Source organism: Shewanella carassii (assembly GCF_002777975.1).
In the GTDB taxonomy this organism is placed as follows: Bacteria; Pseudomonadota; Gammaproteobacteria; order Enterobacterales; family Shewanellaceae; genus Shewanella; species Shewanella carassii.
Window position 1 is genome coordinate 1 of the sequence record NZ_NGVS01000014.1, and the last position, 56,991, is coordinate 56,991.

General features: G+C 53.1%; 54 protein-coding genes, 2 tRNA genes, 1 rRNA gene and 1 pseudogene (1 of these 58 only partly in view). 21 read left to right on the top strand and 37 right to left on the bottom strand.

Going from position 1 to position 56,991, the window contains the following annotated elements:
• Positions 1–148 precede the first annotated feature (148 nt).
• The 4 genes from rrf to CBE72_RS08605 all read left to right on the top strand — a co-directional run bounded on the left by rrf (position 149) and on the right by CBE72_RS08605 (position 1,337).
• Positions 149–264: ribosomal RNA gene (rrf, locus tag CBE72_RS08590) — 5S ribosomal RNA — on the top strand.
• Positions 265–301: 37 nt separating this feature from the next.
• Positions 302–378 (top strand) — tRNA-Asp (locus CBE72_RS08595).
• A 242-nt stretch (positions 379–620) separates the two neighbouring features.
• On the top strand, positions 621–875 hold the full coding sequence (locus tag CBE72_RS08600; RefSeq protein WP_100143183.1) for a YkgJ family cysteine cluster protein: 255 nt from the start codon (positions 621–623) through the stop codon (positions 873–875).
• A gap of 9 nt (positions 876–884) precedes the next feature.
• On the top strand, positions 885–1,337 hold the full coding sequence (locus CBE72_RS08605) for an Rrf2 family transcriptional regulator (protein WP_100143184.1): 453 nt from the start codon (positions 885–887) through the stop codon (positions 1,335–1,337).
• On the opposite strand, the gene CBE72_RS08610 is transcribed toward CBE72_RS08605, so the two are convergent.
• From CBE72_RS08610 to gpmM, 4 genes are read right to left on the bottom strand one after another with little or no spacing between them, the layout of a single operon-like run.
• On the bottom strand, positions 1,338–2,087 hold the full coding sequence (locus CBE72_RS08610) for a divergent polysaccharide deacetylase family protein (RefSeq protein WP_100143185.1): 750 nt from the start codon (positions 2,085–2,087) through the stop codon (positions 1,338–1,340).
• A 14-nt stretch (positions 2,088–2,101) separates the two neighbouring features.
• The gene (locus tag CBE72_RS08615) at positions 2,102–3,307 is read right to left on the bottom strand and encodes a S41 family peptidase (protein WP_100143186.1); all 1,206 of its coding nucleotides are present in this window, start codon (positions 3,305–3,307) and stop codon (positions 2,102–2,104) included.
• 32 nt (positions 3,308–3,339) lie between these two features.
• The gene (locus tag CBE72_RS08620) at positions 3,340–4,476 is read right to left on the bottom strand and encodes a murein hydrolase activator EnvC family protein (protein WP_100143187.1); all 1,137 of its coding nucleotides are present in this window, start codon (positions 4,474–4,476) and stop codon (positions 3,340–3,342) included.
• Between the two features lie 10 nt (positions 4,477–4,486).
• Positions 4,487–6,028: a 2,3-bisphosphoglycerate-independent phosphoglycerate mutase gene (gpmM, locus tag CBE72_RS08625; protein ID WP_100143188.1), complete on the bottom strand. Its 1,542-nt coding sequence runs from the start codon at positions 6,026–6,028 to the stop codon at positions 4,487–4,489.
• A gap of 228 nt (positions 6,029–6,256) precedes the next feature.
• Here gpmM and CBE72_RS08630 point away from each other — a divergent pair, with 228 nt between their 5' ends.
• From CBE72_RS08630 to CBE72_RS08645, 4 genes are all read left to right on the top strand, one after another.
• Positions 6,257–6,691, top strand: a complete 435-nt coding sequence (locus tag CBE72_RS08630) for a rhodanese-like domain-containing protein (protein WP_100143189.1) — start codon at positions 6,257–6,259, stop codon at positions 6,689–6,691.
• A 205-nt stretch (positions 6,692–6,896) separates the two neighbouring features.
• A complete protein-coding gene (gene secB / locus CBE72_RS08635; RefSeq protein WP_025010842.1) occupies positions 6,897–7,382 on the top strand; it encodes a protein-export chaperone SecB in 486 nt (161 codons plus the stop codon).
• Positions 7,383–7,389: 7 nt separating this feature from the next.
• Complete coding sequence (gene gpsA, locus CBE72_RS08640; RefSeq protein WP_100143190.1) at positions 7,390–8,406, top strand: NAD(P)H-dependent glycerol-3-phosphate dehydrogenase; 1,017 nt, start codon at positions 7,390–7,392, stop codon at positions 8,404–8,406.
• Positions 8,407–8,483: 77 nt separating this feature from the next.
• Positions 8,484–9,674: a BaiN/RdsA family NAD(P)/FAD-dependent oxidoreductase gene (locus CBE72_RS08645; RefSeq protein WP_100143455.1), complete on the top strand. Its 1,191-nt coding sequence runs from the start codon at positions 8,484–8,486 to the stop codon at positions 9,672–9,674.
• 61 nt (positions 9,675–9,735) lie between these two features.
• Here CBE72_RS08645 and CBE72_RS08650 read toward each other — a convergent pair whose 3' ends face one another.
• From CBE72_RS08650 to CBE72_RS08675, 6 genes are all read right to left on the bottom strand, one after another.
• On the bottom strand, positions 9,736–12,879 hold the full coding sequence (locus CBE72_RS08650; protein WP_100143191.1) for an efflux RND transporter permease subunit: 3,144 nt from the start codon (positions 12,877–12,879) through the stop codon (positions 9,736–9,738).
• An 8-nt stretch (positions 12,880–12,887) separates the two neighbouring features.
• Positions 12,888–14,384, bottom strand: coding sequence for an efflux RND transporter periplasmic adaptor subunit (locus CBE72_RS08655; RefSeq protein WP_229671988.1), 1,497 nt, complete (start codon positions 14,382–14,384; stop codon positions 12,888–12,890).
• Between the two features lie 197 nt (positions 14,385–14,581).
• A complete protein-coding gene (locus CBE72_RS08660) occupies positions 14,582–14,902 on the bottom strand; it encodes a heavy metal-binding domain-containing protein (protein ID WP_100143193.1) in 321 nt (106 codons plus the stop codon).
• A 116-nt stretch (positions 14,903–15,018) separates the two neighbouring features.
• On the bottom strand, positions 15,019–15,357 hold the full coding sequence (locus CBE72_RS08665; RefSeq protein ID WP_229671983.1) for a hypothetical protein: 339 nt from the start codon (positions 15,355–15,357) through the stop codon (positions 15,019–15,021).
• Between the two features lie 249 nt (positions 15,358–15,606).
• Entirely contained in the window at positions 15,607–16,062 is a 456-nt protein-coding gene (locus tag CBE72_RS08670; protein WP_100143195.1) for a DUF2057 family protein, read from the bottom strand.
• A 68-nt stretch (positions 16,063–16,130) separates the two neighbouring features.
• Entirely contained in the window at positions 16,131–16,490 is a 360-nt protein-coding gene (locus tag CBE72_RS08675) for a hypothetical protein (protein ID WP_100143196.1), read from the bottom strand.
• A gap of 391 nt (positions 16,491–16,881) precedes the next feature.
• Between CBE72_RS08675 and CBE72_RS08680 the strand changes: the two genes are divergently transcribed.
• Positions 16,882–17,445: a NapC/NirT family cytochrome c gene (locus tag CBE72_RS08680; RefSeq protein ID WP_100143197.1), complete on the top strand. Its 564-nt coding sequence runs from the start codon at positions 16,882–16,884 to the stop codon at positions 17,443–17,445.
• Between the two features lie 299 nt (positions 17,446–17,744).
• Here the strand turns inward: CBE72_RS08680 and CBE72_RS08685 are convergent, their stop codons facing one another.
• Positions 17,745–19,895: a TonB-dependent receptor gene (locus tag CBE72_RS08685; protein ID WP_100143198.1), complete on the bottom strand. Its 2,151-nt coding sequence runs from the start codon at positions 19,893–19,895 to the stop codon at positions 17,745–17,747.
• Positions 19,896–20,194: 299 nt separating this feature from the next.
• On the opposite strand from CBE72_RS08685, the gene CBE72_RS08690 reads away from it, so the two are divergent.
• Together CBE72_RS08690 and CBE72_RS08695 are read left to right on the top strand one after the other, a co-directional pair.
• Entirely contained in the window at positions 20,195–22,537 is a 2,343-nt protein-coding gene (locus CBE72_RS08690) for a Tex family protein (protein WP_100143199.1), read from the top strand.
• A 325-nt stretch (positions 22,538–22,862) separates the two neighbouring features.
• Positions 22,863–24,863: an LTA synthase family protein gene (locus CBE72_RS08695; RefSeq protein WP_100143200.1), complete on the top strand. Its 2,001-nt coding sequence runs from the start codon at positions 22,863–22,865 to the stop codon at positions 24,861–24,863.
• Here CBE72_RS08695 and CBE72_RS08700 read toward each other — a convergent pair.
• Together CBE72_RS08700 and bioH are read right to left on the bottom strand one after the other, a co-directional pair.
• The gene (locus CBE72_RS08700; protein ID WP_100143201.1) at positions 24,815–25,318 is read right to left on the bottom strand and encodes a hypothetical protein; all 504 of its coding nucleotides are present in this window, start codon (positions 25,316–25,318) and stop codon (positions 24,815–24,817) included. The genes CBE72_RS08695 and CBE72_RS08700 overlap by 49 nt on opposite strands.
• Positions 25,319–25,355: 37 nt before the next feature.
• Entirely contained in the window at positions 25,356–26,135 is a 780-nt protein-coding gene (gene bioH, locus CBE72_RS08705; RefSeq protein ID WP_100143202.1) for a pimeloyl-ACP methyl ester esterase BioH, read from the bottom strand.
• A 25-nt stretch (positions 26,136–26,160) separates the two neighbouring features.
• Between bioH and CBE72_RS08710 the strand changes: the two genes are divergently transcribed.
• Positions 26,161–26,931: a ComF family protein gene (locus CBE72_RS08710; RefSeq protein WP_167387658.1), complete on the top strand. Its 771-nt coding sequence runs from the start codon at positions 26,161–26,163 to the stop codon at positions 26,929–26,931.
• A 162-nt stretch (positions 26,932–27,093) separates the two neighbouring features.
• Positions 27,094–27,672: a Fe-S biogenesis protein NfuA gene (nfuA, locus tag CBE72_RS08715; RefSeq protein ID WP_100143204.1), complete on the top strand. Its 579-nt coding sequence runs from the start codon at positions 27,094–27,096 to the stop codon at positions 27,670–27,672.
• Positions 27,673–27,742: 70 nt separating this feature from the next.
• On the opposite strand, the gene CBE72_RS08720 is transcribed toward nfuA, so the two are convergent.
• Complete coding sequence (locus CBE72_RS08720) at positions 27,743–29,083, bottom strand: MATE family efflux transporter (protein WP_100143205.1); 1,341 nt, start codon at positions 29,081–29,083, stop codon at positions 27,743–27,745.
• Positions 29,084–29,102: 19 nt separating this feature from the next.
• Between CBE72_RS08720 and CBE72_RS08725 the strand changes: the two genes are divergently transcribed.
• Positions 29,103–30,158, top strand: a complete 1,056-nt coding sequence (locus tag CBE72_RS08725; RefSeq protein WP_100143206.1) for a polysaccharide deacetylase family protein — start codon at positions 29,103–29,105, stop codon at positions 30,156–30,158.
• Here the strand turns inward: CBE72_RS08725 and CBE72_RS08730 are convergent.
• The 12 genes from CBE72_RS08730 to CBE72_RS08785 form a co-directional block, all read right to left on the bottom strand.
• Positions 30,148–31,167 carry a protein-glutamate methylesterase/protein-glutamine glutaminase gene (locus CBE72_RS08730; RefSeq protein ID WP_100143207.1) on the bottom strand — a complete coding sequence of 340 codons (1,020 nt, stop codon included), beginning with the start codon at positions 31,165–31,167 and terminating at the stop codon, positions 30,148–30,150. The two genes, CBE72_RS08725 and CBE72_RS08730, sit on opposite strands and share 11 nt — an antisense overlap.
• Before the next feature lie 2 nt (positions 31,168–31,169).
• Positions 31,170–32,012 carry a CheR family methyltransferase gene (locus CBE72_RS08735; RefSeq protein WP_100143208.1) on the bottom strand — a complete coding sequence of 281 codons (843 nt, stop codon included), beginning with the start codon at positions 32,010–32,012 and terminating at the stop codon, positions 31,170–31,172.
• A gap of 40 nt (positions 32,013–32,052) precedes the next feature.
• Positions 32,053–34,638: a methyl-accepting chemotaxis protein gene (locus CBE72_RS20555; protein ID WP_100143209.1), complete on the bottom strand. Its 2,586-nt coding sequence runs from the start codon at positions 34,636–34,638 to the stop codon at positions 32,053–32,055.
• An 18-nt stretch (positions 34,639–34,656) separates the two neighbouring features.
• The gene (locus CBE72_RS08745; protein WP_039035323.1) at positions 34,657–35,208 is read right to left on the bottom strand and encodes a chemotaxis protein CheW; all 552 of its coding nucleotides are present in this window, start codon (positions 35,206–35,208) and stop codon (positions 34,657–34,659) included.
• A gap of 12 nt (positions 35,209–35,220) precedes the next feature.
• The gene (locus CBE72_RS08750) at positions 35,221–37,311 is read right to left on the bottom strand and encodes a chemotaxis protein CheA (protein ID WP_100143210.1); all 2,091 of its coding nucleotides are present in this window, start codon (positions 37,309–37,311) and stop codon (positions 35,221–35,223) included.
• A 21-nt stretch (positions 37,312–37,332) separates the two neighbouring features.
• Positions 37,333–37,695 (bottom strand): response regulator, encoded by a 363-nt coding sequence (locus CBE72_RS08755; RefSeq protein WP_025010825.1) that lies wholly within the window; start codon positions 37,693–37,695, stop codon positions 37,333–37,335.
• Positions 37,673–37,990 carry an STAS domain-containing protein gene (locus CBE72_RS08760; RefSeq protein ID WP_100143211.1) on the bottom strand — a complete coding sequence of 106 codons (318 nt, stop codon included), beginning with the start codon at positions 37,988–37,990 and terminating at the stop codon, positions 37,673–37,675. Before CBE72_RS08760 ends, CBE72_RS08755 begins: the two co-directional genes overlap by 23 nt.
• Positions 37,991–38,095: 105 nt before the next feature.
• A complete protein-coding gene (locus tag CBE72_RS08765) occupies positions 38,096–38,743 on the bottom strand; it encodes an SCO family protein (RefSeq protein WP_100143212.1) in 648 nt (215 codons plus the stop codon).
• A 3-nt stretch (positions 38,744–38,746) separates the two neighbouring features.
• Complete coding sequence (gene cyoE / locus CBE72_RS08770) at positions 38,747–39,652, bottom strand: heme o synthase (protein WP_028780842.1); 906 nt, start codon at positions 39,650–39,652, stop codon at positions 38,747–38,749.
• Between the two features lie 13 nt (positions 39,653–39,665).
• On the bottom strand, positions 39,666–40,649 hold the full coding sequence (locus tag CBE72_RS08775) for a COX15/CtaA family protein (protein WP_100143213.1): 984 nt from the start codon (positions 40,647–40,649) through the stop codon (positions 39,666–39,668).
• Positions 40,649–41,191, bottom strand: a complete 543-nt coding sequence (locus CBE72_RS08780) for a hypothetical protein (protein WP_100143214.1) — start codon at positions 41,189–41,191, stop codon at positions 40,649–40,651. Before CBE72_RS08780 ends, CBE72_RS08775 begins: the two co-directional genes overlap by 1 nt.
• Before the next feature lie 60 nt (positions 41,192–41,251).
• Positions 41,252–41,998, bottom strand: coding sequence for an SURF1 family protein (locus tag CBE72_RS08785; RefSeq protein ID WP_100143456.1), 747 nt, complete (start codon positions 41,996–41,998; stop codon positions 41,252–41,254).
• Here CBE72_RS08785 and CBE72_RS08790 point away from each other — a divergent pair.
• A complete protein-coding gene (locus CBE72_RS08790) occupies positions 41,970–42,188 on the top strand; it encodes a DUF2909 family protein (RefSeq protein WP_025010819.1) in 219 nt (72 codons plus the stop codon). The genes CBE72_RS08785 and CBE72_RS08790 overlap by 29 nt on opposite strands.
• On the opposite strand, the gene CBE72_RS08795 is transcribed toward CBE72_RS08790, so the two are convergent.
• The 6 genes and pseudogenes from CBE72_RS08795 to lexA form a co-directional block, all read right to left on the bottom strand.
• Positions 42,185–43,060, bottom strand: a complete 876-nt coding sequence (locus CBE72_RS08795; RefSeq protein WP_025888193.1) for a cytochrome c oxidase subunit 3 — start codon at positions 43,058–43,060, stop codon at positions 42,185–42,187. The genes CBE72_RS08790 and CBE72_RS08795 overlap by 4 nt on opposite strands.
• On the bottom strand, positions 43,057–43,620 hold the full coding sequence (locus CBE72_RS08800; RefSeq protein WP_028780846.1) for a cytochrome c oxidase assembly protein: 564 nt from the start codon (positions 43,618–43,620) through the stop codon (positions 43,057–43,059). Before CBE72_RS08800 ends, CBE72_RS08795 begins: the two co-directional genes overlap by 4 nt.
• Before the next feature lies 1 nt (position 43,621).
• The gene (gene ctaD, locus CBE72_RS08805) at positions 43,622–45,232 is read right to left on the bottom strand and encodes a cytochrome c oxidase subunit I (protein ID WP_100143215.1); all 1,611 of its coding nucleotides are present in this window, start codon (positions 45,230–45,232) and stop codon (positions 43,622–43,624) included.
• Between the two features lie 18 nt (positions 45,233–45,250).
• Positions 45,251–46,372 (bottom strand): annotated as a pseudogene (coxB, locus tag CBE72_RS08810) (cytochrome c oxidase subunit II); the annotation flags it as partial.
• A gap of 458 nt (positions 46,373–46,830) precedes the next feature.
• Positions 46,831–47,322, bottom strand: a complete 492-nt coding sequence (locus CBE72_RS08815; RefSeq protein WP_100143216.1) for a cell division inhibitor SulA — start codon at positions 47,320–47,322, stop codon at positions 46,831–46,833.
• Positions 47,319–47,939 carry a transcriptional repressor LexA gene (gene lexA / locus CBE72_RS08820; RefSeq protein ID WP_100143217.1) on the bottom strand — a complete coding sequence of 207 codons (621 nt, stop codon included), beginning with the start codon at positions 47,937–47,939 and terminating at the stop codon, positions 47,319–47,321. Before lexA ends, CBE72_RS08815 begins: the two co-directional genes overlap by 4 nt.
• Before the next feature lie 252 nt (positions 47,940–48,191).
• On the opposite strand from lexA, the gene plsB reads away from it, so the two are divergent.
• The 4 genes from plsB (at position 48,192) to CBE72_RS08840 (ending at position 53,217) form a co-directional block, all read left to right on the top strand.
• On the top strand, positions 48,192–50,618 hold the full coding sequence (gene plsB / locus CBE72_RS08825) for a glycerol-3-phosphate 1-O-acyltransferase PlsB (protein WP_100143218.1): 2,427 nt from the start codon (positions 48,192–48,194) through the stop codon (positions 50,616–50,618).
• A complete protein-coding gene (gene mtr, locus CBE72_RS08830; protein ID WP_100143219.1) occupies positions 50,618–51,862 on the top strand; it encodes a tryptophan permease in 1,245 nt (414 codons plus the stop codon). Before plsB ends, mtr begins: the two co-directional genes overlap by 1 nt.
• 97 nt (positions 51,863–51,959) lie before the next feature.
• Positions 51,960–52,033: transfer RNA gene (locus tag CBE72_RS08835), tRNA-Gly, on the top strand.
• Between the two features lie 395 nt (positions 52,034–52,428).
• Complete coding sequence (locus CBE72_RS08840) at positions 52,429–53,217, top strand: VOC family protein (RefSeq protein ID WP_100143220.1); 789 nt, start codon at positions 52,429–52,431, stop codon at positions 53,215–53,217.
• 6 nt (positions 53,218–53,223) lie between these two features.
• Here the strand turns inward: CBE72_RS08840 and CBE72_RS08845 are convergent, their stop codons facing one another.
• Positions 53,224–54,198 (bottom strand): ribonuclease T2 family protein, encoded by a 975-nt coding sequence (locus CBE72_RS08845; RefSeq protein ID WP_157929052.1) that lies wholly within the window; start codon positions 54,196–54,198, stop codon positions 53,224–53,226.
• Between the two features lie 272 nt (positions 54,199–54,470).
• Between CBE72_RS08845 and CBE72_RS08850 the strand changes: the two genes are divergently transcribed.
• Entirely contained in the window at positions 54,471–54,710 is a 240-nt protein-coding gene (locus tag CBE72_RS08850) for a hypothetical protein (protein ID WP_100143222.1), read from the top strand.
• A gap of 39 nt (positions 54,711–54,749) precedes the next feature.
• Here CBE72_RS08850 and CBE72_RS08855 read toward each other — a convergent pair whose 3' ends face one another.
• The 4 genes from CBE72_RS08855 to CBE72_RS08870 form a co-directional block, all read right to left on the bottom strand.
• Positions 54,750–54,980: a TM2 domain-containing protein gene (locus CBE72_RS08855; RefSeq protein ID WP_039035336.1), complete on the bottom strand. Its 231-nt coding sequence runs from the start codon at positions 54,978–54,980 to the stop codon at positions 54,750–54,752.
• Between the two features lie 9 nt (positions 54,981–54,989).
• Complete coding sequence (locus CBE72_RS08860) at positions 54,990–55,295, bottom strand: NINE protein (protein WP_100143223.1); 306 nt, start codon at positions 55,293–55,295, stop codon at positions 54,990–54,992.
• Between the two features lie 129 nt (positions 55,296–55,424).
• On the bottom strand, positions 55,425–55,919 hold the full coding sequence (gene greB / locus CBE72_RS08865; protein ID WP_100143224.1) for a transcription elongation factor GreB: 495 nt from the start codon (positions 55,917–55,919) through the stop codon (positions 55,425–55,427).
• 126 nt (positions 55,920–56,045) lie between these two features.
• Positions 56,046–56,831 carry a TOBE domain-containing protein gene (locus CBE72_RS08870; RefSeq protein ID WP_100143225.1) on the bottom strand — a complete coding sequence of 262 codons (786 nt, stop codon included), beginning with the start codon at positions 56,829–56,831 and terminating at the stop codon, positions 56,046–56,048.
• A gap of 158 nt (positions 56,832–56,989) precedes the next feature.
• On the opposite strand from CBE72_RS08870, the gene modA reads away from it, so the two are divergent.
• On the top strand, positions 56,990–56,991 hold a 2-nt sliver of the coding sequence (gene modA, locus CBE72_RS08875) for a molybdate ABC transporter substrate-binding protein (protein ID WP_100143226.1). 766 nt of this gene lie beyond the right edge of the window; only 2 of the gene's 768 nt are visible here; its start codon straddles the right edge of the window (only 2 of its three bases are visible, at positions 56,990–56,991); its stop codon lies off the right edge, out of view.

Below are 56,991 nucleotides of genomic sequence, written 5' to 3' on the forward strand. Positions count from 1 at the left end.
CGAGGCGTTGAGCTAACCTGTACTAATGACTCGAGAGGCTTAACCATACAACCCAGATGGGTTTTACGGACTTGAAGAAGTTAGATACTTGATTGAAGTTTGAACTCAGGCTCTGAAAAGAGCACAGCTTTCCAGATTACCCAATTTGTCTGGTGACAATAGCATTGTGGTCCCACCTGATCCCATCCCGAACTCAGAAGTGAAACGCAATTGCGCCGATGGTAGTGTGGGGTCTCCCCATGTGAGAGTAGGTCATCGCCAGACGCCCAATTTTAGTAGTGCGCCAAGGCGTGATACTAAAGGAGCGGTAGTTCAGTTGGTTAGAATACCGGCCTGTCACGCCGGGGGTCGCGGGTTCGAGTCCCGTCCGCTCCGCCAACTTAAAGAGAAAGCCTCATCGAAAGATGAGGCTTTTTTCGTTTTAGCTCTTCCTCCATGATTTGTATTGAGTTGCTGCCGTTGTTTGGGTTGTTTCGGGTCTTGATATTGACTAAAGCGAACAGACAAGCAATATGAGACTATATTCGCTTTGACTGGGATTCGCTCGAGTCTGTGACTTGAACACTTACCCGAAACATTTTTGTCGTTATAATGGCCATATTCTATTACAGGTGGTGATTGTGGATTGTCGTATCGGTTGCGGTGCCTGTTGTATAGCTCCCTCCATCAGTAGTGCTATACCTAGAATGCCACAGGGTAAACCCGCTGGGGTTCGCTGTGTGCAGCTGGATGACAACAATCTATGCCGCCTCTTTGGTTCCTCTGAACGTCCCGATGTGTGTAGTGAATTTTCGGCGTCAGTTGATGTATGTGGTAACAACAACGAAGAGGCGCTCTGGCTGATAGGCTCTTTAGAGGTGGAAACCTCTTCCTGAAGGTGAAAGATGCAGTTAACGCGGTATACGGATTTTGGAATAAGAACTCTGATGTATCTGGCTATTCAACCGGAGCGTGAGACTCTGTTTCGAATCGCAGAGATCACTGAAGTTTTTGATCTTTCACCTAATCATGTCTCCAAGATAGTGCATCACTTGGGTAAACTGGGGTATTTACAAACGATACGCGGCAAGAGTGGTGGTTTTCGTTTGGGGATGGCTCCTGAGCAGATCAATGTCGGTGAACTAGTGCGGGCTCTGGAAAACTCTCTGGCGCCTATTGATTGCAGCAAGCCCTATTGTCGACTGACCCCAGCTTGTCAGCTGAAGGGTGTTCTGGCTCAAGCCGTGAATGCCTATCTGGCTGTGCTCGACCGTTATACGCTGGCAGACATTGTCAGTAACCAACAAGAGTTGCGAGCCTTGCTGCCGGATCTGGATATCCCTGTACTGCAAATCTGATTAAAGTTTTTTGCCAGCCGTATTCTGCTTTTGAGCCAATGTGATTGGTAATAAGCTGGAGGCTGGCACTAGAGTGACCCCTATCTTTGCCAGCTCTGGCAACCTCTTCTTGAGGAATTGCATACTCTCTGGGTAAGGGTGGGCTATCATCAAGGCTTCGCCTTCACTTTGGGCCTTGGCTATTGCCAAGTCCAACTGTCTTTCGAAAGCCTGCTCGGTTAGCTGATTATCCAAGAATACCTGACGTCTCAGCAGCGGAACACCCAAGGCATCGGCCTTCTCGCCAGCTTTAGTGTATCGGGTAGTAACACTGTCGATAAAGAAGTGCTCTTCCTGTTGCAATACTTCCATTAACCAGCCCATAGGTTGCTCGAGTTGAGTCAACAAACTCCCCATATGGTTGTTACTTCCCCTAGCGAAAGGCACGCTCTGCAAGGCTTGTTTGAGAGTTGCTTTAAACTCGGTTTCTGACATCTGGTTGTTGAGTCCACCAGGCCCCATGGTCTTGCCGTTAAGCGCCTGCATAGGGAGGTGCACCATAATTTCATGGCCCTTGCTGTGAGCCTGGCGAGCCAGTTGTTGCCCGAGTGGGGTATGTGGCAATACAGACAAGGTCACGGCTGAAGGCAAGGACAGGGCGGCCTCATCTGTATGGCGGTAGCCAATATCATCGATGACGATTGCCAGTCTGGCTCCCCACGCGGGAGAGCAACTTACGACCAGCAGTAGTAAGTAGAAACAATAGCGCACGTTTTATATTAATTTTATTTATTTGATTGTATCCATGCCACCGCCGAGTTGATGGCTCTATCGCTGGCGGTATCTGCATGGGGAGATATGAGGTCGATTATAGGCACAGTTTTGTTATTGGAAACAGTATTGGGTGCGATTTTTATATCGGGTTCTACCCCTTTGGCGTTGATATCCTGGCCTTTTGGGGTGGTATAGCGGGCAATGGTCAGCTTGATGGCATTACCATCGACAAGTGTTGGGATCAGGCTTTGTACAGTGCCTTTACCGAAGCTGGTTTCACCTATCACCTTGGCACGGTTGTTCTCCTGCAACGCCGCCGCCAGCACTTCGGAAGCCGAGGCTGAACCGCGATTGATCAGCACTAATATGGGCACGCCGGCTAGCATGGTTTGCGGAGATGCATAATAATCTGAGTTGGCATCGAAGAAGCGTCCTTCGGTAGCGACTATGCGGCCCTCATGGAGAAACAGATCGGCAATTCGAATCGCCTGATCCAGTAAACCGCCGGGATTGTTACGTAAATCCAAAATCAAACCATTTAGTGGCTGCTGTTGCCACTCGCTCAACAGGCGGACCATGTCGCGGGTAGAATCTTCTTGAAAACTTGCCAAACGAATATAACCAATGTCGTTGCTGAGCATCTTTCCAAGCACAGAGTGGATGCTGATAGTGGCCGGTTTGAGGCTGACTTCAAAGCTGACATCCGAGTGAGCATGATGCAGTTGCAGCGATAACTCACGGTTGCTGCTGCTGAATTGCTTTATTTGGCTCAGTACTTGTTCCAGAGACTGTTTGGAAATGAGCTGACCGTTGACTGCGGTAACAATATCGCCGGCCATGATCCCGGCTTGTTCGGCCGGAGAACCGGGAAAAGGCGCGATAATTCTGAGCTTTTCCCCTTCAGTGGACACTTCAAAGCCGTAGCCGAAGTATTCCCCACGGTTGCTGTCTCTGAGGCTGTTCATCTGCTCCGGTTTCAGAAAGCTGGAATAAGGGTCGAGATGTTGGAATATGCCTTCAATGGCGGCATCGACAAGCTCTTTGCGGCTGATATCCCTGACGTAGTAGGTTTCCACTGTATCCATCACATCCAGCAATAATGAAAGCTCGTGGGTGTGACTGGGCTTTGGAAAGTTTTCGTGGCTGGCCAGGCTGAGAGAGACTCCCATGATGATACCAAGACCGATATACAGCAGGTTGCGAATAGAGTTGCCCATGTAGCCCCCTTTGAAGTGGCGGGGGCTGATGATTAGCGCCGACAGTAATTTGCCGGATCGACAGCTTGCCCCTTATGCCTTATTTCAAAGTATAGGCCAGGCTCAGTTTGTCCTCCTGAACGTCCTACCAGTGCCACGGCTTCGCCGGCCTTGACTGAATCGCCTGCGTCTTTCAGCAATGCTTGGGCGTGGCCATAGAGGCTCATATAACCTTTGCCGTGATCGACGACCAGCACCATACCAAAGCCGCGCAACCAATCTGCATAGATCACCTTACCTGCGGCTACAGCACTGACAGACTGGCCCTCCGGAGCGGACAGCATGACGCCTTTCCAGCGCACACTGCCGGAACGCTGACTACCAAAGCTGTTTTTGATCCTGCCCTTGGTGGGCCAGTTGAGGGCGCCACGGGACTTGGCCAATCCTTCCATGCTGGGGCTATCGCGCATGGCAGTCAGGGCTTGCTCGACAACCCGCTTCAGTGAGGCTTCTTCTATCTGCAGTTGCTCCAGCTCCGAGGCCTTACTGCTGATGGTGCGTTGCAGTTCCTTCAGCGTTTGCTGTCGCTGATCCTGTTCTTGATTGAGGCGCTTGGATTGAGCCTTCTGATCCAATACCAGCTGGTTGAGTCGATTGCGTTCCTGTTGCTCGCTCTGCTGCACTGCCGACAATTCCTGGCGGGTCTGTTTCAGTTGTTCTATGGCCTGCATTCTGGCCTTGTTGAGGTAGTCATAGTAAGCCAGCATTCGCTCTATGGTGGCTGGATCTTGCTGATTAAGCAGCATCTTGCTGTAGTCATGATTCCCGGCGAGATAAGCACTGGTCAGCTGCTTGGCCAGGGTTTGCTGTTGGCTTTCTTTCAGCTTGTCCAGCTGTGCAGCTCTTTGCTTTAGCTCGGAGAGACGCTTTTCGGCGTTGCGGAGGGCATTTTCAGTTTGGTTGACCTTGCGGGCGGCATCGGCGATAGCCTGCTCGTCTTTTTTCAGCAGTTGCAGCAGCTTTTCCCGCTGCTTGCCTGTGTCTCTCAGGGCATTTTGCTGGGCGGTGATCTGAGATTGCAGTGCCTTTAACTCGGACTGACGCCGCTCCAGATCGGATGCCTGCAGCTGAGAGGAAAACACGAGAAAGCCAGCAAGTATGCTGGCTTTGGCTAAAATACGCTTCTGCACCGGGTCAGTGTTACTCTTTTGTATGGATTAACGGACGCCCTGTCATTTCGTCAGGAATGCTCTGTCCCATCAGTGTCAGCATGGTTGGTGCGATATCACTCAGGCGGCCACCTTCATCAATTGTGGCCTCGCGACCGACATAGATAAAGGGCACCAGCTCACTGGTGTGGGCAGTATGAGCCTGACCTGTGATTTCATCCACCATCTGCTCGGCGTTGCCATGGTCGGCAGTGATAATGCACTCACCATCTACCTTGGCCAGTGCGTCTACGACTCGGCCTATACAGGCATCCACGGCTTCACAAGCCTTAACCGCGGCATCAAACTTGCCGGTATGGCCAACCATGTCACCGTTGGGATAGTTACAGATAATGACATCATATTTAGTTGATTCAATAGCTTCAACCAACTTATCTGTCAGTTCTGTCGAGCTCATCTCGGGTTGCAAGTCGTAGGTGGCGACTTTGGGCGAGTTGATCAGAATACGGTCTTCACCCTCGAATGGCTGCTCTTTGCCGCCGTTGAAGAAGAAGGTTACGTGGGCGTATTTCTCGGTTTCAGAAATACGCAGCTGGGTCAGACCGCGATTCTGCAGTACCTCGCCCAGGGTGTTGACCAGGTCTTCTGATGGGAAGGCTACCGGAGCCTTGATATCGGCGGCATACTCTGTGAGCATGACAAAGTTGACCTTGGGCGTTACTGCGCGTTCAAAACCATCGAAGTCAGGATTGACGAAGGCGCGGGTGATCTGTCTGGCGCGGTCGGCACGGAAGTTCATGAAAATCAGCGCATCGCCATCGTGCAGTGTTGTGGCCTTACCTTGATCCAGAATCGCAGTTGCGGCAACAAACTCATCGTTTTCATCGCGGCCGTAGGCAGCTTCCAATGCGGCCACGGCAGAGTCGGCATTGTATTTACCCTGACCTTGAGTGATTAGATCGTAGGCTTGGGAGACTCGGTCCCAACGGTTGTCCCTGTCCATGGCGTAGTAGCGGCCAACGATGGAGGCTATGCGACCTCGGCCTAATTCGGCAAACAGCTTGTCGAAGCGTTCCAGGCTGGCTTTGGCGCTGCGTGGCGGGGTATCACGCCCATCGAGAAAGGCGTGCAGGTAAACCTGCTTGGCACCACGTTTGACGGCCATGCGGCACATGGCTTCAAGATGATCTTCATGGCTGTGAACACCGCCGGGTGACAGCAGTCCCATGATGTGCACTGCGCCGTCTGCCTTGATGGCGGCGTCGACCGCCTCGATCAGTGCTTGGGTTTGCTCAAATTCGCCATCTTCAATGGCCTTGCTGATGCGGGTCAGTTCCTGATAAACGATGCGGCCGGAACCAATATTGATATGGCCCACTTCAGAGTTGCCCATCTGCCCGTCAGGCAAACCAACATCTTTACCTGAGCCGGAAATCAAACTGTGGGCGTATTCGGCGTTGAGTCTGTCGAGAACTGGAGTATTGGCATGATGGACGGCATTCATATGCGTCCCTTCACGATAACCCCAGCCGTCCAGAATCAGCAGTGCCAAAGGACGTTTGCTTGTGTTCATGTTGATACCTGTAAAGTTGAAAGAATTGGTCAAATCTGAAATTGGTTAAATATTACTACGTCTGCCCTGAGGGCAAAAGCCATTTACCCCGATTGTGACAATAGGGCGGACCGCGGTTTAACGCCGATTCAAGGGGCAAAACTGCAGCGAAACAGCTGCAATCTGCCTGGCCTCTGGGTATACTCTGCGCTTGTCCGAAATGGCCCAATAGATAACAGGCAGTTAAAAATGCAGGAATATGTAGAGTTTTTTAAAGCCCACCCCATGCTAAGCCTGGCCTGGGTGGGTTTGTTTATCGCCGTGATTGTCACCCTGTTCAAATCCGGTTTTTCCAAGGTTAAAAGCGTCGATCATCAGCAGGCGATTTTCCTGATGAATAAGGAAGACGCCAAGGTGATAGATGTGCGAGCCAAAGACGATTTTCGTAAGGGACACATTCTCAATGCTCAGAATGTACCCATGGCCGATATCAAAAATAATCAGGCGTCCAACCTTGAAAAGTACAAAACCACACCCATTATACTGGTATGCAACGCTGGCATGACCTCATCTCAAGCGGCTCAGATTTTGGTTAAGCAAGGCTTTGAAAAAGTCTTTAACCTCAAAGGTGGTATGGGTGATTGGCAGGCAGCAAATATGCCTGTATCCAAAAGCAAAAGATAATGAGTGTCGGCGGTTGTCATTGCATTTGGCGCCGCTCTGTTAGTAGAGTGGCCATACTGAAGTGGCAACCGGCATCCTGAGTTCTGTTCCGGCGCTGAACAGATGAATAGCAGGGATGATGACTGGGAGTCACAATCGACCCGAGTAACATACACCCTAAACACCGGCTCATTGCAAGCCGAGACTAAATGGATAGGTAGGAATTATGGCTGAAGTAGCAAACAACGAACAACAAGCCCCACAGTTCAACATTCAACGTGTGTATATCAAGGACGTTTCTTTCGAAACTCCTAACAGCCCAGCGGTATTCCAGAAAGAGTGGAATCCTGAAGTTAAGCTGGATCTGGATACCCGTAGCGCCAAGTTGGCCGACGACGTTTTTGAAGTAGTACTGTCACTGACTGTGACCGCCAAAAATGGTGAAGAAACAGCTTTCCTGTGTGAAGTACAACAAGCCGGTATCTTCTCTATCTCTGGTCTGAGCGATCCTCAACTGGCTCATTCTCTGGGCGCTTACTGCCCTAACATCCTGTTCCCTTATGCCCGTGAAACTGTGGCCAGCCTAGTATCCCGTGGTACTTTCCCACAGCTGAACCTGGCACCTGTGAACTTCGACGCCCTGTTCGCTCAGTATGTGCAGCAGCGTCAAGCCGCCGCCGAGCAAGCTCCGGCCGAAGAAGCAAACGCGTAATCAGCCGATGAAAGACACTGCCGAAATAACGGTATTGGGGGCGGGCTCTTATGGCACCGCCCTTGCCATTTCTTTGGCCAGCAATGGACACAGTACCCTGTTGTGGGGGCATGAACCCGAGCATGTGGCTAAACTCGCTGCCGAGCGCAGTAACCAAGCCTTTCTTCCCGGAATAGCCTTTCCCGACTCCCTGGTGATGGAGGCCGATCTGGCCAAAGCATTGGCGGCGTCGCGAAATATTCTGGTGGTGGTGCCAAGTCATGTCTTCGCCGAAGTGCTGGCTCAGGCCAAGCCTCTGCTGCGTGATGATGCCCGCATCATTTGGGCTACCAAGGGGCTGGAGCCGGAAAGTGGCCGCCTGTTGCAGGATGTTGCCCGCGATGTGCTGGGGGAGAAATATCCGCTGGCGGTATTGTCCGGACCGACTTTTGCCAAAGAGCTGGCGGCAGGGTTACCAACCGCCATCTCAGTGGCCGGTACCGATGCCGAGTTTACCGAAGATCTGGTGGAATTGTTGCACAGCCCCAAACGTCTGAGAGTGTATGCCAATGACGATTTTATCGGCCTGCAACTCGGTGGCGCGGTCAAGAATGTCATCGCCATAGGTGCCGGTATGTCCGATGGTATTGGCTTTGGTGCCAATGCCCGTACTGCCCTGATCACCCGTGGTTTGGTGGAGTTGAGCCGTCTGGGGGAGGCCTTGGGCGCTCATGCTTCTACCTTTATGGGAATGGCGGGTCTTGGGGACTTGGTGTTGACCTGTACCGATAACCAATCGCGCAACCGTCGCTTTGGTTTGGCATTGGGTAAGGGTTGTGATGTCAATACTGCCCAGGCCGAAATCGGTCAGGTGGTTGAAGGTTACCGCAACACCAAAGAGGTCTACACCCTGGCCAAGCGCTTGGGAGTCGAGATGCCGATCACCGAGCAGATCTATCAGGTGTTGTATCAGGGCAAATCGCCTATTGATGCGGCCAAAGAACTACTGGCCAGAGAGAAGAAGTCGGAAACCTCAGCAGACTGAGCCATCTCCAATCCCGGAAAAGGATGCTAGAATAGCGTCCTTTTTTATTGCCCTTGTTGGGCCTGAGAGTGAGCGTTATGTCAGTTAAACAGCATCAGGTGATCATTATCGGCGCTGGCGCCGCAGGGTTAATGTGTGCCCTCACTGCCGGGTATCGGGGCCGGGATGTCCTCTTGCTGGATAACGCTAAACAACTGGGGCGCAAAATTCTGATCAGTGGCGGCGGTCGCTGCAACTTCACCAATCAGAACATTGAACCGGGCGCCTATCTCTGCAGTAACCCACACTTCGTTAAGTCGGCGCTGGCTCGTTTCAGCCAGTGGGACTTTATCGCCATGGTCGAGCGGCACGGCATCGATTATCACGAGAAGACCCTGGGACAGCTGTTTTGTGATGACTCGGCCAAAGATATCGTCGATATGCTGACCACAGAGTGCGATTGGGCCGGGGTTAAGATTCAGCTGCGTACCGAAATTCTGTCTGTGGCAGCCACAGATGGCGGTTACTGCCTGCAAACCAGTGAAGGGGAATATCGCTGTGAGTCACTAGTGATAGCCACAGGGGGCCTGTCCATGCCGAAGCTCGGGGCTACGCCGTTTGGATTCCGTATCGCCGAGCAGTTTGCCATCAAGGTGCTGCCGACCACTGCCGGGCTGGTTCCCTTTACCTTACAGCCTGAAGACAAGGCCAGGTTTGAAGGCCTGTCCGGCATCAGCTTGCCGGTTATCGCCAAAGCCGAGTGCGGCAGGCAGTTTAGAGAAGCCATGTTATTTACCCACAGAGGTTTGTCCGGGCCAGCTGTGCTACAGATCTCCTCCTACTGGCAGCCAGGCCAGAGTGTGCTGTTTGATTTACTGCCGGACCTGGATTTTGTCGACTGGTGCAAAACAATTACTGCTGAATCACCAAAATTGTCGCTTAAAAATGGATTATCTCGGTTGTTACCTAAGCGCTTGGTTGAGAGGCTGCTGGAGCTGGGTGAATTACCCAACAAGAACCTTAACCAACTGTCCAAGGCCGATATAGCTGCGCTGGACAGTTATTTCCACTGCTGGCAGATCCAACCCGGCGGCACCGAGGGTTATCGTACCGCCGAGGTGACTCTGGGCGGAGTGGATACCGATGAGTTATCCTCCAAGACCATGGAGGCCAAGCGTCATCCCGGGCTCTATTTTATCGGTGAAGTGGTGGATGTCAGTGGCTGGCTCGGCGGCTATAACTTCCAGTGGGCCTGGAGTTCCGGCTACGCCGCCGGTGAAGTGGTGTAACTGAGATCAATCCAATAAAAAACGGCTGCATTGGCAGCCGTTTTTGCGAGCATCAGTTTGCTTATTCAGCCTTAGGCTTGCTCAAGTGACGACGGTAGATCAGCAGATAGAGCGCCGGCAGCACAAAGAGCGACAGCACCGGGGCGGTAACCATACCACCGACCATGGGCGCGGCAATCTTCTGCATCACGTCGTTGCCCGAACCTGCGCCCCACATAATCGGGAGCAGACCGAAGAAGATGGTCGCCACTGTCATCGCCTTGGGGCGGATCCGCATCACTGCACCTTCAATCAGAGCGTCCTTGAGGTCCTCCACTCTGTGGTATTCGCCTCTGTCCTGCTTGTGCTTGATGGCATTGTTGAGATACACCAGCATGACCACACCAAACTCGGCGGCGACCCCGGCGAGGGCTATCATGCCCACCGCGACAGCGACCGACATGTTGTAGTCCAGCAGATACAACAACCAGGTACTGCCCACCAAGGCGAACGGCAGCGACAGCATTATGATGCTGGCCTGCATGGATGAGCCAAAGGTCATCATCAGCAGAATGAAGATCACCGCCAGTGCCATGGGGATCACTTGCTGCAGTTTGGCATCGACCCGCTGCATATATTCATATTGACCGGCAAAGCTATAGCTGTACCTGGCCGGCAGATCCAGCTCCTGCTCCAATACCGGCTTGACCGCTTCGATATACTCACCGATGGACGTGCCGCCGATATCGACAAATACCCAGGAGATCAAACGACCATTCTCGCTCTTGAGCATAGGCGCGCCATCAGTGATTTCGATGTCGGCCAGATTGCGCAGCGGCAGATAGTGGCCACTCTTGGTGATCACCGGCAGCTCTCTGAGCTTTTCGATATTGTCACGCAACTCTCTTGGATAGCGCAGGTTGATGGGATAGCGCTCGGCACCTTGAACCGACTCACCGATATTCATGCCGCCTATTGCGTAACGTACTACGTCCTGAATATCGCTCAGGGTCATGCCATATCTGGAGGTCACCTCGAGTTTCGGTGTGATGTCTATGTAGCGGCCGCCACCCACCCGCTCGGCATAGGCCGACTTGGTATGAGGCTGCGCCGATAGAATCGCTTCTATCTGGGCCCCTATCTCCTGCAGTTGATTGACATCGGCGCCGGTGATCTTAATTCCCACCGGAGTCTTTATACCGGTAGACAGCATGTCGATACGGGTCTTGATCGGTTGCACCCAGGCGTTGGTGAGACCGGGCACTTTTACCGTACTTTGCAGCTGAGCAATAATGCCGTCGAGATCCATGCCTTCGCGCCACTGCTCTTTGGGTTTGAGCATTATGGTGGTTTCCAGCATGGTCAATGGCGCAGGATCCGTGGCGGTTTCGGCGCGACCAACCTTACCAAACACCCGCGCCACTTCCGGAACGGTTTTGATCAGCCGGTCGGTTTGCTGCAGCACTTCGGCGGCCTTGCTGGCGCTGATGCCAGGCAAAGCTGTTGGCATGTACAGAAGATCCCCTTCCTCTAGCTCTGGCATAAACTCGCTGCCCATATGGCTCACTGGATACCAGGCACTGGCCAGCGCCACCAGAGCCGCCAGCAGGGTCAACTTGGGGAAGCGCAGCACGGCATTGAGCATAGGTTTGTAGATGGCTATCAATACCCGGCTCAATGGGTTGCTGCTTTCCGAGGGGATCTTGCCACGGATAAAGAAGCCCATCAGGATAGGCACCAAGGTGATCGACAACACAGCCGCGGCCGCCATGGCAAAGGTTTTGGTATAAGCCAGAGGGCTGAACAGCCTGCCTTCCTGGGCTTCGAGGGCAAATACCGGCACAAAGCTCAGAGTAATGATCAGCAAGGAGAAGAAGAGTGCCGGGCCCACCTCAATGGAGGCCTCGGCGACAATTTTCCAGTGCTCTTTGGCGTCGGGTTGACGCTGATGGTCCTGTTTGAAATGCTCGAGGTGCTTGTGCATATTCTCGATCATCACAATGGCGCCATCTACCACGGCCCCGATGGCGATGGCGATACCGCCAAGGCTCATGATATTGGCGTTAACCCCCATTTTGTTCATCACAATAAAGGCGATCAGTATCGACAGTGGCAGGGTAATAACGGCCACCAGGGTTGAGCGGGCGTGCAGCAGAAACAGCAAGCAAACAATGCTCACCACTACCATCTCTTCCAGCACCTTGTGCAGCAGGTTGTCGACTGAGTTTTCAATCAGTTGCGATCTGTCGTAGGTGGGGACTATCTCCACGCCTTCGGGGAGACCCGCCTTGAGTTCTTCCAGCTTGGTTTTCACCGCCTCGATAGTCGCCAGGGCATTTTCCCCATAGCGCATGACTATGATGCCACCGACGACTTCGCCCTCACCATCGAGCTCGGCTATGCCACGGCGAGATGCCGGGCCCTTACGTACGGTGGCAACGTCTTTCAGCAGCAGCGGTGTGCCTGAGGGGCTGGTGATCCCCAGTGGGATTTCACGAAAGTCCTCCAGTGTTTGACGATAGCCTTTGGCGCGCACCATGTACTCGGCTTCGGCCATCTCCACTACAGAGCCACCGGCCTCGTTGTTGGCCTTGGTAATCGCCTGCTTGACCGAGGCGATGTCCAGCTTGTAAATCGCCAGCTTGTCCGGTTCCATCACTATCTGATAGGTCTGTTCCATGCCACCGACTGTGGCGACTTCCGATACCCCGGCAACACTCTGCAGTTCCAGCTTCAAATACCAGTCCTGCAAACTCTTGAGTTGCGAAAGGTCCAGATTACCGCTGCGGTCTACCAGGGCATATTCATAGATCCAGCCGACCCCGGAGGCATCGGGCCCCAGTGAGGGTTGCACCCCTTCGGGTAGACGGCTGCTTATCTGGCTCAGGTACTCCAATACCCGGGAGCGGGCCCAATAGATGTCGGTGCCATCTTCAAAGATCACATAGACATAGGAGTCACCGAACATGGAATAGCCGCGCACCGTCTTGGCCCCGGGCACGGCCAGCATGGCGGTGGACAGGGGATAGGTCACCTGTTCCTCTACCAGCTTGGGTGCCTGTCCCGGATAGGCGGTTTTGATGATGACCTGCACATCGGACAGATCCGGCAGGGCGTCGAGCGGCGTGGTACGCAGCGCCTGAATCCCCCAAACCGTCACCATCAGGGTGACAATCAGCACCATCACCCTCTGTTTGATAGAGGCTTCAATGATTTTTTTCAGCATGTTGCCTCCTAGTGCTGGTGGCCTGAGCTCAGGCGCATCAGGCTACCCTTGAGACTGGCCTCTGAATCCAGCAGGAATTGCCCTGAAATCACCACGTTTTCGCCTTCATGCAGGCCTTCGAGGATCTCTGCTTTACCCTGACTCAACATGCCGACAGTGACCTTTCTGGCGCTGAAACTGGCATCATCCTGTTTGACTATGACCCGGTTTTCCTTGCCTGTTTGGATCAAGGCTTCCTGGGGGATCACCAAAGTATCGCGTTTCGGGCCACCATAGAGGGAAACCTTGGCCAAGGTCTTGGGCCTGAGCTCCATCGCTTGATCATTGTTGAGTACCACTCTGACCCTCAGACTGCGGGTGATGGGATCCAGCTCGGGATAGATATAGTCAATCTTGCCTTCTATGCCCTTGAGTCCCATGGCAGGGATATTGACCTCGGCGGTCTGGCCCACTTCCAGCCAGCTCTGCTCGTTTTCAAACACGTCGGCGATGACCCAGACCTTGGAGAGGTCAACCAGTGACATGACCTCGGTCTGAGGTTGTATATACATGCCGTCACGTACCGCGAGTTGTTTGACTACGCCGCTTTCGCGGGCGTAGAAAGGAACCCGGTATTGGGTCTTGCCTGTCTTGGCCAGCTGTTTGATCTGCTCTTGGTTCATGCCCAGCAGTTCGAGGCGTAGCCCGGCCTTGCGCAATAGCTCTTGGTAGTTGGCACTGTTGCCTGAGCGTTTCAGGGTCTCCTGGGCCAACAGATAGTCGTCCTGGGCATTGACCAGGTCTGGTGAATAGATCTCGTACAGCAACTGGCCTTTCTCGACCTTGTCACCGACAGACTCTACTTTAAGCTTTTCAATCCAGCCGTTGACCCTGGCATGGATATGACTGATTTGGCTCTCGTCATAGTCTATCTGGCCGACTGTTTTGACAAACTTCCACAGCGTGTCCCTTTCCACCTTGGCTACCTTGAGGGCCAAGGCTTGCTGCATCTGGCCTGAGACATCTATTTCAACGGTTTCCGAGTGACCGCCCATCTCGACTTTTTCCAGATTCATGCCGCAGATGGGGCAGGTGCCGGGCACATCGCTGATGATATGCGAATGCATGGGGCAAACATATTTGATGTTACTGTCCTGATCCAGAGGTGCAGGTTTAATCTCCAACGCGGGCTTGGTCTGTTGCATGGCGTGCTGGCTATGATCATTAGCCTGGTTTTCCGTGGCTTTGGTTTCTGTAACCTGGGTTTTTGTAGCCTGGGTTTCTATAGTCTGGGCGTGACCGGCATGGGAACCTGGCTCCTCTTCCTCCTCTTCGACCAGGAACATATTGCATTTGGGGCAACGTCCCGGCTCGTGACTGGTCACTTCCGGATGCATGGGGCAAACATAGGTTTTTTGCATGGCCTGTGTTGGTTCTGCCAAGGCTTCAGTAGCCTCATCTTTGACCAAAAACATGTTGCACTTGGGGCAACGTCCCGGCTCATGACTGGTGACTTCCGGATGCATGGGGCAGTAATACTCCTGGGTTGCCGTCCCATGTTGATGATTTTTGTGTTGTTCCTGTCCTTGGGGCTGATTGCCCAAGGCCATTGCCTGCATACTCCATTGCGGGCCGACAGCCAACACCAGACTAAGTGCGCAGGCCAGTCGTTGGCGTTTACGGTTTGAATCGCTCATATGCCTCATCTCCAGCTACAGCTTGATTAGTGGTGGTGGTGTTTCTGGCCTGCTACAGGCTCAAGATTCATACCACACTTGGGGCAGGAGTCCCCTTTCTTGCCTGTCACTTCCGTATGCATGGGACAGTGGTGGCCGGCTTGTTGCTGTTTTTCCAGGAACATACCGCACTTGGGGCAGGAATCCCCTTTGTTACCCGTCACTTCAGGGTGCATGGGGCAGCTATACTCGGCCGTTACCTTAGCATGATGTTGGTCGTGGTGATGTTCGCGTTCACTTGCAAAGCTGGCTCGAGCCAGGGTGACAGACAAAAAGGCAATAATCAGGACACTGATAAAGGTTTTCATTGATTCACTCCGTTTGGGATACGGCTTTGACCAGGTGCCTGCGGGCATACCTGGAGCTTATCCCATTAAAAATTTGTATTTATTGGCAGATTTTGGGCACGAGTGTGCCTTGGATATCAAACTATGGGGGGTTTGATGGTCTGGCCGACAGAAACAGAGTGGAAATGAGGCATAGGCGTGGCCACGGCGGCTTCGGGCAGAGACATCACCGGCCAGGAACCGACGGCAATGAGAGTACCCGTTACGGATATCACCAGACAATGGTTACAGTCACTCTTGCACAATCCTTTGCCTTCACAGCAATGACTCACAGTGTCGGGAAGCACTGTATCAATTTGCGGGTCATCGCAGCAGTGACTGCTTTGTGTCTGTTGAGGGTGACAATCCATGGTGGCAGCCATTGGGTGTGCCGTGGAGTCCATTTCTCCGGAATGCGCTTCAGCTGTGGGTACCATCCAGTGTCCATTGGTTAGCATACCCTGCCCGAGCAATGCGAGCATGGTAAACAAAACCAGGATATGGCGGCGAACCGATAGCATCTTAAGCTAAGACTCCAGAGAAACTGAACCTAAAGAGTCTACCATGCATTTACAACGCCTACCTTGATGTTATTCACATCTAGCGAACACTAAAAAAAGCTTCAGTGGTTATCGGGCAATCATTGGTTTGCTGGTCGACTCTTTGCCTCACTCCACTCTGAAAACTCAGCGGCGCAGTTGTGCCAACCAGTCGGCCATCAGGCCTCCATGGGTCATTATCTTGGCCGGAACAGCCTGGCCAGCTTCATCCACAACTTGCAACTGTGGGCTGCGAATAAAGGCGTTGGCTTCGGCCTCGGTATCCAGAGTCGGTAACTGCAGTTGTAGACTTTGTTGTTCGGCAACAGTCACTGTCAGATAAAGGGGACCAGACTTAACCCAAGCGCCCGAGTCATCGGCATTGACGGCAAAAATATCCCGGTACTGGAGCTCAACGACATGTTCACCGGCAGCCAGTTTGTGGTTGTCAAAGTTGGATACTGCCTGACCATCGATAGCCTTGATCGCCAGATTATCCGGCAAGTTCAACTCGGCAGCGAAACTGCCAGGAGTCATAAACAGGCCGGTAAGCACTAACAGGGCGGCGCTAAAACGAGATGCAGAAATTTTGTATGCAGACATAGTGGGAACTCCCAAAAATATTCAGATGTAAAAACATTAACTAAAGTTGTGTGGCCGCAAGGCCAGAGTTACATCTGTGCTGAATTGGGAGGGGGTGTTTGCTGCGAGAGTATAGCGGTTTGCAGGCTCCAGCTCGGCAGAGCGATCGGCTGGCTTCCTGTCACCATCAAAGGGTGGCTGGCGGTAAGCAGGCTTACACCTGGTGTGCAGTGGCTGGCACAGTTGCCCATGGTGCCGCAATCCATACCCAGATCGCAGTCGGGGCAATGCTGCTGGCCTTGGCAACAATCCATAGCCATGCTGGTGGATGCAGATGAGTCCATGGCTGCCATCGGCTGATGCTCAGACACAGAAACAGACGCGGCTGCAGGCATCACGGCCTGTCCCAGCGTCATTATCAGTGTCAGTATCAGCAGCAAGCTTCTCATCGTCATCCTTTGGTTTTTGGCTAAGCTCAGTATTTGGTTAACCTGCTTGAATAGACAGGGGGAATGATTAAATAGTTTCGTTTTCTTCAAAATAAAATTGCTCCCCGCCTCTTAATGTCGCTTGGATCACATTTATTGTTTCAAGAATTGGTTGTATGTTAATTATTCGATTGACTATGCTTGATTAAGCCTATGCCATGCATTAGGTTTAGGAAAAGTGCATATATGGCACAGACTTAAAATCCAGTCCTCAATAGGGCTTGAGAGTTAGAGCTAAGTCTCATTTTGCACTTTTCAGGTCAGATTAATGAAAGAAAACTGGTTTATAATCAAATTTCAGAACAACTAATAGTTCAATATAGATATAAGAATTTTATTTTGGAGAAGAGTGATGAACTGGCGTGCAATCTTTAAACCCAGCGCAAAGTATTCCATCCTGTCGCTGCTGGTTGTTGGCATTGTGATAGGGGTTGTGGGCTACTTCGCTACCCAGCAGACGCTGCATGCAACCAGTACAGATGCATTCTGTATGACCTGCCACAGCAACCACTCACTGAAAGACGAAGTGCTGGCTTCTGCCCATGGCGGCGGTAGCGCAGGTGTCACTGTTCAGTGTCAGGATTGTCACCTGCCTCATGGTCCGGTTGACTATCTGGTGAAAAAGATCATCGTGTCCAAGGACCTCTACGGTTTCTTGACTATCGATGGTTTCAATACTCAAGAATGGCTGGATGCTAACCGTAAGGAACAGGCCGATAAAGCACTGAAGTATTTCCGTGCTAATGATTCAGCCAACTGCCAGCATTGTCATACTCGCATCTATGAAAACCAGCCTGAAACCATGAAGAAAATGGCTGTTAGAATGCACAGCATGAACTTCAAGAAAGATCCTGAAAGCAGAAAGACCTGTGTGGATTGCCACAAGGGTGTGGCGCATCCTTATCCTAAGGGCTAATCTTCTTTGAGCTGGAAAAACCGCTGCTTGCAGCGGTTTTTTTATGCTCGGACATAACTTATTGATGTCGCTTAGCAAGGGTAGGTGTCGCTATCAATCATATTGAAGCGTTGCTTGCCGGACTTTGTCCGGAAGATTTTCGTTCTATCTGCTCGCCAGTAATTGTCCTGGGTTTTGTTATCTCATAAGGCGGAGGCCGCCGCAGATCTGTCTCTTGGATAAAGCTACTTGAAATTATGCCTCGTGTAATGAAAAGGGCCGCCGATTGGCGACCCTCAATTTGTCATTAACAGGCTGGATTAGAAAGGCAAGCTGAAGCCTATGCTGACAGTACGGCCCATGCCCTTGAAGTAACGATTGTCGTTAGCCATAGTCTGTGAGTAGTAACTGTAGTAGTCCTTATTCAGCAGATTCTGTAGCCCCAATGTCAAAGTGCCTTGGTAAAGCGGCATAGAGAAGGAGGCATCAACTGTGACATAGCCGTCAAACTCGGCGTACTCTTCACCATTGGCCTTCTTGAAGCTACGGTCCATATAGTAGTTGGCCTGAATGCGCCCACTCATCTCGGCATTGAACCTGTGTTCCCAGAACAGGTTGAGACGATTGGGTGCTATGTTGGCGCCGTCGAGATCTGTGTCTGTGCTGCCATCTTTATTTGAGTCATACTCACCTTGCTGCAGCGCCAGGTTCAGCCCCAGATCGTCGTCATTACCCAGGTAAGCCGTGACATTGGCTTCCAGTCCCTGGATCACGCTCTTTTCCCGTTTCACATTGTAGAAGCCGTCTTCATTCAGGGCTAAACGGGCACCCAGTTTGGCCTCGGAGCGATACAGTGCCAGCTTGGCTGCCAACAACTCGCCTTGATAGTCCAAGCCCAGTTCATAGTTATCTGTGACCACTGGCTCCAGCGTCAAGGAACCTTCCACGCTGGGGTTCTGGTCCGGGAAGCTGTTGCCGTCACGCAGAATTCGCCCTATGTCGGCCATACCAAAACCTTGGCTGTAACTGGTATAGAGGCGCAGCGCTGAGGTGAAGTTATAGCTGGCACCTATATTGAACAGGGTTTCATTGAAATCCGGTTCGCCACCGGCAACCTGTTTGTGGCCAGAGGCCCACAGGGTTTGGAAGTCATCGACCTTGAGTTTGGCATATTCATAACGAATGCCGCCGGAAATAGTCAGGGCATCCACAGGTGAGAAGCTCAACTGGGCATAGGGGGCGATATTGTCGTAACGGGTCTCGGGTACCCAGGAGCGTCCGGTCTGCACCAGATCCTGCTCTGTGGTATCGCTGAAAAGGTCTACCCCATAGGCCAGATCCACACCGCTGTCGGCCAGATTATTAGCGATCATCGATGCCTTGAGGCCCCACTTGTTGGACTTGTTACGTGACTGGTCATAGAAGTACTGCTCGCCATTGGCGCCGGTATCACAGGTTGTCAGATTCGCTGCACCTTCGAAGGCCGGATCATAGAAGCTGCCGAAACAGCCACCGCCATAGACACCCTTGAAGTTCTGGTTGAACAGTTGCAGCTCCAACTGCTGCCCGGCGATGTTGCGATGCTTGTAGGTGAGGCTGCTGGTGGTGACCTTGTTGTTGGCTGCCTGCCAGGGTTGTTGCTGTTTCACCGCCGATGTTGGAGTATCTGTGGCGACATTGCCTTTGACCGGCATCCAATCACCATTGTTGTCCATATCGTAGTGGTTGACCATCAGCTCCAGTCGCGACTCGCTGAACTCATAGCCCAACTTGAGGAAGAAGTCCTTGCTCTGGCTGTCCATCGACTCGCCCTGGGTGGTGTCGACACCTATGACATCATCGTTGGCATCATAGTAAACGCCATTGCTGTGGTATCCCACTGAACCCAGCATATCCAGGTTGCCGCTTTGGCCGGAGAAGGCATAGTTGGCACCAAAACTCAGGCTATCGGACTCGAAGCTGGTGGGAGAGGACAGATCAAAACTTACCCGGCTTTCGTTGTCGCCGCTGGGTTTCTTGGTGATGTAGTTGATTATGCCCCCCTGAGCGCCAAGGCCGTGCATGGCATTGGCACCATGGATGATTTCAATTCGTTCTATCATCATGGGATCTATGGTTTGACCCGAGCGACCACCACTGCGCAGAGGGTTTGACTGAGGCACGCCATCTATCATGATGAGGGGAGCTCGGCCGCGCAGGGTTTCGCCGGTATTGGTCATTTTCTGGCGGCTGGGGGAGAAACTGGGGGCCAGGTTGCCCAAAATGGTCGACAAGTCCCGGGTGGTGGCCAACTGTTGTTTGAGTTGTTCCTGGTCTATGACTGTCACAGTATTGGGGATGGCACTGAGTGGTTTCTCCATCCGACTGGAAGTGATGACCATGGTTTCCATTTGGGGCTCTTTGGCGTAAGCCGCCTGGGCTGCCAGTCCGGAAAGTACTGACAGAGCGACGAGGGAGCGAGTGAAATTCATCGTTATTCCTAATGTTTGCCATCTTGGAAGACGGCTTATTGGTTTGCGGTTTCCGGCGCTCCCTGCCGACCAGATAAATACAAATCATTGTTATTTGTATAACGGTTAAGGAGTATAAAATAGGCTGGTTTTCTCTGTCCATAGCAGTGATGAATTTTTGTAAAGAGTGTCAAGGCGCTAAACCTGGGATGTGATTAGCTGGCTAAAGGCTGGAATCTCGCTCTCCGGCTATGAAACTTTCAGGCTGCCTGTGGTATGGTTGGCGCAACTGAATTTTGTCAATCCAACAGATCCTTACTATGCATAATATTGCTCAGATTATTGCCCAGGAGCTGAACGTTCGTGAGCAGCAGGTTGCTGCTACCATCAGCTTGCTGGATGAGGGTGCAACAGTGCCTTTTGTGGCCCGTTACCGCAAAGAGGTGACAGGGGGGCTGGATGATACCCAGCTGCGTAACCTGCACACTCGTCTCGGTTATCTGCGAGAGCTCAACGATCGGCGTCAGGTGATCCTCTCCTCGATTGAAGCTCAGGGAAAACTGACCGCCGAGCTGAAGCACGCTATCAACGAAGCCGACAGCAAGACCCGGCTCGAAGATCTGTATCTGCCCTATAAACCCAAGCGCCGTACCAAGGGCCAAATTGCCATTGAAGCCGGTATTGAGCCCTTGGCCGATGCCCTCTATGCCGCTGCTGGCAGCGCCTCCATGGATCCTGAGCAGGCCGCCGAGGCCTATCTCAATCCGGAAGTCGGTTTTACCGATACCAAGGCGGTGTTGGATGGTGCCCGTTATATCTTGATGGAGCGGATCGCCGAAGATGCCGAGTTGCTGGCCAAGGTGCGTAACCACCTGCAGCAGTCGGCTGTCATTGAAAGCCGACTGATCTCTGGCAAGGAGAAGGAAGGCGCCAAGTTCCGCGACTATTTTGAACACACTGAAAAACTCAGCTCAGTGCCTTCTCACCGGGCGCTGGCTATGCTGCGCGGCCGCAATGAAGGCGTGTTGAGTCTGTCGATGAATGCCGACCCTGAGGCAGAAGCCAAAGCGGGGAGCTATTGTGAGGTGCTCATCGCCGAGCACTTGCGTCTTAAGCTGAGTGACAGCGCTCTGGATAACTGGCTGAAGACGGTTGTCACAGCTACTTGGCGGATCAAAATCGCCCTGCAGATGGAAACCGAGTTTATCGCCAGAATGCGTGAAGCGGCGGAAACCGAGGCGATTAAAGTCTTTGCCCGTAACCTGGGCGACTTATTGATGGCGCCTCCCGCCGGAGCCAAGGCTACCATGGGGCTGGATCCCGGGTTGCGTACCGGGGTTAAGGTGGCGGTGGTCAACGACACAGGCAAGCTGGTGGGCCATACCACTATCTTCCCTCATGCGCCGCAAAACCAGTGGGACAAGTCGATACGCACTCTGGCTAATCTGGTCAATATGCACAAGGTGGAGCTGATCGCCATAGGTAACGGCACGGCTTCCCGTGAAACCGACAAGCTGGCGGCTGAAGTGATTGCCATGGTCAAAGACAGCAATCCCGGTATCACCAAGGTGATGGTCAGTGAAGCCGGAGCCTCTGTCTATTCGGCCTCTGAGTTGGCGGCCAATGAGTTTCCTGATCTCGATGTTTCACTGCGTGGCGCCGTGTCCATCGCCAGACGTTTGCAGGACCCGCTGGCGGAGCTGGTTAAGATTGAACCCAAGTCCATTGGTGTGGGCCAATATCAACACGATGTCAGCCAGAGTCAGCTGTCGGCTTCTTTGGAAGCCGTGGTTGAAGACTGTGTAAACGGCGTCGGTGTCGATGTGAACATGGCGTCTATGCCACTGTTGAGCCAGGTGGCCGGTCTTAACCGCACCTTAGCTAAAAATCTGGTGGAATATCGCGATGAGCACGGCCGCTTCAACGACCGAAAAGAGCTGCTCAAAGTACCACGTCTGGGGCCCAAGGCTTTCGAACAGGCCGCCGGCTTCCTGCGGATCCGTGAAGGCAGTAACCCGCTGGATGCATCGGCCGTTCACCCCGAAGCCTATTCGCTGGTGGAAAATATCGCCAAGCTTAAGGGTAAACCGGTTGCTGAACTGATAGGTAACAGTGAACTGCTGAACAGTATCAATCCGGCCGAATTCATCACAGACGCATTCGGTCTGCCGACAGTAACGGATATCCTCAAGGAGTTGGATAAGCCGGGGCGTGACCCCCGAGGCGAGTTCAAGACAGCCAAATTCAAAGATGGGGTTGAGGCGCTCAAGGATCTCAAACCTGAGATGATCCTCGAAGGCGTGGTGACCAATGTCACTAACTTTGGTGCCTTTGTCGATATCGGCGTGCATCAGGATGGACTGGTGCATATCTCTTCATTGACCGACAAGTTTGTCAGCGATCCTCATACTGTGGTTAAGGCCGGTGATGTGGTCAAGGTAAAGGTCATGGAGGTAGATATTGAGCGTAAGCGTATTGGATTGTCGATGCGCCTGGACGAAAAGATTGAGCCAGGCAAGCCACAACAAAGAACCGGCAAGCCGCAGGCCAAGGGCAATAAGCCTGGTCAGGGCAAACAACGTCCTGCCGCCAAGCCGCAGCCAGTGAATGCCGCCATGGGCAATGCCTTTGCCGATGCCTTTGCCAAGCTGAAGAAAAACTGATCGGTAAGCCACTGAATATCTGTCACTGTTTGGCTGGCGCCAGCTAATGAATCCCCCGATAACGTTTGGGGGATTTTTTTGTCTCTATTTTCAGGCTCAAGGTGTTTGATTCGCTATTTTCTGTTTCGAATCGATTTTACCTGGCTTTTGCGAGCCGCTTCACCCTCTGGGAACATGCCTGGGTAGAAACAAATGTTAATGAAACTTAATTGCGCTCATTTTGTCATAATGGCGCAGTAAATCGGCTCAGGTAGAGGGGGAGTGCGGTTTTATTGCAGTTTAATAACAAATGCCAAGATACAAGAGTAACAAGGATTTTTAGGGTATGAAGTTTTTCCCGTTTAAGTTTGCAGGGCCGTTTCGTAGTGTACTGACTTTCTGTTTATTGGCGTTGCTATGTTTGATGCTGAGTCGAATTGGGCTGGGGCTTTGGCAATATGAACGGGTAGCTGCCGTTGGTGGTTGGAGTCATCTGTTGTTGCAGGGGCTGCGGGTCGATGTGGCCATACTCTGTTGGCTCTGGGGCGTTGCGGCATTGGGTACCGCCTTGTTTGGTGGCGAACATTGGCTCGGGCGTTGCTGGTCTTGGATACAGCGTCTGTGGTTGACTCTCGGGCTTTGGTATTTGTTGTTCTTGGAATTGTCCACTCCGTCCTTTATTGAAGAATATGGTGTCAGGCCTAACCGTCTTTACATCGAATATCTTATTTACCCCAAAGAAGTGCTTTCCATGCTCTGGAGTGGCCGCAAGCTGGAGCTGATCCTCTCAGTGGTCTTGTCCGGCGTTATCCTCTGGGGCGGCTGGAAACTCTCAGGTTACCTCTGTCGCAATTGTCGTTTCCCCAAGTGGTATTGGCGCCCAGTGCTCGGTGTGCTGATCATTGTCTTGTCCTTGGCGGGGGCCAGATCCACTCTCGGTCATAGACCTTTGAATCCGGCCATGGTGGCCTTCGCCGATGATCCACTCGTTAACTCGTTGGTGGTCAATTCCGGTTACTCGCTGGCCTTTGCCATCAGCCAAATGAATAACGAGGCCGATGCATCGCGGATCTATGGTGACATGGAGCGAAAGGAGATCTATCAGATAATCCGCCAGGAGAGTGGCCGTGCGCCCGCTGACTTCATATCAGACAAATATCCCAGCCTGAGCCAAAACCAGGCCAGTTATCGCGGTAAACCCAAGAATATAGTCATCATATTGCAGGAGAGCCTGGGTGCTCGTTTCGTTGGCAGTTTGGGTGGCTTACCACTGACGCCCAATCTGGATGCCCTGGCCGATGAAGGCTGGTACTTTGAGAGCCTGTATGCCACGGGTACGCGTTCGGTCCGCGGTATAGAGGCGGTGACCACTGGTTTTACCCCCACGCCGGCGCGTTCTGTAGTGAAACTAGGCAAGAGCCAGAGCGGCTTCTTCAGCCTGGCGACATTGCTGCAGGCTCAAGGGTATTCCACCTCCTTTATCTACGGTGGTGAAAGCCATTTTGACAATATGCGCAGCTTCTTCCTCGGTAATGGCTTCAGCACCATAGTCGACCAGAAAGACTATCGTAAACCTGCCTTTGTCGGCTCCTGGGGGGCTTCAGATGAAGATTTGATGCGCAAGGCTGACTCAGAGTTCAAGCGGCTCCATGCCGAGGGCAAACCTTTCTTTAGCCTAGTATTCAGCTCCAGCAATCATGATCCCTTTGAATTTCCTGATGGCCGTATTGAACTGTATGAACAGCCAAAACAGACCCGCAACAATGCTGCCAAGTATGCCGATTACGCCATAGGTGAATTTTTCCGCCTGGCCAAAGAGGCTGACTATTGGCGTGATACCCTGTTTCTGGTGGTGGCCGATCATGACAGCCGGGTTTCCGGGGCCTCCTTGGTGCCTGTGCCCAGATTTAGGATCCCGGGCTTGCTGCTGGGAGAGGGAATTCCGGCCAAATGGGATCAGCGGGTAGTGAGCCAGATAGATCTGCCGCCAACGCTGTTGTCTTTGGCCGGCATCGATGCCACTTACCCCATGTTGGGACGAGATCTGTCAAAGGTGCCCGACAACTGGCCGGGTAGGGCCTTGATGCAGTACGACAAGAACTTTGCTTATATGCAGGGCAATAAGGTCACTATATTACAGCCGGAAAAAGCACCTGTAACCTTTGATTATGACCCTGTAAAGGAGCAACTGCACACGGCTCCACTCTCGGATACCATGGCTCGTAAGGCGCTTGGGTTGGCACTCTGGGGTAGCATGGCATATCAGGATGGCTTATATAAGCTTCCCCCAAAGGCCATTCAAGCCAAGGCGGAAATGCCGGCTTCGGGCAGGGGCTCAGTACGCTGATGGTAGAAGGTGTCGATTCTCTGCCCCAGCTCACGATAAAACTGCGGCGCTTCATTTGGCATGGGATGATGCTCGCGACTTGATTCTATGGTTGGCTTGGGAAAAGCCGCGGCGTCGAGCTGACGGTTACGGATATCGCGGCGATCCAAGGCCGGCTTGCTGATCAGATTCAGCTGCAGTGGCTTACCGCCTTGGCGCTGCTGTTGTTCCTGTTGCTGCTGTTGTTGACCGGATTGCTGTTGGCGCTCCTGGACTCTGTCGGCCAGTCTGGCTTGTTGCTGCGCCGAGTCTGCCGTACGTTCGTGCTGCGGGTTGAAAGCCCGTTCTTCATGGCCTTTACTGGGTTGCTGCGGTGGAATGACCGGCGGTCTTTGCTGACTCTCTACCCGAGCGGCATCGGTCGCGGGATTACTGGTCGCGATCGGTACCTGTGGATAGTGGGAGACAAGTTGCATAGGGCATTCCTTATATTGCTGCCCAAATAATAGTCAATCAGGGCAAGGAATTAAAGTCTTTCTCCGTTAACCAACTATTTAGCCCCTGAATAAACTCCTGAGGATGGGAAATAAAGGGGGCGTGTGATGCCTTGGCCAGCAGTAAATCTGTGGTTGATGCGTTACCCGGCAATAGGTTAGCGACTCTTCTGGGCACTAGCCCATCCAGCCTGCCCCAAACCCTGAGCCAGGGAAGGGCGAGCCGTTCCAGTCCGGGGCGCAGATCCACTTTGGCTAATATCTCCAAACCCTGCGCCAGAGCTTGTTCATTGGGTAGCGGCCGCGCCAGAACCAGCTCGCGAATGGTGCGAATATCATCGCGGGCGCTATCACTGCCCATGGCTTGGATCGCCAGAAACCTTTCTATGGTTCGCTGCAGATCCTGTTGCAGTTGCTCGGCAAACTGAGTCAGCACATTCGGTGCTATTCCAGGCCATGGGTTATCGCTCCTGGCCATAAAGCAGGGAGAGGAGGCGACTGTGATAAGTCCGGCAACTCGTTCTGGAAAGCGCTGAGCTACGCGGGTGGCGACCAGGCCACCGAGCGACCAGCCCAACCATACTGCCTGCTCGGGCAGAGCTGCCACCAGGGCGTCCACCCAGTCATCAAGTTCCCCGTCAATGGCCTGGCTAAAGCCAAATCCCGGCAGGTCGACACTGTGGACTCTATACTGAGACAAGCTAGGTAGCAGGGGATGAAAAACGGCACTGTTGACGCCCCAACCGTGGAGCAAGATCAGATCCTGTCCCTGTCCTTGGCTTTCGATATGCAGACTCACTGAAACACCTCATGGAAGACTTATTATGTGGAGCCCTCTATTGGCAGGATGCCGGGCCCTATTGGCCGCCAGTTTACCCAACCGCTGCCTACTGTGTCATCAGCAGATCCCGTCAGCTAGTCAGGGTTTGTGTGCCTGCTGTCTTGCAGCCAGCAGCTACCGACAACCTATCTGCCTCGGCTGTGGCAGGGAGTTGGCTGTCATTGCCCGCTATTGTGGTTCCTGCATGAAACACAGCCCTATTCCTGTAGTGGCTCCGGCCAGCTATCACTCGGCATTGGGGCCACTTGTCGGTCGAGTCAAATACCAGCAGGATTTTGCTCCACTGCCGGCATTGGTCCGGGCCTTGTCTTGCAGAGTAAAGACGTTGGCGACCGCCGGACTTATCTGTTGGCCACAGGTCTTGGTGCCTGTTCCTTTGCATCCGGCGAGGCTGCAACAGCGGGGCTTTAATCAGGCCTGGGTGATTGCATCTATGCTGAGCCAAGAGCTGGCGTTGCCGTTGGTGGATTCTTTGCTGCTGCGTGTAGCTGATACCGCACCCCAGGCCGGTCTCAGTGGCAAGGCCCGCAGGCGGAATCTGGCCAAGGCGTTTGCTGTGAGGGGGGAATTACAGTGGCAACGGTTGGTATTGGTGGATGATGTGGTGACGACAGGTACCACTATCCGGGAAGCGGCCAAGGCTTTGGCTCCATGGTCACCGGACATACAGGTATGGTGTTTGGCCAGAGCCGAGGCGCCCGGATTGAGTCATAGTTCCTGGGCGGTTAAAGGGAGGCAAGATGGTGCCGACTAAAGATCAGGATCCGGCCTGGAATTGTGGAAGATAAAATCGAGATCCCGACAACAAAAAAACCAGCTCTATCGCTTTCGGGACTACAAAGCGATTGACAGTCAGAGTATGATAGCTTTAATTCTTACTAATTTACTCAGGTTTACCCTGACGGAGCAGGTTGTCATGATTACCATTTCCGAAGCAGCTCAGGCGCACTTTGTTAAACTCCTGGATGGTCAGCCGGAAGGCACTCATATTCGGGTCTTTGTTATCAGCCCTGGGACTCCTCAGGCCGAATGTGGCGTTTCCTATTGCCCACCGGATGCGGTTGAAGCCGATGATGTCGAGTTGGAATTCAATGGCTTTAAGGCCATGGTCGATGAAAAGAGCGCTCCCTTCCTAGAAGAAGCCAGCATTGATCTGGTGGCCGATCAGTTGGGTTCACAACTGACCCTGAAAGCGCCCAATGCCAAGATGCGTAAAGTGTCTGACGATGCTCCGCTGACCGAGCGTTTGGAGTATATGATCCAGGCCGAGATCAACCCACAGCTGGCCAGTCATGGCGGTCATATCATGCTGGTGGAGATCACAGACGACGGCGTGGCGGTACTGCAGTTCGGCGGTGGTTGTAACGGTTGCTCCATGGTCGATGTGACCCTGAAAGATGGCATCGAGACTCAGCTGTTGGAGCGTTTCCCCGGCGAATTGACCGGTGTTCGTGATGTAACAGATCACCAGCATGGCGACCATTCTTACCAGTAATATTGGTACTCGGCGCCAAAGAGCTAAAGAAAAAAAAGGACAGTTCAACACTGTCCTTTTTTTATTGCCATTAGGCTGGGATAAAGTGGTGTTGGCGCCAGAGGAAGTGCAGCCCGAGACTCAGACTACGCGCCAGCATAAAGGCACTCATCGCAACCCAGAGAGCATGGTTACCCAGAGGTTGCAGTATGAACCAGACCGGGAAAAATACTGCCAAGCTGGCGAAAATCATGCTGTTACGCATCACTTTACCCTTGGTGGCACCAATATAGACGCCGTCAAATAGATAGGAAGCAAATGCCAGCAGCGGCAGGACGATAAGCCATGGCAGATAGAGTAGGGCGGTGTGGCGAACCTCGGGAATATTGGTCAGTATGCCGATGAGCTGCTCACCGAAAATCCAGAAACAACCGCTGAAGCCCAGGGCTATGATGGCAGACCAGCTAAACGCCAGGGCGACCGCTTGCCTGAGTGCATCCAAGTGTTTTTGTCCCATAGCTCGGCCCACTTCGGCCTCTGCGTAGTAGGCTATACCGTCCAAAGCGTAAGAGATTAGCAGCAACATATTCAATAACACGGCATTGGCTGCGACAGTTTCATCGCCGAGCCCGGCTCCCTTGAAGGTCATAAAGGCGAAGGTGGCCTGCAAACACAAGCTGCGGATAAAGATATCCAGGTTTAGCCTCAAGAGGCGACTAAAGTCGCGAGGATGCAACTGCCCGAGCAGCTCGGCAATAGGCGGCACATTGAACTGTTTTAACTGGCGCAATACCATAGTACAGGCTACGGCACAGGCGGTCATATCGGCGATGACGGATGCTAGGGCCGCGCCTTCTACGCCCCAACCCAAACCTATAACAAACAGCAGATCCAGAGCTATATTGGCACAGTTGGCGATGATCAACTGCCACATGGCGGCCTTGGGTTGCTGACGACCGAGCAGCCAGCCAAGTAGAGCCAGGTTCAGCAATGCAAACGGGGCCGACCAGATACGAATGGAAAAGTAGCTGGCGGCGTAGTGGCTGACTTGCTCACTGGCATCGGAGAAACTGGCGGCCAGGCTGAGTATCGGCCCTTGCAACAGCAGAGCCAACAAGCCGAGAAAAAGTGCCAGCGAGCCAGCCTGCAACAACAGCTGTAGTTGCCGAGGCTTATCATCGGCACCATAGGCTTGGGCAACTAGGCCCGTGGTGGCCATACGCAGAAAACCCAGCAACCAGAATAGCAGTGTTATAATGGTCGAACCGACGGCGACGCCACCGAGATAATAGGCGTCACTCAAGTGTCCTATGACAGCCGTATCTACCAGACCCAGTAGCGGTACCGTAATGTTGGACAGTATCATTGGAAGCGCCAGTGCAAACAGCTGACGATTTTTTTGCCTGTCGAACAGGCCAATGCTGGTGGTCATAATTTCTCAGAGGTTAATGATGTTGAAAAAGCTGTGCTTTTTGCTCTGCAGTTGCCTTGGACTAATGAGTTCATCTGCCCTGGCGGCTGTCATTCTACAGTATCACCATGTTTCCGACAGCTCGCCGGTCAGTACCAGTGTGACTCCGGCCCAGTTTCGGGAGCAGATGCAGTATCTGTCTGATCATGATTTCAATGTGGTGCCGCTGACCCAAGTAATAGAGGCGATTCGTCAGTCCAAAACGTTGGCACCGAGAACGGTTGCCATTACCTTCGATGATGGTTACCTCAACATTGCCGAGACGGCGCATCCAATACTGAAAGAGTTTGGCTTTCCCTACACACTGTTTGTGGCGATAGAACCGATAGAAAAGGGTTACCGCGAGATGATGAGCTGGGAGCAGCTCAGAACACTGGCGGCAGAAGGCGCCGAAATTGCCAATCACAGTTGGGGGCATGAGCATCTTATCCGCCGCAATACCGCCGAAACCGAGGAGCAGTGGCTGGCGCGAATCGAAGCCAACCTGCTGGCGACCGAAGCCCGAATTGCCAAAGAAACCGGCGACAACTTGAAGATACTCGCCTATCCCTATGGCGAATATAACAGCCAGTTGGAGGCCTTGTTGCAGCGTCTGGGATTTGTTGGATTGGGGCAGCAGTCCGGTGCGGCTGGCCCTCACTCTGCCTTGACCTCTTTGCCGCGTTTCCCCGTGGCCGGCGCCTATGCCGATATGAATGCTCTCAAGGTGAAACTGCATAGCCTGAATATGCCGGTGCAGGCTATCTCCCCCAGTAACCCTGAGTTACCTATGGGCCAGTGGCGGCCCGAACTCGAGGTGACTCTGGACATGAGCGATATCAATCAGTCGCAGCTCATGTGTTATGTACAGGGGCAGGGCGCCAAGAAACCGCAATGGTTGTCGGCGAATCGTTTCCGAATTCAGGCTGAACTGGACTTGCCGCCGGGGCGTTCCAGATACAACTGTACTGCTCCCAGTAAACGTCATGGCAGCTATTATTGGTTTTCCCAGGCATGGGTTAGGCCAAAGGATGATGGCAGCTGGGTCAAGGAGTAGTCAGTAATTGCAACAACCTGGCCGGGATATTCGCCAGTGGTAACTGCTCGTTGCAGGCATTGAGCGCTACTGCCGAGCCCGGCATTCCCCAAACCACAGAACTGGCCTCATCCTGGGCTATGGTGTGGGCTCCCGCTTGATGCATCTTCAGCAGGCCTGCCGCACCGTCTTTACCCATGCCCGTGAGTATCACCCCTATCGCCGACTTAGCGGCAATCTCGGCAATGCTGTTGAACAGCACATCCACCGAGGGCTTATGGCGGTTGACGGTTTCCGTGTCCAGCAGCCGGGTGTAGATATGAGCGCCACGGCGCTCGAGTACCAAGTGGGCATGGCCCGGTGCCAGATAGGCAACGCCCTGAGTCAATCTTTCCCCGCCTTGAGCCTCTATCACTTCCATTCTGGCGTGTTGGTTGAGGCGGCGGGCAAATGAAGCGCTGAAGGCCGCAGGAATATGCTGGGCTATGACTATGGGGGGGGTATTTTCCGGCAGCGGCGCCACTACCCGTTGAATGGCCTCAGTACCGCCGGTGGAGGCGCCTATGGCTATGATACGGTTCTTGAGTTTTGCATCACTGCGGAGTGGCGCCGAGCTACCATGTAGCGGGGTGACATGGCTGGCGGCGGCCTGATGCACCTTATCGATCAGCTCTTGCTGATAGTCCAGAAGCCTATTGGTCAAGTCCTGTTTAGGCTTGGCGATAAAGTCGACCGCCCCGAGGGATAAGGCCTCCAGGGTCACGTCGGCGCCGCGTTCTGTCAAAGACGATACCATCACTACAGGCATGGGTCTTAGGCGCATCAAGTTGCGCAGAAAGGCCAGGCCATCCATCTTGGGCATTTCCACATCCAGGGTCAGTACATCTGGCTGCAGCGCTTTAATCATTTCTCTGGCTTCGTAGGGGTCCTCGGCGCAGCCGACGACATCTATATCTTGGGCCTGGCTGAGCATATGACTCAGCAACTGGCGTACCAGTGCCGAGTCGTCAACAATCAGAACTTTTACCATGATCAGTATCGCTCCTTGCTTCCTGAGACATGGGACAGCCGCGGCAGAGTCGAATCCTGATGCCGTAGGCGATAAGTGGTTTGAGCGACGGTTTCAAACTCACGGGAGATATTGGTCAGGCTTTCTGAGTGACCGATAAACAACACACCATCATCGGCCAGGAGTTTTCTGAAACCGGCCACTATCTTCTGCTTGGAGCTCTGGTCGAAATAGATCAGCACATTACGGCAGAAGATGGCATCGAATGGGCCCTGCATCGGCCAGGGATCCAGTAAGTTGAGCTGCTTGAAGAAGATTAACTTTTTGATCTGGTTGCTAATGCTGAACTCTTCCGCTGCGCCTTGCAGATAGTGGTGCCACCTTTCAGGGATGGCTTCCATTCCGGCCAGGGGATAAACTCCGGCTTCGGCTCTGGCCAACACATTGGTATCGAGATCGGTTGCCAATATTTTCAGATCCCAACCCGAGGCGGCGGGAAAGTGCTCTGCCAAGGTCATGGCTATGCTGTAGGGCTCTTCACCACTGGAGCAGGCTGCGGACCAGATTCTCAGCCTGTGCTGCTTGCGCTGCTGCCAATAGGGTACCAGCTCGGTTTCCAGAAAATTGAAGTGATGCCGCTCCCGGAAAAAAGCGGTCAGATTGGTGGTCAGCGCGTTGATAAAGGGCGCCAGTTCCAGAGGGTCGCTTTGTAGTTTGAGACAATAATCGCCGAAATTGGTCAGCCGCAACATCCGCAATCGGCGGCTGAGCCTGGAATACACCATATGGCGCTTACGCTCGGGTAACACTATCCCTGTGTGTTGGTAGGCCAGCTCGCGGATAATGCCAAAGTCCGCGGCTGTCATTGGGAATGCCTTTTCCTCATTTAAACTCAATTAGCGCCTCCTAGAACTCGCTCCACTCTTCTGAACTGACACGGATCTTGGGGGACTTATCCCCGGCGATCAGGGTCAGAGGTTTATTGGTGCCCCGTTCCAGATTAGCGGTATTGAAAAAGCCCAATTGACGCTTCATGCTCCTGGCCTGTTCGGCCATGGCATCGCCGGCGGCCGAGACCTGCTCCACCAAGGCGGCATTTTGCTGGGTCATCTCATCCATCTGCGATACCGCCTTGTTGACCTCCTGGATCCCAACCGACTGCTGCTCTGCGGCAATGCTGATCTGATTCATCATGTCGGCAACTTTAGATACGGCTTGCACTATTTCCTGTAAAGTGTCACCGGATTGATTGACCAACTGAGTACCATCCGTGACCTTGTTGACGCTGTCGCGGATCAGCTCCTTGATCTCTTTCGCGGCCCCGGCGCTGCGTTGTGCCAGGTTACGAACCTCTCCGGCCACCACGGCAAAGCCTCGGCCCTGTTCTCCGGCTCTGGCGGCCTCGACTGCGGCATTCAGCGCCAGCAGGTTAGTCTGGAAAGCGATTTCATCTATCACACTGATGATGTCGGCAATGCGCTTGCTTGAGGAGTTGATCTCCTCCATGGCACTGACTGCCTGTTTGACTACCTTACCGCCCTCATCGGCCTTCTCACTGGCCTGCTGGGCTAAGTTGTTGGCCAGAGTGGCATTTTCGGCGCTTTGTTTCACTGTAGCTGTCATCTGCTCCATGCTGGAGGCGGTTTGCTCCAAGGCCGCCGCTTGCTCTTCGGTCCGCTGGCTAAGATCGGCGTTGCCTTGGGCTATCTCTTCGGCTCCTGAGGTGACGGTGTTGGCCGAGTCATTGATACCTCCAATCACCTCAGTCAACTTGTTGATGGTGGCGTTAGCATCTTGCTGCAGCTTGGCAAACTGCCCCTGATAGTCGCCATCTAGCTTTCGATCCAGTTGTCCCTTGGCCAAAGCATCGAAGATATCGGCGACTTTGGAAATGACATTGTCGGCGATGCCGACCAAGCGGTTGAGGCCGTTAGAGAGATTAAGGAAGAAACCTTCCTTGTTGTGAATATCCAGGCGGCGGCTCAGATCGCCGTTGTTGGCCGCCGTGATGATGGCATCAATCTCCTGCTCTATGGCTACCTCATCGGTACGGTCGGCCCATTCAACCACAGTGCCAATTCGTCCCTGTTCCGCGTCCAATATCGGATTGGCGATGATCCTGAAGGTACGACCACCAACTTGCAGCTGGCTGTCATAGGTCTCGGTCAAACCGGCGAGTAGATTGCGCTGGTGGCTGGGCACCTTATGGAAGCTGTCTATATTCTGCCCCAGTAGTTTGCCGGCATTGAACTTGGGCAGATCGCGAAGAATGTGTTTCTCTGCCGCCTGAAACATCTGTTGTACGGCTTGGTTGAGATAGATGATATTGCCGTCGTTATCCGCCACCATGGTATTTGAACTGACATTATCCAATGCCTGACGAATGCGGGCATTTTCGGCCGCCAGCTGTTTTTCCTGCTGCTCTCTGGCCAGGCTGGCGGTGATATCCTGCCACTCCACTACTGTGCCGGTACGCTTGCCCTGTTCAAATACCGGGGTGGCAATCAGGTTGAATGTTAGCCCGGCCACCTTGATGCGGGTGTTATAGCTGTCGGTGAGCTGGTCCAGCAATTGTCGTTGATGCTCAGGATGGCGATGGAAGATATCGATATTGCTGCCAATCAGCTTGCTCATGTTGAAGGCCTGCAACTCCTGTTGCAGCTTTTGCTCATTGCCGGCCAGCATTTCATTCAGTGAGTCGTTCAGGTAGATGATCTTGTAGTCGGTATCGGCGACCATCACATTGGCCTGGCAGACATTGAGTGCCTGCTTGATGCGGGTGTTCTCTGTAGCGCTTTGCTGCTCCAATTGTTGTTTGCTAAGGGCTTCGGTGAGATCCTGCCATTCGACCACAGTGGCAATACGCTGCTTGTTTTCGTCGAATACCGGCGAAGCTATCAGGCTGAAGGTGCGGCGACCTACCTTGATTTGAGTCGAGTAAACCTGCTCCAAGCCGGCGATCAATTTCCTTTGATGCTTTGGGTTGCGGTGGAAAACATCCATATTGGCGCCCTGCAGCTTGTCGGCCTGGAATTTGGGCAATACCTCTTGAATGTCGGCCTCGGCGTCCTGCATGGTTTGTTGCAGCGAGTGGTTGAAGTAGAGAATGTCACCGGCCGGATTGGCCACCATCACATTGGCCTGGCAGATATCCAGCGCCTTGAGAATGGCTTGCTGCTGTTGCTGGCTCTGACGCCAACGACTGAGCTCGTCCAGCAGAGGCTTCCAGCCCGGCAGATCAAGCTCGGCAAACTGCTGCGTGCCGTCTTTCAGCAACCGCTGCAGTTGGTTGATGGCGCTATCCAGGGTGCCTTTGTGCTTGAGTGAGTGCAATAGCCCAAGCAGTATGCAAACCAGTGTGACGCCCTGCAGAATAATAATGATATTGGGATCCTGGCCTAGCAGCATGAGCGCCATCACGGCGATGCCCGTGATTAAGCCAAGCAGATTCCAGGGATTGCTGTTGATTATGTTGGCATTGGCGGCATCCATTCTTCTTTCCTCGATGTCTTAAAGGTTGGCAGCCTGAGGCTGTTCCAAGTCCAGTTGCTGCAGCAAACTGGAAAGTTGTGATGCATCCGGCAGCACTTCATTACCGAGTAACATATTGATATTCAATAGTATGACCATCTTATCGGCCACACAGGTGAGCCCATGGATGAAACGCATGTCCGTGTCCTGGCCAAAATCGGGCGCGCTGCGGATCTCGCTCTGGGTGATACTGAAAACATCGGAAACGGCATCCACCACTATGCCCATCACCTTGTGCTGTTTATCCAGGCGCACTTTCAGCACTATCACTACTGTGGTTGGGCCATATGCCAGGGTCTTGATACCGAACCTTTGACGCAGATCTATGATGGGGACTATGGTGCCGCGAAGATTGATCACCCCTTTGACATGGGGCGGTGCATTGGGAATCACCGTGGTTGCTTCCCAGCCACGGATCTCCTGCACCGAGAGAATATCGACACCATATTCCTCATCGGCCATCATAAAGGTGAGGTATTGCTGTGAATGATCTTCCGCAGCTGCCGATGTTGCAGGGTTGGATTCTGTCATTGCGCTTCCCTTCTAGGCTGCATGTTCCTGAGTTTGATTTAGGCCAGACATGGTCACGAGTCCGGGAATATCCACTATCAGCGCTACCCTGCCGTCACCGAGAATGGTGGCACCGGATACCCCGGGCACTTTGGCGTAGTTGTCTTCCAGACTCTTGATCACCACTTGTTGCTGCGCCAGCAACTCATCGACCAGCAGGCCGACTTTTTGGTTGTTGTTGTCCACCACCATCACCAGCCCCTCTTTGGCCTCTTTGGCCTGAGCCTGGTGATTGAACTCCTGATAAACGCGGATGACCGGCAGGTACTCGTCTCGCAGGCGGATCACTTCGTGCTCTTCAGACAGCTTATTGACCTTGCTGCTTTCCACTTGCAGCGACTCATAGATGGAGACCAGCGGCACCACATAAGTATGCTCGCCAACCCTCACCAACTGGCCGTCGAGAATGGCCAGGGTTAAAGGCAAACGAATGGTAAAACGGCTCCCCTTGCCGGGCGTTGAGGCCAGCTCTACACTGCCGCTGAGTGCTTGAATGTTGCGTTTGACCACATCCATACCCACGCCCCGGCCAGAGAGGTCGGAGACGCTGTCGGCGGTAGAAAAGCCGGGTTTAAAGATGAGTTGCTGAATCGCCTCTGTGCTGAGTTCCTCTTCAGCGCCGACCAAGCCTTTATCTCTGGCCTTGGCGAGAATTCTGCCGGTATCCAATCCTGCGCCGTCGTCGGTGATTTCTATGACGATATTGCCGCCTTGATGGAAGGCGTTGAGGGTGATCCTGCCGGTTTCCGGTTTACCCTTGGCGCTGCGCACGGCAGGGGATTCAATGCCGTGATCCAAAGAGTTACGTACCAGATGCACCATGGGGTCGACAATTTTCTCCATCACAGTCTTGTCCAGCTCTGTCTCCTCGCCTTTGAGGAGCAGCTCGACTTTCTTGCCCAGCTGCTGACCTATATCGCGTACCAAGCGGGGAAAACGGTTGAAGGCGAAGCTGATAGGCAGCATGCGGATCTGCATCACGCTTTCCTGCAGATCCCGGGTGTGATTGGCCAATTGCTCCAGCCCCTGCTGCAGTGACAGCAGAGCGTTATCGTCAATGCGTTCCTGTTGGCCTATCTGCCCCAGCATAGCTTGGGTGATTACCAGCTCACCCACCATATTGATCAGCATGTCTATCTTGTCGGTGCTGACCCGGATAGAACTGGTTTCCGCCGTTTTGGCAACAGCCTTGCCGGACTCCACTTTGGCTGTGGTGGCTGCGACCTGTGTCTCTCGGGAGGCTGGGGCAGAAGTCGAGATGGGGGCTTGCTCCTGCGGTGAGACACCTTCGACAAGCTGTGCCTTGGCGGGTAACTGCTGATAATGGATTTCACAGTCGTCCTCGACCCACTCAAACACCTCTTTTATCCGCTCAAGTGGCGCCTCTGTGCCGAGTTGCAGCTGCCAATACAGACGGCAGGATTCGGGGTCTAGGTCTTCAAACTCTGGCAGTTCCTGCGCTGGCAGGCTGACCTTTAGCTCACCCAGCTCGGCGAGTTCGTTGAACATCAAAATGGGGTCGTTGCCGCATCTGAGAATGTCGGCGCCGGCATGGAAATCTATCTGCCAGCTGAGCCCAATTTCTTTGGTTTCAGACTCTTTGGTTTCTGATACTTTGGCTGCTGCCTTTTCATTGTTTTGGCAGGCGTTATCCGGCGCATCTTCGACCCCGGCAACGTTGGACAACTCCTGATTGAAGCGGTTTTCCAGCTCTTGTTGCTGGGGTGATTCAAAGCTTTGACCCGCCATCAAGGCCTGCAGCATGTTGCGCAGCAGATCCACCGACAAGAGCAACATATCCTGATGATTGGCGGTCATTTCCCGGCGGCCATCACGGATTTCATCCAACAGGGTTTCCAGCAAGTGGGTGAATCCGGCGACTTGGTTGAAACCAAAAGTGGCGCTGCCCCCCTTAATCGAATGGGCGGCACGAAAAATGGTATTTATGGTTTCCGGATCCGGTTGCTGTTCGTTCAGTTTCAGCAGCTCAGACTCCATGATTTCCAGGCCTTCAAGGCTTTCTTCAAAGAACACCTGGGTGAATTGGCTCAGATCTATGTCCATATATCCGCTCCTTGCCGGAGGCTAACCCAATACTTTGCGAACCGTGGCCAACAGCTGATCCGGGTTGAAGGGTTTGACTATCCAGCCGGTGGCTCCGGCGGCTCGTCCCTGTTGCTTCTTGTCTGTGGTCGACTCTGTGGTCAGCATCAACATGGGCACAAACTTGTAGTTGGGCAGCTCGCGCAGGTTACGTATCAGCTCGATACCATCCATAATTGGCATGTTGACGTCCGATATCACCAGGTCAAACTCTCTGCCTTGGGCTACTTTCAACGCTTCCTCGCCATTGTTGGCTTCGGTCACGTCGAAACCTGCTGTCTTGAGGGTAAAGCTCACCATTTGCCGCATGGAGGCTGAATCATCAACTGCGAGGATAGTCTTCATTGAGCGTTTCCTTTTCAAAATCTGAATCGAGTGTCGGGATCCTGATCCCCAGGCGTGTCAGTTGAGCGATAAAGGCGGGTTGAGCCCGTTGCCATGACAGTTTCAACCCCCGCTTGTCGCAACTCAGAGCAAACAGGTACAGCAGCTGGGCGCCGGCAGTATCCACCTTGTGCAGCTCACCGGCATCCAGGATCAATTCATCGACCCGATGCAGGAGTTCCAATAGTTTTTGGTAGAGTGGCTGAATATTGCGAATGCTGATCTCTGTTCCCAGTGCCTGTGTGTCGATGGACATAGTGCTTCCCTGTTTTCCCAACACACAAAAGATAGTCGGCAAATTTCACTTCTGCCTATTTTCAAAAGAAAAATGGTATATGAATCGACTAGGCTCTTTAGGGAGTTAGTGGGGCCCTTGATACTGAGTAACCAGAGTACGGAAGTCGGCCAGCAGTTCATCGTTGCGGATCTGCGGCAGTTGTCCGGGAGTTTGTGAACTGGGCTTGATGGTGGCGTAGCGGCGGCCGTCGGGCGAGATCAGGATCAAAGAGGCGCTGTGATCCACTTGGTAGTCAGGGCCATCGCCGACCAGTGAATACACCAGGCCCAGATCGCGGCTGAAGGGCAGTAATGCCGGGTGCTCGGCCCGCAAACCTATGAACTCGGGATTAAAGAAGGCCAGGTAGTCCTTGAGTTTGCTTTGGCTGTCACGCTCAGGATCGACACTGAGCAGTATCACCTGTATTGGTGCCACTTGTGCCAGTTTCGGGTAGACGGCACTGAGTTTGCCGAGGGTGGTTGGGCATACGTCCGGGCAGGAGGTGTAACCGGCGAAAATCAGACTCCATTGCTGTTTTAGCTTGTCATTATCGAATTGATGGCCGTTTTGGTCCTGCAACTCAAAAGGTTGCAGTGGCCTTGGGGTTTCATATTGAAAGCTGGTTTGTAGTGCCAGCGGCGGCTGAGACGAAGGTCGGTGAAACAGCTGCACACTGGCCAAACCGCCAAGACCTATGAGTAAAATCCCCGCCACCAAGATGCGTTTCTTCATGATTCAACTCCAGAGGTAATGATCCACCAGCAGGGCAATAAACAGCAGCATCAGCTGATAGATGGAGAAACGGAACACGGCCATCGCCAGTCCGGGGCGATCGGCAAACTTGAGTTGCCAGGCCTTGTAGATAAACAGGCAACTGAGAATGGTGGAAGCCAGCAGATAGACGGGGCCACTCAAGCCAACCAAAACCGGTAATAAGCAGGCGATGGCCAGCAGAAGGGTGTAGAGCAGAATACAGGTCTTGGTAAATTCCACCCCGTGAGTCACAGGCAGCATGGGGATATCCACCTTGGCGTACTCTTTTTGACGGTGAATGGCCAAGGCCCAGAAATGAGGCGGAGTCCAGGTGAAAATAATGATCACCAACAGCCAGGCGTGGCCGTGAAAGTCATTGGTTACCGCCGTCCAACCCAGCAGTGGCGGCATGGCACCGGCAAGGCCACCTATCACGATATTTTGGGGGGTTGCCCGCTTTAAATAGGCGGTATAGATAAGGGCGTAGCCAATCAGGCTGGCACAGGTTAACCAGGCGGTGAGTGGATTCACCAGCCAATAGAGTAGGGTAAAGCCCGCCAGTCCAAGCAAGACGGCAAAGCTCAAGGCCCGACTCACGCTCACTCGTCCCTTGGGTAAGGGGCGGTTATAAGTGCGGGCCATCAGGCCATCGATGCGTCGATCGATAAGGTGATTCAAGGCGGCCGCCGAGCCCGCCATCATGGCAATTCCCATTAACCCGGCAAGCAAGGGCTGTAGGGGGACAGCACCGGGCAACGCCAGGCACATACCCACCAGGACGGTGAGTAGCATCAGCGCCACCACCTTGGGTTTGGTCATTTCCAGGTAATCGCGCCAGGAGATCTCTGTGCGGGTCGCGTCCTGGGCTATGGAGAGTAGTTTAGCCATAAACAGTCCCTCTTCAGGCTTTACGCCAAAGCGCATAGTTGATGAATACCAAAGTCAGCAGCAGCAGGGCTGCGCCGCCGTTATGGGCAACCGCCACCGGCAGCGGCAGATGCAGCAATACGTTGGCCAGGCCCAATGACAGCTGTAATCCCAGCACTAAGGTGAGTACCAGAGCCGAGCGTTTCAGCATGCTCGAGTAGGCTCTGCGCCAGAGCATGAATGCCAGGGTAAGTACCACTATCGCGGTCAGCAGGGCACCTATTCGGTGGGCAATATGTATGGTCATCCGGGTGTGATAATCCAATACGCCGAACTCAAAGCTGGGATGCTGCCCCTGAAAAGGAGAGAAGGCATCTGCCAGACGTAGGTTGCTGCTCCAGTCACCTTCGCAGATAGGCAACTCTGTGCAGGCCAGGGCGGCGTAGTTGGAGGAGGTCCAGCCGCCAAGCATAATTTGCAGTACCACAATGGCCAGCGCCACCATGGCCAAAGGCGCCAAGGTGCGGGCTTTGGGATCACCATCCGGGATTTGCAGCGGCCGGAGCCTGAGATACAGCAGCAATAACAGCGAAAACAGGGTGAATCCCCCGAGCAGGTGAGACATGACCACGACGGGCATCAGTTTCATGGTCACAGTCCACATTCCCAGCAGCGCTTGAAATACGATCAGTGCGGCGATCAGTCCCGGCAGCTTCTTCGGGGTTGCACTGCCACGCCAACTCTGGATCAAAATAAGTAATACCAGAATCCCCAGCGAGCCGGCCACATATCTGTGGATCATCTCCAGCCAGGCTTTCTTGGGTTCTATTTCTTGTCCCGGAAAGTGGCGTTCGACATGAGCCAATTCATGGGCCTGAGAAGGCACCTTGATATGGCCATAGCAACCGGGCCAGTCGGGGCAGCCAAGGCCGGCATCCGACAGCCGGGTGTAGGCGCCCAACAGGATGACCGTCAGAGTGCAGATGAGGGTCATCTTCAGTAGCAAGTTCAGTTTCATCAGCCCACCCTCGAGAGTTTCAACAGCTTGCGCAGGTCGCTGACCAAGGCCTTGCCTTGCAGGAGTTGGCCCTGGTGATCCACTACCCCCGGATAGGCCAACACCCAAGCGCCCAGAGGGTCGACTATCACTAACATCTGCTGCTGTAATGGATTCTCGGCGGTCAGAGGTTTATCCAGAGTAACTCGATGAAAGTCCTTGTTTAGCGGAGCACCCGTGTCGCTGTCCCGGTTGATGAAAATCAGGGTGTCGACCCTGTCCATCTCGGCGCCCAGCGCCGTATGGCTCTGCTGTAATATGTAGAGCCGTTCCTGGCACAGTTCATCGCAGTTGGCCGGTATCAGGTATAGGACTTGCCAACGGCCGGGAAGTGGGTTGTCGAGCCCAAGTTGTTGATAACCCAGATTAGCCGGCAGCAACTGGCCCTTATTGGTGGCTCCGCCTTGATACAGCTCGAAGCTCAGTACCAGTTTTGCCAGTATCACAGGCAGGGCAAAGGCCAGCAGTAGTATCAAGAGTGGTCTTTGGGTTCGGGAGTTCATCCTGGCTCCTCTTGCTGTAATTGGGCGTTCTGAATTCAGCTCGCCCTATGGTTAGTGTGGTTAGTGTCGATTCAGTTTCCAGCGCCACCAGACAAGCAGTAACAACAGGGCGGCAGCCATGGAAAACCACTGCAGGGCATAACCCAAGTGTTTTTCAGCCGGCATGGGCAATGGCTGCCAGGGTCTTGGCAAGTCCACACCTTCCAGCTGAACCGGCTGCAACACGGCCGGAATCAGTTTGTGCCCAAGCAAGTGCTCGAGCTGCGGCCAGTTGAGATTTTGTATTCGCTTGGGCCAACCGGCTTCGGCCAAGAGCTCCTGGCTCAGTGGGTTACTGCCCTTTTGCCACAATCGGCCTTCGAGGGTGAGGCGTGGCGGTAACGGCAATATCTCTGGCAGTTCACTGCGTTTTTCTGGAGCTGGGATAAACCCCAGCTCCAGCAATAACCAGGGTTGCTCCGGCTCAACTTGCAGAGGTTGCAGCAACAGGTAGCCCACGCGTCCTTGGTACACCTGGTTGTCCAGCAGCAATTGCTTGCCGCTCAATACATTGGCACTCAGCTGCAGTTTCTGCCCTGTGAGTCGGCTGTCAGGGTCTTGCCTCAATAGAGCTGAAAAGCTGCTTGGCCCCGCATCCGCTCTGGCGGCAATCTCCTGGGCCAATAGTTGCTTTTCTTCAGCGCGCTGCAGTTGCCAGAATCCCAGCTTGACCATGAGTAGAAACAGCCCCAAAGTAAATAACAGTGCAAGGTAACGCCCCCAAGGGATGGGAGAGTGAATGTCAGTCAGTTTTTTCTTTAAAGTCATATTGGTACTGCTACTGCTGTTCATCATTTTCAACCTTGGTCGCGCCCTGTGGATCATGGTGCGCGGCGATTCATCTGTTCCCATGAGCCGTTTTCTTGGCCGCCGGGTGCTGTTTTCGGCGTTGGTGGTTCTTTTGTTGCTGCTGGCATTGGCGCTGGGGATTATTTCCCCTAATCCCCGGCCTTACTAAAGCACATACACAAAAACAAACAGGCATAGCCACACCACATCGACAAAGTGCCAATACCAACTGCCGGCCTGAAAGGCAAAGTGACGCTCAGCGCTGAAGTGCCCCTTTAAAACCCTGAAAAACAGCACCAACAGGAACAGCGTGCCCAGAGTCACATGCATACCGTGGAAACCTGTCAGCAGGAAGAAGGTGTTGCCATAAACGCCGGACTGCAGCGTCAGCCCCAGCTCAGTGTAGGCATGGACATATTCCTCTCCCTGCAAGATTAAAAACGCCAGTCCCAGCAAGATGGTGAGTCCAAGCCAAAGGGTTAAGGCGGTGCGTTTGCCTTTCTCTAACCCCAGGTGGGCAAAATGCAGGGTAATAGAGGAGGTGAGCAGAATAATGGTGTTGAAAAGGGGTAAACCATTCCAACCCATGGCTTGGGTTTCAGTGCCGTCCGGGGTTTTCAGTAAGGGCCAGCCTGCGCTGAATCCAGGCCAGAGCACTTCGTTGGTCATGGCATTGTTGGATGCGCCACCCAACCAAGGCACGGCCACCATACGGGCATAGAAGAGGGCGCCGAAAAAGGCCGCAAAGAACATCACCTCAGAGAAGATGAACCAACTCATTCCCTGACGAAATGACCTGTCCATCTGTGGCGAATAGAGACCACTCATGGATTCATGGATCACGTTTCTGAACCAGCCAATCAGCATGAACAGAATGACGGCAATCCCTGCCAGCAGTACATAACTGCCGTGGCCACCGTCAGATTTGAGCTGGGATACATAAGTACCGGCACCATAGGCGATAAGGAAAAGCCCCAATGCGCCGACAATCGGCCAGGCGCTTTGAGCCGGAACATAATAGTGTTCATGTTTACTGGTCATTTCGCTGCTCCTTGCTCCAGGGCATCGGATATCTGTCTATCCGTGATGTCATAGAGGGTGTAAGAGAGGGTCAGAGTGCTGATGGAGTCCGGCAGGTCCGGATCCACGTAAAACACCAGCGGCAGCTCGGCACTGGCATCGGCAGCCAGCGGCTGCTGATTGAAACAGAAGCACTCGGTTTTATTGAAGTAGGCGGCGCCTTGTCCCGGTGAAACGGAAGGGATCGCCTGACCTATCTTGTATTGGTGTGACAGGTTGCGGGCCAGAAAGCGGGTATGGGTCAACTGGCCGGGATGCACCTTGATACGGGTCACTTCCGGCTTGAACTCCCAAGGCATTCCCTTGGCCACCTGAGAGATAAACTCCACAGTGACCAAGCGGCTGTTATCCACTTGGGCACTATAAGTAGCGGCGCTGGTGTTGGTCTTGCCATTGATCCCCAACTGCTGACAAAGCACATCATAGAGCGGCACCAGGGCAAAGCCGAAGCCGAACATGGCTACGGCGCCAAGCAGCAGCAGGCGTACCAGTTTACGGTTGTCGGGGCGGGAGTCTGCCATATCACTTAATCTCCGGCGGGGTGCTGAAGGTGTGATAAGGCGCCGGACTTGGGAGGGTCCACTCAAGCCCTTGGGCACCTTCCCAAGGTTTGGCCGGAGCCTGGGCGCCGCCGCGAATACACTTGATCACCAGTGCCAGAAATATCAGCTGTGACAGGCCAAAGGCAAAACCGCCTATGGAGACAATCTGATTGACATCGGCAAACTGCACCGAGTAGTCGGGGATGCGTCTGGGCATACCGGCCAGCCCGAGGAAATGCATCGGGAAGAACAACACATTGACCGAAATGACCGAGCACCAGAAATGCCACTTGGCCAAGGTCTCGCTGTACATATGCCCGGTCCACTTGGGTAGCCAGTAATAGGCGGCGGCCATGATGGAGAAGATGGCACCGGTGACCAGCACATAATGGAAATGGGCAACCACAAAGTAAGTGTCATGGTATTGGAAGTCGGCTGGGGTGATTGCCAACATCAGGCCGGAGAAGCCGCCTATGGTGAAGAGAATAATAAAGGCACAGGCGAACATCATAGGGGCTTCAAAGCTGATGGATCCCCGCCACATGGTGGCAACCCAGTTGAATACCTTGACCCCGGTTGGCACGGCAATCAGCATGGTGCAGTACATAAAGAAGAGTTCGGCAAAGACAGGCATACCTGTGGTGAACATGTGGTGTGCCCACACCAGGAAGGAGAGGATCGCGATGCTGGCGGTGGCGTAGACCATTGAGGCGTAGCCAAACAAAGGTTTGCGACTGAATGCCGGAATAATGGCCGAGATGATGCCGAATGACGGCAAGATCATTATGTACACCTCGGGATGGCCGAAGAACCAGAAAATATGCTGGAACATTACAGGATCTCCGCCACCGGCGGCATCGAAGAAGCTGGTGCCGAAGAATTTGTCTGTGAGTACCATGGTCACGGCCCCGGCCAATACCGGCATGACGGCTATCAGCAGGAAGGCGGTGATAAGCCAGGTCCAGACGAACAGGGGCAGCTTCATCCAGTTCATGCCAGGTGCGCGCAGATTCACTATGGTGACTATCACGTTGATCGCCCCCATGATTGAGCTTATCCCCATGATATGTATTGAGAAAACAAACAAGGCTGTGCTGTCTGCGCTATAAGTTGTCGACAATGGCGCATAGAAGGTCCAGCCAAAATTGGGGCCGCCGCCTTCCATAAACAATGAGCTAAGCAGGATTAAGAAGGCGAAGGGCAAAATCCAAAAGCTCCAGTTGTTCATCCTCGGCAGCGCCATATCCGGCGCACCTATCATCATGGGGATCAACCAGTTGGCCAGACCGGTAAAGGCTGGCATCACGGCGCCAAAAACCATGATAAGGCCATGAACTGTGGTCATTTGGTTAAAGAAGTTGGGCTCGACCAGTTGCAATCCGGGCTGGAATAGCTCAGCACGGATCACCATGGCCATGGCGCCCCCTATCAGGAACATGATGAAGCTGAACCAGAGATAGAGTGTACCTATGTCTTTATGGTTGGTGGTCAGTAACCAGCGCATGATCCCCTTGGGGGCGTGATGATGCTGGTGTTCCTGTTCAGTGACTTCCTGAACGTCGGCTTCGGCGTCTTGACTGAATGAGTTCATCTTCTCCCCCTACTGCCCGTGGTTATTGACGTCGGCGGCTTGCACTGTGTCGCCTGTATTATTGCCCCAGGCATTGCGCTCATAGGTCACCACAGCGGCCAGTTCCTTGGCGGTAATCTGTTTGCCGAAGGCCTGCATGGCGGTGCCTGTCTTGCCATGGATCACTATGTCCAGATGGGCAGCCATTGGGCCTATGGCAATAGCACTGCCCTTGAGCGCCGGGAACACCCCTTGAAGTCCGGCGCCGTTGGGCTGATGACAGGCGGCGCAACGCGCCATATAGATTTGTTCGCCAAGCGCCATGGCTTCATCATGGCTCATGGTCTCACTGAGGGCAGCCTGAGCTTCTTCGGCGGCCGTAGCCGCAGCTTGTTTCTGCTCTGCCATCCAGGCGTCGAACTCATCTTCTGCCAGTACCTGCACCACAATCGGCATAAAGCCGTGGTCTTTACCGCAAAGCTCGGCACATTGGCCGCGGTAGATCCCCGGTTTGTCCACCCGGGTCCAGGCTTCGTTAATAAACCCGGGATTGGCGTCTTTTTTGACGGCAAAGGCGGGCACCCACCAGGAGTGGATCACATCATCTGAGGTCATCAGGAATCGGACTTTGCGATTGATGGGCAATACCAACGGCTTGTCGACTTCAAGCAGATAGTGCTCACCCTTGGCTTCCTGGCCTTCTATCTGGGACCTCGGTGTTGCCAATATGCTGAAGAAGTCGATGTCTTCGCCGAAATAGCTGTAGTGCCATTTCCATTGCGAGCCGGTGATCTTGACCGTCAGGTCGGCATCACTGGGATCCTCCATGGCAATCAGCGTCTTGGTTGCGGGGATTGCCATCAGGATAAGGATTAAGAAGGGGATAAGCGTCCAGGCAATTTCTACCTTGGTACTTTCATGGAATTGGGACGCAACCGCCCCTTTGGACTTCCTATGGTTGATCATGGCGTAGATCATCACGCCGAACACGACCAAACCTATGGCGCAGCAGATATAAAGAATGATCATGTGCAGGTGATACACCTTGCCACTGATCTCAGTTACCCCTTGAGTCATATTCAAGGGCATATCTGCCTGGGCGCATGGAGACAACAAGCTGACGCACAACAAGGTCAGCAAAACACACAGCCATTGCTTCACAAGACATCTCCTCTGTCAATTGCATTCGCAACTACAAAGAAGAGTCACACAGTAAGTCTTTGCTCTATGCAAACTCTTCAGTTCCCAAAAAAGCAACGATGACTTCAAAGTGCGGCGGCGGTTTCACTTAGATCTAGGTATACAGGTGGTAACCACTGTTGCACTTACCGCTGAATATACTCAGCATTTCCGGCGGCGGCCGCACTCGCTATAAAGCGAAATGGGGCGGTCAGCCTACGACGAATTGCATGGAGGTAACACAATCGTTGTTCTTACAATATTTGTAGATTAAATATTGATCAAGATCACGATGTTTTCTAACTATATGAAAAAAAACATCTATAAATTCTTAGGTTCATACCGCGCGAAAGCCGAGCCCGCGCGGTTTACAGGTAAGCGATTACGTCAAGAAGGGGCGGAAAATAGGCCATCTCAAGGATGGCCTTTAAAGGAATATATTAATGGATGGAGCGAGTCAGCTCACTGAGACGGCTCTCCATCTCCTTAGTCTGGGGGCCGGTTTCCAACACTATGCCCATGGCTCTGGCGTTACGAGCGACCAGTTGTAACCGACGGTTATCACGGGCATCCAGGCTATCAATCCAACTGATCACTGCACTGGAAGTGCCGTTGGTCAGGGCTCTTTCCGTTGCCCACAAGGCTTCAACCTCATCCTTGGTGCGCACCAAGAGCACTCTATCCATTCTGACACCGGCCCTCGCTAAGGTTTCCTTGTAACCTATGCTGGCCGGGGCGTTAATCAAGACTATCCAGCGCCCCTGTTGGCTCAGTTGCGCCAATTGAGGGCAGAGGCGTAATAATTCCTGGCGTCCTTGACTGTGGCTGGCCAGGCTGGAGATGCCGGTATGCGGACAAGGTTGGTTACCTGTGATATTGGTATCTGTCCATAGGCCTGGGTGTCTCGGGGCGTTGCCAGTCATTATGCTCATAGCCAGTCTCCATTGCGTATTATCCCTACCGCCAGTCCTTCAATGGTCAATGGCTGGAAAGTCAGGTCGACTTTGATTGGGGAGTAAGCTTCATTCTCAGCATGTAGATAAACTACATTACCTTTCTTTTCAAAGCGTTTTACCGTTACATCATCTTCAACCCTGGCCACCACGACTTGACCGTTACGGGCTTCCTGTACCTTATGAACCGCCAGAAGATCACCTTCGAGAATGCCTATATTCTTCATGCTGTCGCCGCGCACCCGCAGCAGGAAGTCGGCATTGGGATGGAACATACTAGGGTCGACCTGGTAATACTGTTCTACATGTTCCTGTGCCAGTATGGGTTCACCAGCGGCGACCTGACCTATTAGCGGGAGGCCGGTTTCTGACTCGGCTTGATCATCATGAGGTAGACGAATGCCGCGAGAGGTGCCTGGTATGATCTCAATACAGCCTTTCTTGGCCAGCGCCTTGAGGTGTTCTTCGGCGGCGTTGGCGCTCTTGAAGCCTAACCGGGTAGCAATTTCGGCCCGGGTTGGTGGCATGCCGGTATCGGCTATATTGCGTTTAATCAGTTCCAGAATCTGTGCCTGGCGCGGTGTCAGTGGTCTCATGATGATTCCTGTTTTTTCATACAGTACCTGTCAGTATATACAGTATTTTTTTTAGTGCAAGTATTAACCAGTGTTGAGATTTTTTAGCCGTGGCATAAATAGGTTAGAGAGCGGCTCCGGCATCAGATAGACCTGGGCTCCAGAGCTCTGACATAAGGCTTGCCGGGGCCGGTTCGCAGCTTTCCTAGCTAAGGTTCAGGAAATTCTGGTATTCTATTGAGCTATTGATTGCGACCCAGACTCTGAAAGAACATGTCCAAACAAGATTCATTCTGGTTTAAATCCCTTCGTTGGATCCAAAGTAAACTCGTGCACACCATAGTGGTGCCTCAGGATCCTTTCGCAGATTTAAACTTGGATCCGGCTAAGCCGATGGCCTATGTCATGAAGACGGAATCTGTCAGTGATATTGCTGCGCTGGCGGAAGTCACCCGTAAGTTTGGCCTGCCTTGTCCTTATGAGGCGCTCAAGGTCGATGATATTACCGTCCCCAGAGTCGTCTGTCTGGAAGGAGCTAAGCCTCTGTTTGGCAAGCGTAAGAGTAATAAGCCTTTTCTCAGCTGTTTTACCTCCTTGCTTCATTTGCATCAGACCAATCCACAACTGGACATTCAGTTGGTGCCCGTGAGTCTCTATTGGGGCCGCACTCCAGGCAAGGAAGATGACAGCATGCGCGCCGCCGTATTTGAGCGGGAAAGCCCGACTTGGCTGCGCAAATTTTTAATGATCCTGTTTCTGGGGCGCGACAACTTTGTGCAGTTTTCCAATGCCGTGTCGCTGCGGCTGATGGCCGATGAACATGGAACCGATAAGGCTATTGCCCATAAGTTGGCGCGAGTGGCCAGGGTACATTTCCGCCGTCAGCGTAAGGTGATGACCGGGCCATTACTGCCCAACCGCCAAGCGCTGTTCAATGAACTGTTGCGTTCAGAAACTCTTAAAAAGGCTATTAAAGAGGAAGCCGCAGCCAAGAAGATCCCCGAGGCCAGAGCCAGGGAAATGGCAGAGGAATATCTCGATGAGATTGCTGCCCACTATTCTGACAGTCTGGTGCGTATTGCCCAGCGGATCCTTACCTGGTTATGGAACAAGCTCTATAAGGGGATTAACATCAAGGGCGCCGAGCAGATACGCCAACTGCATCACGATGGCCATGAGATAGTTTATGTGCCTTGTCATCGCAGCCATATGGATTACCTGCTGCTTTCTTATATCCTCTATTTTCAGGGCATGGTTCCGCCCCATATCGCCGCCGGTATTAACTTGAACTTCTGGCCCGCCGGACCCATGTTCCGCCGTGGTGGTGCCTTCTTTATCCGCCGCAGTTTCAATGGTAATAAACTCTATACCGCCGTGTTCCGTGAGTATCTCGATCAGCTGTTTGCCAAAGGCTATTCGGTCGAATATTTCACCGAAGGCGGCCGTTCCCGTACCGGACGATTGTTGTCGCCCAAGACAGGTATGTTGGCGATGACGGTCAACTCTGTGTTGCGAGGCATTGAGCGGCCGGTGACTCTGGTGCCCGTATATCTGGGCTATGACCATGTCATGGAAGTGGCCACTTATCACAAAGAACTCAGTGGCAAGAAAAAGCAGAAAGAGTCAGTCTGGCAGGTGGTTGGCGCCTTGCGCAAGTTGGGTAATTTTGGCCAGGGTTATGTGAACTTTGGTGAACCTGTGACCCTGCAGAACTTCCTCAAAGAAACGGCGCCCAATTGGCGTGAAGATGTGGCCGCCGATCCCGAGCAGAAACCCAGCTGGCTGACCCCAGCGGTCAATACCTTGGCCAACCGGGTGATGACTCATATCAATGATGCGGCAGCGGCCAGTGCGGTGACTCTTACCAGCTTGGTGCTCTTGTCCTCAGAGCAAAATGCGCTGGAGCGCAGCCAGTTGGAACGGCAGTTGGACCTGTATCTGGATCTGCTCAAGGAAGTGCCTTATACCCAGTACATCTCGGTGGCCGAGGGTGACGGTAAGCAGCTGTTGCAACAAGGTCTGGAGCTGAACAAGTTCACGGTTCAGAAGGATGAGTTGGGTGATATCATCTCAATCGATGAATCGATAGCGGTAACCATGACTTACTACCGCAACAACATCATTCACTTATTTATTGTGCCTTCTCTGCTGGCCAGTTGTCTGGTGCGTCTGGAACAGTGCAGCCGGGCTCAGATGCAAGCTGTGCTTGAGGATTTCTACCCTCTGTTGCAGGCCGAGCTGTTTATGGGCAAGACAGATGTCGGCGCCTATGCCGATCAGCTGCTGGATCGCTTCATTGCCAAAGGCCTAGTCGCCGAAGAGGCTAATGGCTTCAGGGTGTTGGAGGCCGGGATCAATCCGCTGGCGCTGTTGGCCGAAACCATGAGTGAGACTCTGCAGCGCTACGCCGTCATCTTTAACCTGCTGGCGGCTCACCCGGGTATTGAGCGCGGCGATTTGGAGCGGGAAAGCCATAAGTTAGCCAGTCGTCTGGGCGCGTTACATGGGATTACCGCCCCTGAGTTTTACGATAAAAAACTCTATGGCATTGTGAGCATCAAGCTCAAAGAGCTGGGTTATCTCACCAAAGAAGACACTCGCCACGATATCGAGCGAACCCGGGATTATGCCAACCTGTTACTGCGTCCTCAGGTCAAGCAAACCATTGTCGACAGCATCGCCGCCGAACAGGAGTCCTGATGGCCAATCATATGAATGCGGCGCCTGCCAAGGCGTCTTTGCTGGGCGGTGCCATGATCATCGCCGGAACCACAGTCGGTGCCGGGATGTTTTCTCTGCCGGTGGAAGGTGCGGGTATGTGGTTTGGCTACTCGGTACTCATGCTGCTGGGGGTATGGTTTTGCATGTTTATGTCCGGGTTGCTGCTGCTGGAAACCAACCTGCATTTTGAGCCGGGAGCTAGCTTTGACACCCTCACCAAGGAGACCCTGGGACAGTTTTGGCGGGTGCTTAACGGCGCTTCGATAACCTTCGTACTCTATATCCTTACCTATGCCTATATCAGCGGTGGTGGCTCCATAGTCAATCACAGCCTGCAAGGAATGGATATCAGTCTGCCACAGAGCTTTGCCGCCTTGGTGTTCGCCTTAGTGTTGGCGTTGGTGGTGCTGATCAGTACTAAGGCCGTGGATAGGATCACGACCATAATGCTGGGAGGGATGATTATCAGTTTCTTTCTGGCGATAGGTAATCTGTTGATCGGCATAGATACCAGCAAGCTGTTGTTGCCGGAAGAGGGGTCTTACGGTTCATATCTGTGGGCTGCGATTCCTTTCGGTCTAGCCAGTTTTGGTTATCACGGCAATGTGCCGTCGCTGGTGAAATACTACGGTAAACAGCCGGGCACTATTATCAAGGCGATTTTTGTCGGCACCTTTATCGCTCTGGCCATTTACCTATGTTGGTTGGTGGCAACTATGGGTAACATTTCTCGCGCCGAATTCAGCAATATTATTGCCCAAGGCGGCAATATGGGGGTCTTGGTCGGTGCCTTGTCCAAGGTGATGGATAACTCACTGCTCAACACCATGCTGACCCTATTTGCTAATCTGGCGGTGGCCTCTTCATTCTTGGGGGTAACCCTGGGTTTGTTTGATTATCTGGCTGATCTGTTTGGTTTTGACGACAGCCGCAGCGGCCGAGCCAAGACCGCCTTGGTGACTTTCCTGCCACCGACTCTGCTAGGTATGCTGTTTCCAGATGGCTTCCTGGTCGCCATCGGCTTCGCTGCCTTGGCGGCCACGGTTTGGGCCGTCATAGTGCCGGCCTTGATGGCTTGGCGCTCAAGGCAACAGTTTGCCGACCACCCGGGCTTTCGTGTGCCGGGGGGAACCCCTCTGATAGCCATAGTGGTGTTGTTTGGATTGCTGACGGCGGCTTGCCATCTGTTGGCCATGGCCGGTATGTTACCCAAGTATTCCTGAAGCGGGAACTGGCTCTCTTTTTCAACGGATTGAGAGAGCCTCATCTTGACAAGGTCATAAAAGTCAGTAATTTATATGTTCACGCCGAATATTTTGTGCGGGTGTAGTTCAATGGTAGAACGGCAGCTTCCCAAGCTGCATACGTGGGTTCGATTCCCATCACCCGCTCCAAGTCTCTCTGCTACAGTTGTTCGAATGCTGTTGGTTTGTCGGCACTGCCTTGATTGAATTCCATACTTTCGAACTCGACTTTGATTATCTGCTTTCCATTAGCTTATTTTCATCGGCGTGACAGCATAGGTCGAAGCTCACACTCCATAAATAGACTCGCCATTCCGGTTTGTTCATTGTTGAGAAGACAGAAGCCCTGTGGGTCATAGCGTTAATAAGTAATTGTTTTAACCACAACAAAATATATTTCCCTGGGTTTTGACTCGTGTCTTTGGTCGTCTGCAATTTGTAATCGAACACTTTCTATACAGCTTGGTATAATTTCTGTTAGCGTTTAACTGAAAGGAACCGGCCTTGGCCGCCTCTTTCGCTTACGATAACAAGGGAACTGGGTAATGAAGATTACAGAATACAGGCATGGTGAGCCCTGCTGGGTAGAGCTGGGTACGCTGGATTGGAACAGTGCCAAGCATTTTTATTGTCGGTTATTCGGTTGGCAAACGCAGGACATTCCTATGCCTGAGGGGGCTTATTCTACCATTCGGCACGGTGAGGAAGAAATCGGTGCCATGTATCAGCTACCTACCGAATTACAACAGCAAGGCGTTCCCAGTCACTGGGCGGTTTACTTTGCGGTGGAGGATATTAATCACTGTATCGAGGCCATCAGTTCCGCCGGCGGTCAGCTTCTGATGGGCCCACATGAGGTTGGCAGCGCCGGTAAGATGGCGCTATTTACCGATCCCGAGGGGGCCCATTTTTCGGTTTGGCAGGGTATCGAACATCCTGGCGCTGGGCGTAAGTGGGAAGCCAACACTCTCTGCTGGGTGGAGCTCGCTTGTCGGCAACCCGAGAAGGCCAAGGACTTCTATCCCAAGGTGTTCCATTGGCAGATGCGCCGTAGTGAAGATGCCCCCGACTTTGAATACACAGAGTGGTTGTTGGGTGGCGATGAAAGCATTGGTGGCATGCTGCAAATGACCGAGCAGTGGGGCGATGTGCCGCCCCATTGGATGATTTATTTCAGTGTTGATGACTGTGATCTGATGGCTTGTCGGGCGGCCGAGTTGGGCGGCAAGGTTTGTGTGCCGCCCACTGATATCCCCAACGTGGGGCGCTTTGCGGTGATCAACGACCCGCAAGGGGCTGTCTTCAGCATCATCCGGCTGACGATGGCGCTTTAATTTTTCTCAGTTGGCTGCATCGATGCGGATTTGGCTACCACAGTTGCCGGGAGCAATTCTGGGGGCCTGTTGCAGCAGGGTCTTTAGGTCGCTGTCATCTATCTTTTCGGGAAGACTGAGCTGAATTTCGGTCAACATCCCCCGGTGACATTTAAGGCTCAGCTTGTGCTCGCTCGATGTGCCAAAGCTCTGCTGAAACGCTTGTCTGAAAGAAGCGGTCGCTATCTTGGCGCCGATATTTTGTTGTAGCAGGTTGAGCAGAGGTGCCGCTTGGTTCACCTCTGTGGTCAGCCTGAGTGCCAATGAAAAGTAGGCTTCGGCATTTTTATCCCGGCAACTGCCGTGTTTCCACCATTCATGCCGTTCCAAGCAACTGCCATAGGCGTGACTAGGCATCATCTGAGCTAGGCGCTCGGATACGGCTTCACTCAACTCAATGGCGGGATAAGCGCAGAAGTTGTCGGGCTTGTGTTTGACCTTGCCGCAATAGCCATAGCTGATGCCGCAAGAGCGCTTATTGGGCCATAAGCCGTGCAAGCTGAAATGACTGGCATCGAAGCGGTCGGTGCTTTGGCTGCGACATTCGGGTTTGCTGGAACCTTTTGACTCACAAAAGGCGTTTTGCCATGACAGAGCCAGCAGATGGCTATCGTATTTATCGGCCAGGTTACAGGCGTTTTGGGTTTGAGGTTCAGCGGGCAGCGCGCCCGCTTGCAGCTGACCACAATCGGCGGCAATCCAGCGCAGAGGTGATTGTGTTGCTGAGGTTCTAACCCTGAACCAGGTGGGCGTGTCGTGACCGAGGCGTTCAACTATCTCCAGCCTTTGTCCGGGGTTGCTGTAAAGCTGCCCGGGATTAGTGCCCTTGTTCTTCGATTGAAACAGCGGACAGGTCTTGTCTATCAGTAACTCACCGGAAAAGGGGGCTGCCATGATCCCAACAGGCAGCAGCCACAACAGGAGTATCAGTAAGCGGGTCATAAGATTCCTCTTTGATGAAATTGTCATGATGCGATACTTAGTTTTTCGTAATGCTTTGTATCTAAAGTAAGTTTTTGCGCAACTTAGGTTAAGCCAATGATCTTTGGCTTCTGTTCCAATATTCAGGCCAGATGCACCATAGCCGGAATGTCCGATGTTTTGGCCGCGGATCAGCGGCGCCAATTCTTTATTGGTCAAATGCAGCGTAATTATTGCCGGCCGATAAATTGTGTCGCTTGGCAATGACAGCAGAATTTTACAGGAAAAAATGAATGAAAGGATGTGCCGCCGCGGCGGTTATGGTGTTGATCCTGGGGGCTTGCTGTAGTTCTCAGGAGGCGCAGCAGGCTAAAGCAGGAGTCGATCGCACTGAGGGTTATCGCTGTGAAAAAGTTACAGTGACGGGTTCGAGGATGCCGATAAGAAGGTGTATCACTCTGGCACAAAGGGAGCAAGAGCGCTTAGAAGCGGAAGAGATGTTGTGTAATGGAAGAGTGCTTTCTAAGGCGTGAGTAAGGATGCCAGTGGCTGGTGCCACTGGCATACAGGGATCAGGCTGCTTTGATTTGGCGACCTTCGGCATCACGGAAGCTACCGATGGCGATACGAACAAAGTCGATCAGAGTCCAAATACCCAGGCCACCCAGGGTCAGTAACATCAGCAGACCTGTACCGATTTTACCTGTGTAAAAACGGTGCACGCCGAAGCTGCCCAGGAAGAAGCACAGCAGTAGAGTAGGTACGAAACCCTTGTCGCTCAATTGCTCATTTTCGATTGTCATTGTTTGTCCTTAAGTTAACTTTTGTCCCGGGTAAGTGATCAGCCTACCCTGCCCATCTTTATAGCTTCCCACGAGTAACATGAAAGTGATTATCACTGTGTGGATAATATCGACCGCCAGCACTGCTATTCCGGTGAATACCAAGGTAGGATCATCGGTTGAAATCAGCGAGATGCCGATTATTGCCAAACCGAGATCAAACAGGCCATGAAGAATACGACCACAGTAAAAATGGTGTATGCCCAAGATGCCGAAAATGCCTGAAAGACACACGGCTACGCCATAACTCTTATCGGATTTTTTGAGAGTCTGCACTTCCTTGTTCCTTTGTTGAAAGCTGAGTAGTCTGGCTCGGCAGGCATTTCCCTGCACATCTTCGAGCCAAACGGGAGGAGTCTACCTTTTTCCTAGGATTTTTTTCAATAACAAATTGTTAAATTGAGATTATTCTGACACATCTGTTTCAAACGCCTGGTATTGGATCGCATTGATGTACCACTCTTTGATCCCGGACGGCGTTTGTACCTGGACCTCATCATCAACCTGTTTACCTATGAGGGCCCGTGCCATGGGGGAATCTATGGTGATATAACCTTTCTTGGTGTCTATCTCATCCTTGCCGACAATCCGGTAGCGCACCACAGTGCCCTGGTCATTTTCCAGTTCGACCCAAGCGCCGAAAAACACCTTTCCTTCCTGTTGCGGTGAGTAGTCAACAATCTTCAACTCTTCCAAGCGTTTGACCAGATAGCGGATCCGGCGATCTATCTGCCGCAGCAAGCGTTTGTTGTAGGTGTAATCTGCGTTTTCGGAGCGGTCACCCTGGGCCGCGGCCTCTTGCACCTTGAGGGTGATCTCGGGGCGATATTCCTTCCACAGATACTTGAGTTCTTTGTCCAGGGCTTCCCAGCCCTTACGGGTAATCAAATGGGCTTTCATCGGTTTATTCGATCAACTGCTGATGGCGCCAGGCGCCGATGCCAATAGTGCTGAAGATTTACAGAACTCAGGCGTGCTTGCAAGTGCGCCTTTCTGCCAATGGGATAAACAGGACGCCTTTGTTTGTCATTTAACACAGGCGATGAGTGTCTGTCCCGGCTCGAAGCTGGCTTGCAGATGATCGCCCAGAGCCAACTGCAGTCCCTCAAGGCTGTCGTTGCATACCGAGGCATAGAGGCGGTCACTGCCGCCAATATCCAAGGTAATTTCGCTGCGCTGGGTATCGCGTTTGATTTGCAATAATTGGCCCTTGAGGCGGTTACCACTGCTGAGGGGGTGTTGCAGCGAGTGGATGCTGACGGCGGGAGCCTTGAATAGCAGCAATACCTTCTTACCGATATGCAGCCCCAGTTTGTCTGTGCTGGCATGGGTGATGGCGGCATCTATCTCCTGCCCGCCGGCCAATTTGACCCTGACATTGTCATTGAGTGAATCATCCTTGAGCGCAATGACTTCACCGGCCAGCTGATTGCGGGCGCTGGTCTTGAGCGAGAAGTGGGCCATCAGATCCAGTAGGTTGTCCATGGGAACGGCCGCATCCAACAGCGCCTTAAGCACCATGTCCTGCATCTGATCCATCAGTTCGTAGAGCTTCAGCAGACGCTCGCCAAACTCGGTTAACTTGGCGCCGCCACCGCCCTTGCCGCCTTTTTCACTGCTGACCACAGGCTGGGGAGCCTGCAGATTCATGTCGTTGACCGCGTCCCAGGCCGCCTTGTAACTGATGCCCGCCTGTTTGGCCCCCTGGCTGATGGAGCCGGTAATGCGTATCTGCTTCAACAGCGCAATTCGTTTGGGATTGGCAAACAGTTTATCGGCATTGTTGAGAGTCAACAGGGCTTTGAGATCCATGGCGTATTCCTTATCAGTGTCGGGGTTATTCTCCCTTATTGCGCTGATAAAGACCACAGGGATCACTCACTGACGATCACAGGCTTGCTTATCGTTATATAACTATGTATATAACGTTGGCAATCTCTATTGAGTACCTATTTCACCAAGGAGTCGTTAT

Bases quoted from the DNA above. Each gene is read 5' to 3' on its own strand.
- CBE72_RS08605 (WP_100143184.1), top strand. From the start codon at position 885: ATGCAGTTAACGCGGTATACGGATTTTGGAATAAGAACTCTGATGTAT.
- CBE72_RS08615 (WP_100143186.1), bottom strand. From the start codon at position 3,307: ATGGGCAACTCTATTCGCAACCTGCTGTATATCGGTCTTGGTATCATC.
- gpmM (WP_100143188.1), bottom strand. From the start codon at position 6,028: ATGAACACAAGCAAACGTCCTTTGGCACTGCTGATTCTGGACGGCTGG.
- CBE72_RS08630 (WP_100143189.1), top strand. From the start codon at position 6,257: ATGCAGGAATATGTAGAGTTTTTTAAAGCCCACCCCATGCTAAGCCTG.
- secB (WP_025010842.1), top strand. From the start codon at position 6,897: ATGGCTGAAGTAGCAAACAACGAACAACAAGCCCCACAGTTCAACATT.
- gpsA (WP_100143190.1), top strand. From the start codon at position 7,390: ATGAAAGACACTGCCGAAATAACGGTATTGGGGGCGGGCTCTTATGGC.
- CBE72_RS08645 (WP_100143455.1), top strand. From the start codon at position 8,484: ATGTCAGTTAAACAGCATCAGGTGATCATTATCGGCGCTGGCGCCGCA.
- CBE72_RS08650 (WP_100143191.1), bottom strand. From the start codon at position 12,879: ATGCTGAAAAAAATCATTGAAGCCTCTATCAAACAGAGGGTGATGGTG.
- CBE72_RS08655 (WP_229671988.1), bottom strand. From the start codon at position 14,384: ATGCATCCGGAAGTCACCAGTCATGAGCCGGGACGTTGCCCCAAGTGC.
- CBE72_RS08660 (WP_100143193.1), bottom strand. From the start codon at position 14,902: ATGAAAACCTTTATCAGTGTCCTGATTATTGCCTTTTTGTCTGTCACC.
- CBE72_RS08665 (WP_229671983.1), bottom strand. From the start codon at position 15,357: ATGGTACCCACAGCTGAAGCGCATTCCGGAGAAATGGACTCCACGGCA.
- CBE72_RS08670 (WP_100143195.1), bottom strand. From the start codon at position 16,062: ATGTCTGCATACAAAATTTCTGCATCTCGTTTTAGCGCCGCCCTGTTA.
- CBE72_RS08675 (WP_100143196.1), bottom strand. From the start codon at position 16,490: ATGAGAAGCTTGCTGCTGATACTGACACTGATAATGACGCTGGGACAG.
- CBE72_RS08680 (WP_100143197.1), top strand. From the start codon at position 16,882: ATGAACTGGCGTGCAATCTTTAAACCCAGCGCAAAGTATTCCATCCTG.
- CBE72_RS08685 (WP_100143198.1), bottom strand. From the start codon at position 19,895: ATGAATTTCACTCGCTCCCTCGTCGCTCTGTCAGTACTTTCCGGACTG.
- CBE72_RS08690 (WP_100143199.1), top strand. From the start codon at position 20,195: ATGCATAATATTGCTCAGATTATTGCCCAGGAGCTGAACGTTCGTGAG.
- CBE72_RS08695 (WP_100143200.1), top strand. From the start codon at position 22,863: ATGAAGTTTTTCCCGTTTAAGTTTGCAGGGCCGTTTCGTAGTGTACTG.
- CBE72_RS08700 (WP_100143201.1), bottom strand. From the start codon at position 25,318: ATGCAACTTGTCTCCCACTATCCACAGGTACCGATCGCGACCAGTAAT.
- CBE72_RS08710 (WP_167387658.1), top strand. From the start codon at position 26,161: ATGTGGAGCCCTCTATTGGCAGGATGCCGGGCCCTATTGGCCGCCAGT.
- nfuA (WP_100143204.1), top strand. From the start codon at position 27,094: ATGATTACCATTTCCGAAGCAGCTCAGGCGCACTTTGTTAAACTCCTG.
- CBE72_RS08720 (WP_100143205.1), bottom strand. From the start codon at position 29,083: ATGACCACCAGCATTGGCCTGTTCGACAGGCAAAAAAATCGTCAGCTG.
- CBE72_RS08725 (WP_100143206.1), top strand. From the start codon at position 29,103: ATGTTGAAAAAGCTGTGCTTTTTGCTCTGCAGTTGCCTTGGACTAATG.
- CBE72_RS08730 (WP_100143207.1), bottom strand. From the start codon at position 31,167: ATGGTAAAAGTTCTGATTGTTGACGACTCGGCACTGGTACGCCAGTTG.
- CBE72_RS08735 (WP_100143208.1), bottom strand. From the start codon at position 32,012: ATGACAGCCGCGGACTTTGGCATTATCCGCGAGCTGGCCTACCAACAC.
- CBE72_RS20555 (WP_100143209.1), bottom strand. From the start codon at position 34,638: ATGGATGCCGCCAATGCCAACATAATCAACAGCAATCCCTGGAATCTG.
- CBE72_RS08745 (WP_039035323.1), bottom strand. From the start codon at position 35,208: ATGACAGAATCCAACCCTGCAACATCGGCAGCTGCGGAAGATCATTCA.
- CBE72_RS08750 (WP_100143210.1), bottom strand. From the start codon at position 37,311: ATGGACATAGATCTGAGCCAATTCACCCAGGTGTTCTTTGAAGAAAGC.
- CBE72_RS08755 (WP_025010825.1), bottom strand. From the start codon at position 37,695: ATGAAGACTATCCTCGCAGTTGATGATTCAGCCTCCATGCGGCAAATG.
- CBE72_RS08760 (WP_100143211.1), bottom strand. From the start codon at position 37,990: ATGTCCATCGACACACAGGCACTGGGAACAGAGATCAGCATTCGCAAT.
- CBE72_RS08765 (WP_100143212.1), bottom strand. From the start codon at position 38,743: ATGAAGAAACGCATCTTGGTGGCGGGGATTTTACTCATAGGTCTTGGC.
- cyoE (WP_028780842.1), bottom strand. From the start codon at position 39,652: ATGGCTAAACTACTCTCCATAGCCCAGGACGCGACCCGCACAGAGATC.
- CBE72_RS08775 (WP_100143213.1), bottom strand. From the start codon at position 40,649: ATGAAACTGAACTTGCTACTGAAGATGACCCTCATCTGCACTCTGACG.
- CBE72_RS08780 (WP_100143214.1), bottom strand. From the start codon at position 41,191: ATGAACTCCCGAACCCAAAGACCACTCTTGATACTACTGCTGGCCTTT.
- CBE72_RS08790 (WP_025010819.1), top strand. From the start codon at position 41,970: ATGTCAGTCAGTTTTTTCTTTAAAGTCATATTGGTACTGCTACTGCTG.
- CBE72_RS08785 (WP_100143456.1), bottom strand. From the start codon at position 41,998: ATGACTTTAAAGAAAAAACTGACTGACATTCACTCTCCCATCCCTTGG.
- CBE72_RS08795 (WP_025888193.1), bottom strand. From the start codon at position 43,060: ATGACCAGTAAACATGAACACTATTATGTTCCGGCTCAAAGCGCCTGG.
- CBE72_RS08800 (WP_028780846.1), bottom strand. From the start codon at position 43,620: ATGGCAGACTCCCGCCCCGACAACCGTAAACTGGTACGCCTGCTGCTG.
- ctaD (WP_100143215.1), bottom strand. From the start codon at position 45,232: ATGAACTCATTCAGTCAAGACGCCGAAGCCGACGTTCAGGAAGTCACT.
- CBE72_RS08815 (WP_100143216.1), bottom strand. From the start codon at position 47,322: ATGAGCATAATGACTGGCAACGCCCCGAGACACCCAGGCCTATGGACA.
- lexA (WP_100143217.1), bottom strand. From the start codon at position 47,939: ATGAGACCACTGACACCGCGCCAGGCACAGATTCTGGAACTGATTAAA.
- plsB (WP_100143218.1), top strand. From the start codon at position 48,192: ATGTCCAAACAAGATTCATTCTGGTTTAAATCCCTTCGTTGGATCCAA.
- mtr (WP_100143219.1), top strand. From the start codon at position 50,618: ATGGCCAATCATATGAATGCGGCGCCTGCCAAGGCGTCTTTGCTGGGC.
- CBE72_RS08840 (WP_100143220.1), top strand. From the start codon at position 52,429: ATGAAGATTACAGAATACAGGCATGGTGAGCCCTGCTGGGTAGAGCTG.
- CBE72_RS08845 (WP_157929052.1), bottom strand. From the start codon at position 54,198: ATGACCCGCTTACTGATACTCCTGTTGTGGCTGCTGCCTGTTGGGATC.
- CBE72_RS08850 (WP_100143222.1), top strand. From the start codon at position 54,471: ATGAAAGGATGTGCCGCCGCGGCGGTTATGGTGTTGATCCTGGGGGCT.
- CBE72_RS08855 (WP_039035336.1), bottom strand. From the start codon at position 54,980: ATGACAATCGAAAATGAGCAATTGAGCGACAAGGGTTTCGTACCTACT.
- greB (WP_100143224.1), bottom strand. From the start codon at position 55,919: ATGAAAGCCCATTTGATTACCCGTAAGGGCTGGGAAGCCCTGGACAAA.
- CBE72_RS08870 (WP_100143225.1), bottom strand. From the start codon at position 56,831: ATGGATCTCAAAGCCCTGTTGACTCTCAACAATGCCGATAAACTGTTT.